Annotated in this window: 49 protein-coding genes and 1 pseudogene; 34 read left to right on the plus strand and 16 right to left on the minus strand. The window is 74.0% G+C overall.

Translation table 11 applies throughout. From position 1 onward, the window contains the following. Positions 1 to 106: 106 nt before the first annotated feature. From IG69_RS23215 to IG69_RS0100025, 5 genes and pseudogenes are all read left to right on the plus strand, one after another. Positions 107 to 232: pseudogene (locus IG69_RS23215) on the plus strand (hypothetical protein); the annotation flags it as partial. A 238-nt stretch (positions 233 to 470) separates the two neighbouring features. Beyond that, positions 471 to 4,526 (plus strand): fibronectin type III domain-containing protein, encoded by a 4,056-nt coding sequence (locus IG69_RS0100010; RefSeq protein WP_030526135.1) that lies wholly within the window; start codon positions 471 to 473, stop codon positions 4,524 to 4,526. Between the two features lie 40 nt (positions 4,527 to 4,566). Then, positions 4,567 to 5,538: an AAA family ATPase gene (locus IG69_RS0100015; RefSeq protein WP_030526136.1), complete on the plus strand. Its 972-nt coding sequence runs from the start codon at positions 4,567 to 4,569 to the stop codon at positions 5,536 to 5,538. Between the two features lie 61 nt (positions 5,539 to 5,599). Further along, on the plus strand, positions 5,600 to 7,186 hold the full coding sequence (locus tag IG69_RS0100020) for a DUF58 domain-containing protein (RefSeq protein WP_030526137.1): 1,587 nt from the start codon (positions 5,600 to 5,602) through the stop codon (positions 7,184 to 7,186). Further along, the gene (locus IG69_RS0100025) at positions 7,183 to 9,726 is read left to right on the plus strand and encodes a transglutaminase TgpA family protein (RefSeq protein ID WP_051749950.1); all 2,544 of its coding nucleotides are present in this window, start codon (positions 7,183 to 7,185) and stop codon (positions 9,724 to 9,726) included. The genes IG69_RS0100020 and IG69_RS0100025 overlap by 4 nt, the downstream gene beginning before the upstream one ends. Positions 9,727 to 10,005: 279 nt before the next feature. On the opposite strand, the gene IG69_RS0100030 is transcribed toward IG69_RS0100025, so the two are convergent. Both IG69_RS0100030 and IG69_RS0100035 read right to left on the minus strand, forming a co-directional pair. Next, on the minus strand, positions 10,006 to 11,097 hold the full coding sequence (locus IG69_RS0100030; RefSeq protein ID WP_030526139.1) for an inositol-3-phosphate synthase: 1,092 nt from the start codon (positions 11,095 to 11,097) through the stop codon (positions 10,006 to 10,008). 80 nt (positions 11,098 to 11,177) lie between these two features. After that, complete coding sequence (locus tag IG69_RS0100035; protein WP_030526140.1) at positions 11,178 to 11,741, minus strand: PadR family transcriptional regulator; 564 nt, start codon at positions 11,739 to 11,741, stop codon at positions 11,178 to 11,180. 284 nt (positions 11,742 to 12,025) lie between these two features. On the opposite strand from IG69_RS0100035, the gene IG69_RS0100040 reads away from it, so the two are divergent. The 10 genes from IG69_RS0100040 (at position 12,026) to IG69_RS0100085 (ending at position 22,143) form a co-directional block, all read left to right on the plus strand. Then, on the plus strand, positions 12,026 to 14,248 hold the full coding sequence (locus IG69_RS0100040) for a transglycosylase domain-containing protein (RefSeq protein ID WP_036828582.1): 2,223 nt from the start codon (positions 12,026 to 12,028) through the stop codon (positions 14,246 to 14,248). A 113-nt stretch (positions 14,249 to 14,361) separates the two neighbouring features. Next, positions 14,362 to 15,627, plus strand: a complete 1,266-nt coding sequence (locus IG69_RS0100045) for a hypothetical protein (protein ID WP_030526142.1) — start codon at positions 14,362 to 14,364, stop codon at positions 15,625 to 15,627. A gap of 3 nt (positions 15,628 to 15,630) precedes the next feature. Beyond that, positions 15,631 to 15,918: a 30S ribosomal protein S6 gene (gene rpsF / locus IG69_RS0100050; RefSeq protein WP_030526143.1), complete on the plus strand. Its 288-nt coding sequence runs from the start codon at positions 15,631 to 15,633 to the stop codon at positions 15,916 to 15,918. Positions 15,919 to 15,964: 46 nt separating this feature from the next. Then, positions 15,965 to 16,552: a single-stranded DNA-binding protein gene (locus IG69_RS0100055; RefSeq protein ID WP_030526144.1), complete on the plus strand. Its 588-nt coding sequence runs from the start codon at positions 15,965 to 15,967 to the stop codon at positions 16,550 to 16,552. A gap of 110 nt (positions 16,553 to 16,662) precedes the next feature. Continuing rightward, on the plus strand, positions 16,663 to 16,899 hold the full coding sequence (rpsR, locus tag IG69_RS0100060) for a 30S ribosomal protein S18 (RefSeq protein ID WP_030526145.1): 237 nt from the start codon (positions 16,663 to 16,665) through the stop codon (positions 16,897 to 16,899). Positions 16,900 to 16,920: 21 nt separating this feature from the next. Then, a complete protein-coding gene (gene rplI, locus IG69_RS0100065) occupies positions 16,921 to 17,367 on the plus strand; it encodes a 50S ribosomal protein L9 (RefSeq protein WP_030526146.1) in 447 nt (148 codons plus the stop codon). Positions 17,368 to 17,765: 398 nt separating this feature from the next. Further along, the gene (locus IG69_RS19765) at positions 17,766 to 18,587 is read left to right on the plus strand and encodes a BCCT family transporter (RefSeq protein ID WP_030526147.1); all 822 of its coding nucleotides are present in this window, start codon (positions 17,766 to 17,768) and stop codon (positions 18,585 to 18,587) included. A gap of 10 nt (positions 18,588 to 18,597) precedes the next feature. Next, positions 18,598 to 20,001, plus strand: a complete 1,404-nt coding sequence (radA, locus tag IG69_RS0100075; protein ID WP_036828585.1) for a DNA repair protein RadA — start codon at positions 18,598 to 18,600, stop codon at positions 19,999 to 20,001. A gap of 143 nt (positions 20,002 to 20,144) precedes the next feature. Continuing rightward, the gene (gene disA / locus IG69_RS0100080) at positions 20,145 to 21,227 is read left to right on the plus strand and encodes a DNA integrity scanning diadenylate cyclase DisA (RefSeq protein ID WP_030526149.1); all 1,083 of its coding nucleotides are present in this window, start codon (positions 20,145 to 20,147) and stop codon (positions 21,225 to 21,227) included. Between the two features lies 1 nt (position 21,228). After that, positions 21,229 to 22,143, plus strand: a complete 915-nt coding sequence (locus tag IG69_RS0100085) for an HhH-GPD family protein (RefSeq protein ID WP_030526150.1) — start codon at positions 21,229 to 21,231, stop codon at positions 22,141 to 22,143. Between the two features lie 164 nt (positions 22,144 to 22,307). Here the strand turns inward: IG69_RS0100085 and IG69_RS0100090 are convergent, their stop codons facing one another. After that, complete coding sequence (locus tag IG69_RS0100090) at positions 22,308 to 23,165, minus strand: HAD family acid phosphatase (protein WP_030526151.1); 858 nt, start codon at positions 23,163 to 23,165, stop codon at positions 22,308 to 22,310. Positions 23,166 to 23,321: 156 nt separating this feature from the next. Here IG69_RS0100090 and IG69_RS0100095 point away from each other — a divergent pair, with 156 nt between their 5' ends. Beyond that, on the plus strand, positions 23,322 to 23,993 hold the full coding sequence (locus tag IG69_RS0100095) for a DUF305 domain-containing protein (protein ID WP_030526152.1): 672 nt from the start codon (positions 23,322 to 23,324) through the stop codon (positions 23,991 to 23,993). A 93-nt stretch (positions 23,994 to 24,086) separates the two neighbouring features. On the opposite strand, the gene IG69_RS0100100 is transcribed toward IG69_RS0100095, so the two are convergent. After that, positions 24,087 to 25,508 carry an LVIVD repeat-containing protein gene (locus IG69_RS0100100; protein WP_030526153.1) on the minus strand — a complete coding sequence of 474 codons (1,422 nt, stop codon included), beginning with the start codon at positions 25,506 to 25,508 and terminating at the stop codon, positions 24,087 to 24,089. Positions 25,509 to 25,692: 184 nt separating this feature from the next. Between IG69_RS0100100 and IG69_RS0100105 the strand changes: the two genes are divergently transcribed. Both IG69_RS0100105 and IG69_RS0100110 read left to right on the plus strand, forming a co-directional pair. Next, positions 25,693 to 26,394: a DUF305 domain-containing protein gene (locus IG69_RS0100105; RefSeq protein WP_030526154.1), complete on the plus strand. Its 702-nt coding sequence runs from the start codon at positions 25,693 to 25,695 to the stop codon at positions 26,392 to 26,394. A gap of 31 nt (positions 26,395 to 26,425) precedes the next feature. Beyond that, the gene (locus tag IG69_RS0100110) at positions 26,426 to 27,253 is read left to right on the plus strand and encodes an Fpg/Nei family DNA glycosylase (RefSeq protein ID WP_030526155.1); all 828 of its coding nucleotides are present in this window, start codon (positions 26,426 to 26,428) and stop codon (positions 27,251 to 27,253) included. 10 nt (positions 27,254 to 27,263) lie between these two features. Here IG69_RS0100110 and IG69_RS0100115 read toward each other — a convergent pair whose 3' ends face one another. Continuing rightward, positions 27,264 to 27,833, minus strand: coding sequence for a hypothetical protein (locus IG69_RS0100115; protein ID WP_030526156.1), 570 nt, complete (start codon positions 27,831 to 27,833; stop codon positions 27,264 to 27,266). Positions 27,834 to 27,903: 70 nt separating this feature from the next. Between IG69_RS0100115 and IG69_RS0100120 the strand changes: the two genes are divergently transcribed. The 3 genes from IG69_RS0100120 (at position 27,904) to IG69_RS0100130 (ending at position 32,761) form a co-directional block, all read left to right on the plus strand. Further along, on the plus strand, positions 27,904 to 28,521 hold the full coding sequence (locus IG69_RS0100120) for a CGNR zinc finger domain-containing protein (protein WP_051749951.1): 618 nt from the start codon (positions 27,904 to 27,906) through the stop codon (positions 28,519 to 28,521). Positions 28,522 to 29,371: 850 nt separating this feature from the next. Then, entirely contained in the window at positions 29,372 to 31,891 is a 2,520-nt protein-coding gene (locus IG69_RS0100125; protein WP_030526158.1) for an ATP-dependent Clp protease ATP-binding subunit, read from the plus strand. A 297-nt stretch (positions 31,892 to 32,188) separates the two neighbouring features. Next, complete coding sequence (locus IG69_RS0100130) at positions 32,189 to 32,761, plus strand: amino-acid N-acetyltransferase (RefSeq protein WP_051749952.1); 573 nt, start codon at positions 32,189 to 32,191, stop codon at positions 32,759 to 32,761. A 35-nt stretch (positions 32,762 to 32,796) separates the two neighbouring features. On the opposite strand, the gene IG69_RS21910 is transcribed toward IG69_RS0100130, so the two are convergent. From IG69_RS21910 to IG69_RS0100145, 3 genes are all read right to left on the minus strand, one after another. Beyond that, on the minus strand, positions 32,797 to 34,821 hold the full coding sequence (locus tag IG69_RS21910) for a hypothetical protein (protein ID WP_157577245.1): 2,025 nt from the start codon (positions 34,819 to 34,821) through the stop codon (positions 32,797 to 32,799). A 92-nt stretch (positions 34,822 to 34,913) separates the two neighbouring features. Beyond that, a complete protein-coding gene (ku, locus tag IG69_RS0100140; protein ID WP_030526160.1) occupies positions 34,914 to 35,879 on the minus strand; it encodes a non-homologous end joining protein Ku in 966 nt (321 codons plus the stop codon). Between the two features lie 108 nt (positions 35,880 to 35,987). Continuing rightward, positions 35,988 to 36,542, minus strand: a complete 555-nt coding sequence (locus tag IG69_RS0100145; protein WP_030526161.1) for a hypothetical protein — start codon at positions 36,540 to 36,542, stop codon at positions 35,988 to 35,990. A gap of 59 nt (positions 36,543 to 36,601) precedes the next feature. Between IG69_RS0100145 and ligD (IG69_RS0100150) the strand changes: the two genes are divergently transcribed. The 3 genes from ligD (IG69_RS0100150) (at position 36,602) to IG69_RS0100160 (ending at position 38,847) form a co-directional block, all read left to right on the plus strand. Continuing rightward, positions 36,602 to 37,558: a non-homologous end-joining DNA ligase gene (gene ligD / locus IG69_RS0100150; RefSeq protein WP_030526162.1), complete on the plus strand. Its 957-nt coding sequence runs from the start codon at positions 36,602 to 36,604 to the stop codon at positions 37,556 to 37,558. Continuing rightward, on the plus strand, positions 37,551 to 38,435 hold the full coding sequence (gene ligD / locus IG69_RS0100155; protein WP_030526163.1) for a non-homologous end-joining DNA ligase: 885 nt from the start codon (positions 37,551 to 37,553) through the stop codon (positions 38,433 to 38,435). Before ligD (IG69_RS0100150) ends, ligD (IG69_RS0100155) begins: the two co-directional genes overlap by 8 nt. A gap of 157 nt (positions 38,436 to 38,592) precedes the next feature. After that, positions 38,593 to 38,847, plus strand: a complete 255-nt coding sequence (locus IG69_RS0100160) for a hypothetical protein (RefSeq protein ID WP_030526164.1) — start codon at positions 38,593 to 38,595, stop codon at positions 38,845 to 38,847. A gap of 149 nt (positions 38,848 to 38,996) precedes the next feature. Here IG69_RS0100160 and IG69_RS0100165 read toward each other — a convergent pair whose 3' ends face one another. The 5 genes from IG69_RS0100165 to lysS form a co-directional block, all read right to left on the minus strand. Further along, positions 38,997 to 39,437 carry a hypothetical protein gene (locus tag IG69_RS0100165; RefSeq protein ID WP_030526165.1) on the minus strand — a complete coding sequence of 147 codons (441 nt, stop codon included), beginning with the start codon at positions 39,435 to 39,437 and terminating at the stop codon, positions 38,997 to 38,999. Positions 39,438 to 39,667: 230 nt separating this feature from the next. After that, positions 39,668 to 40,255, minus strand: a complete 588-nt coding sequence (locus IG69_RS0100170) for a (2Fe-2S)-binding protein (protein WP_030526166.1) — start codon at positions 40,253 to 40,255, stop codon at positions 39,668 to 39,670. Positions 40,256 to 40,311: 56 nt separating this feature from the next. Next, the gene (locus IG69_RS0100175) at positions 40,312 to 40,650 is read right to left on the minus strand and encodes a histone-like nucleoid-structuring protein Lsr2 (RefSeq protein WP_030526167.1); all 339 of its coding nucleotides are present in this window, start codon (positions 40,648 to 40,650) and stop codon (positions 40,312 to 40,314) included. A gap of 124 nt (positions 40,651 to 40,774) precedes the next feature. Further along, entirely contained in the window at positions 40,775 to 40,984 is a 210-nt protein-coding gene (locus IG69_RS19775; RefSeq protein WP_036828590.1) for a hypothetical protein, read from the minus strand. 5 nt (positions 40,985 to 40,989) lie between these two features. Further along, positions 40,990 to 42,441 (minus strand): lysine--tRNA ligase, encoded by a 1,452-nt coding sequence (gene lysS / locus IG69_RS0100185; RefSeq protein WP_084696547.1) that lies wholly within the window; start codon positions 42,439 to 42,441, stop codon positions 40,990 to 40,992. Positions 42,442 to 42,599: 158 nt separating this feature from the next. Between lysS and IG69_RS0100190 the strand changes: the two genes are divergently transcribed. Then, entirely contained in the window at positions 42,600 to 43,367 is a 768-nt protein-coding gene (locus tag IG69_RS0100190) for an AAA family ATPase (RefSeq protein WP_242525681.1), read from the plus strand. A gap of 15 nt (positions 43,368 to 43,382) precedes the next feature. Here the strand turns inward: IG69_RS0100190 and IG69_RS0100195 are convergent, their stop codons facing one another. Continuing rightward, a complete protein-coding gene (locus IG69_RS0100195) occupies positions 43,383 to 44,123 on the minus strand; it encodes a GntR family transcriptional regulator (protein ID WP_030526170.1) in 741 nt (246 codons plus the stop codon). Between the two features lie 59 nt (positions 44,124 to 44,182). Between IG69_RS0100195 and IG69_RS0100200 the strand changes: the two genes are divergently transcribed. From IG69_RS0100200 to IG69_RS0100240, 9 genes are all read left to right on the plus strand, one after another. Next, the gene (locus tag IG69_RS0100200; protein ID WP_030526171.1) at positions 44,183 to 45,187 is read left to right on the plus strand and encodes a Gfo/Idh/MocA family protein; all 1,005 of its coding nucleotides are present in this window, start codon (positions 44,183 to 44,185) and stop codon (positions 45,185 to 45,187) included. 11 nt (positions 45,188 to 45,198) lie between these two features. Beyond that, entirely contained in the window at positions 45,199 to 46,104 is a 906-nt protein-coding gene (locus IG69_RS0100205; protein WP_036828592.1) for a TIM barrel protein, read from the plus strand. Then, complete coding sequence (gene iolC / locus IG69_RS0100210; protein WP_030526173.1) at positions 46,101 to 47,054, plus strand: 5-dehydro-2-deoxygluconokinase; 954 nt, start codon at positions 46,101 to 46,103, stop codon at positions 47,052 to 47,054. The genes IG69_RS0100205 and iolC overlap by 4 nt, the downstream gene beginning before the upstream one ends. 5 nt (positions 47,055 to 47,059) lie before the next feature. Further along, a complete protein-coding gene (locus IG69_RS0100215; RefSeq protein WP_030526174.1) occupies positions 47,060 to 47,962 on the plus strand; it encodes a Cgl0159 family (beta/alpha)8-fold protein in 903 nt (300 codons plus the stop codon). Beyond that, the gene (iolB, locus tag IG69_RS0100220; protein ID WP_030526175.1) at positions 47,959 to 48,894 is read left to right on the plus strand and encodes a 5-deoxy-glucuronate isomerase; all 936 of its coding nucleotides are present in this window, start codon (positions 47,959 to 47,961) and stop codon (positions 48,892 to 48,894) included. The genes IG69_RS0100215 and iolB overlap by 4 nt, the downstream gene beginning before the upstream one ends. After that, entirely contained in the window at positions 48,891 to 50,849 is a 1,959-nt protein-coding gene (gene iolD, locus IG69_RS0100225) for a 3D-(3,5/4)-trihydroxycyclohexane-1,2-dione acylhydrolase (decyclizing) (RefSeq protein ID WP_030526176.1), read from the plus strand. Before iolB ends, iolD begins: the two co-directional genes overlap by 4 nt. Then, complete coding sequence (locus IG69_RS0100230; protein WP_030526177.1) at positions 50,846 to 51,907, plus strand: Gfo/Idh/MocA family protein; 1,062 nt, start codon at positions 50,846 to 50,848, stop codon at positions 51,905 to 51,907. Before iolD ends, IG69_RS0100230 begins: the two co-directional genes overlap by 4 nt. Before the next feature lie 77 nt (positions 51,908 to 51,984). After that, positions 51,985 to 53,490, plus strand: a complete 1,506-nt coding sequence (locus tag IG69_RS0100235) for a CoA-acylating methylmalonate-semialdehyde dehydrogenase (RefSeq protein ID WP_030526178.1) — start codon at positions 51,985 to 51,987, stop codon at positions 53,488 to 53,490. A 268-nt stretch (positions 53,491 to 53,758) separates the two neighbouring features. Continuing rightward, entirely contained in the window at positions 53,759 to 55,180 is a 1,422-nt protein-coding gene (locus tag IG69_RS0100240; RefSeq protein WP_030526179.1) for a L,D-transpeptidase family protein, read from the plus strand. A 56-nt stretch (positions 55,181 to 55,236) separates the two neighbouring features. On the opposite strand, the gene IG69_RS0100245 is transcribed toward IG69_RS0100240, so the two are convergent. Then, positions 55,237 to 55,986, minus strand: coding sequence for a sulfite exporter TauE/SafE family protein (locus IG69_RS0100245; protein WP_245616040.1), 750 nt, complete (start codon positions 55,984 to 55,986; stop codon positions 55,237 to 55,239). 34 nt (positions 55,987 to 56,020) lie between these two features. Next, positions 56,021 to 56,512: a CAP domain-containing protein gene (locus tag IG69_RS0100250; RefSeq protein ID WP_084696490.1), complete on the minus strand. Its 492-nt coding sequence runs from the start codon at positions 56,510 to 56,512 to the stop codon at positions 56,021 to 56,023. Positions 56,513 to 56,576: the final 64 nt, after the last annotated feature.

A 56,576-nucleotide genomic window follows, 5' to 3' on the forward strand; every position in this document is an offset into this window, starting at 1 on the left:
CGTGCGGGTCGTCGGCGACGAGGTCAACTCCGCGCCGACCCTGCGGCCCGGTGGCGCCCAGCTCACCCAGCGGCGCTACCCGGTCATCGCGGGCAAGCGCCTGTCGGTGCCGGTCCTCGCCGACTGGCGCGACCCCGAGAACGACACGCTCGCCGCGCGGGCCGACGTCGAGGGGGCGGTCGTCGACGGCGGCGGCCGCGTCACCGTCACCGCCCCGGGCGAGGAGGGCCGACAGCCCATCGGCTACGTCGTCAGCGACGGCCGCGGCGGTGAGACCCGGGGCAGCGTCAACGCCCGCGTGCTCTCGACCACCGGCGACAGCACGTTTGTCGCCCCCCGCACCCAGCCGGATGCCGTGCGCGGCGTCGTGGGCAAGCCGCTGCAGGTCGAGCCGCTGGGCAACGACATCGCCGGCGCCGACCCGGGGGAGCCGGACGCGTCGCTGCGGCTGCGCTCCGAGGTCCGGCCGCGTGACGGCGGCCGTCGAGACCACCGACGACTCGCAGTGGCTCCAGCCCTCGATCTACCAGGGCCGATGGGTCCGGCTCGAGGCCCGCGACCCCGCGCCCGCCGGCACCGAGGGGCGCCGCGGCACCATCCGGTACACGGTCAGCGACGGCACGCAGCGCACGACCGGCCAGGTCGAGGTGCTCCAGCAGGGTCCGCTCGCCGACTCCCTCCCCCTCGTCGAGGACGACAAGGCGACCGTGCGCGAGGGCGACAGCGTGAGCATCCCGGTGCTGGACAACGACACGATGGCCGACGGCATCCCGCTGCGCCTGGACCCCGGCTCGGTCAAGGTGGTCAGCAAGGGGGACGCCCAGCGCGCCTTCGCCTCCGGCAACGTCGTGCGCTACGTGCCCGAGGCCCGCGGCCTCCGTGCCCCCAAGTTCGTGACGATCGAGTACGCCGCCTACGCCGAGGGCAGCAAGGAACGCGCCCAGACCGCGCGGGTCCGGGTGCAGGTCAACCCTCTCCCGACCGCGCAGCAGGTCAACCAGGCCCCGGTCGCGCGCAGCTTCACGGCCACGGTCACTGCCGGCGACCCCCTGACGATGACCATCCCGACGTTCGGCGTCGACCCCGACGGCGACTCGGTGTCGGTCACCGGCGTGGTCGGCAGCGACGGCGGTCCGGTCGACCTGCGCCTCGGCCGCGTGGTCGGCACGGGTCCGACCACCATCCGGTACGAGGCCTTCCCGCTCGCCGCGGGTACCGAGGTCATCACCTACGAGGTGCGCGACCGCTTCGGCGCCACGAGCCGCGCGTTCGTGCGGGTCGGCGTCGTGCAGCCCGGCGACCCGCAGCCCCCGGTGGCGGTGCCGGACGAGGTCTTCGCCGCGCCCGGCAAGACGGTGACCGTCAAGCCGCTCGTCAACGACCTCATCGCCCGCGGCGACGTGGTCGACGTGCAGACCGAGGGCCTCAACCCCGCCGGCGAGCTGAAGAAGTGGACGGTCGACGCCGACCACACCGTCCGCACGAAGGTCCCCGAGGACACCTCGTCCCTTCACCAGCTCGTCTACGGCATCAGCGACGGGCTCTTCGACCCCTCCCGCGCCACGGTGCTCGTGCGCCCGGTGGCCGGCTACACCAACCCGCCGGTGGCCAACGACGACGTCGCGGCGCCGAAGCCGGGGGAGACCTCGACGGTGGTCGACGCGCTGGCCAACGACACCGACGTCGACTCCGACCCCGCCACGCTGCGGGTCAAGGAGGTCCTCTCCCCGGACGCGCAGGTCACGCCCGACGGTCGGGTCAGCGTCAAGATCCTCGACCACGCCTACTCGGTGCCGTACGTCATCGTCGACGAGGACGACGAGGAGGCGATGGCGCTCATCCACGTGCCGACCGGCGCCAACGGGCAGCCGTTCGTCGTGGCCGGCTCGCTCATCACGATGGACCCCGACTCGTCCAAGACGGTCAACCTGGGCGACCACGTGCGCTCCCCGCGCGGTCGGGTGGTGTCGGTGACGACGGCCTCGACGGTCTCGGCCTCGCCGGCGGAGAACCTCTCGGTCAGCCTGGGCGACAACCGGACCCTGCAGCTGACCTCCTCCAACGGGTATGTCGGTCCGGCGGCGGTGATGCTGGAGGTGACCGACCAGAGCGCGGTGGGCCAGAAGGACTTCGGCACGGCGTACGTGTCGGTGCCGGTGCAGGTCGGTCCGTTGGTGCCGCTGCTGCGCTGCCCCGACGGGGCCGTCACGGTGACCGCGGGCGGCCTGGACCGCACGGTCGACATCCCGACGGTCTGCCACGCCTGGCTCCCGGTCGGCATGACGTTCGACGACATCGACTACGAGGCCCGCTGGCAGACCGAGGCCGACGCCGACCTCGAGGTCGACGGCCAGGGCAACCGCCGCCTCACCCTCCACGCCGACGCCGACGCCCAGACCTCCACCGGCAAGGTCGAGATCTCCTCGCGCGGGATGACGCAGCCGTCGACCCTCACCGTCCGGGTCGTCGGCGCCGACGCCCAGGGCCCGGCCCGGCTGCGCCCCATCTCGGTCTCCGGGCTCGAGGAGGGGCAGTCGCGCACCGTCGACGTCTCCGGCTACCTCGACTCGCCGCTCTTCGCCCCGACCTGCGCGATCGTCAGCGCCACCGTCGAGTCGGGCTCGGGCATCACCGCCTCCTCCGACGGCTGCTCCCTCACGCTCACCGCCGGCGACCGGCCCTCGCCGACCGCGTCGATCGGCCTCGTCGTCACCGACGGCCCGCGCCGCGAGACCTCCGGCCGGGTCACCGTGACGATGCTCGGCCGGCCCGACCCGCCGCGCCAGGTGCAGGCCGTCGCCGACCGCGACGCCGGTGGGCAGGCGCGCGTCCGCTGGCTGCCGCCCACGTACGACGGCGGGTCGGTCGTCACCGGCTACGTCGTGCGCTGGAGCGGCGGCTCGTCGGGCGAGCAGACCTGCTCGGCGTCTCCGTGCACCATCCAGGGCCTGACCAACGGCCAGGACTACACCTTCACCGTCGCCGCGGTGAACGGCATCGGCGAGGGGGAGCCGTCGGCGCCCAGCGCGGCCGTGCGCCCCGACCGGCTGCCCGAGGCCGTGTCCGGCGTCCGGATGGTCTCGCGTGGCGACGGCACCCTGACCATCGCCTGGGACCAGCCGGTCAACGAGGGCAGCGCCCTGCGCAAGTACGTCGTCCGGCTCATCTCCTCGACCGGGCAGACCAAGACCCAGGACGTCGCCGCCGCGACCCGCCAGGCCACGGTGACCGGCCTGGACAACATGGCCGAGCAGGACGTGCAGGTGCAGGCGTGGAACGAGCTCGGCGCGGGCCAGTTCGGCCCGGCCGTGACGATGCAGTCCGCCGGCACGCCACCCGCGCTCCCGGCCCCGAAGATCACTGCCAGCGGCCCCGGCCCGGCCCAGGACTCGGCGACGCTCACCATCTCGTGGGAGCAGGGCAGCCCCAACGGCCCGCCGACGACCGGCTACACCCTCTACCAGCAGGTCGGTGGGGGCGGCTGGACCGCCGTCGAGACCCTCGCCCCGGACCGCCGCACCACGAAGGTCGTCGTCCCCTACGACGGTCGCGACTACCGCTACACGGTGACGCTGACCAACGGCGCCGACCTCGAGGGGCCCAGGACGAACTCGTCGTCCTTCACCTCCAACGGCGTCCCGTCCGACCCGTCTCTCACCGCGTCGACCCCCGCCGCCGACCGGAAGATCCGCGTGACCGTCACCGTCGGGCAGCCGCGGGCGGCGTCCTTCTCGGTCATCCGGTGGTCGGCCAACGGCGCCTCGGGCACCCACCAGTGCGGGTGCGCGCCCGGCTCGCAGGTGACCTTCGACATCGGCCCGCTCGACACGAGCCCGACCCAGGCGTACAACGTGGCCGTCCGCACCGAGAACTCGGCCGGCGCCTCCTCGAACCCCGCGGCGACCAACGCGACCCCCTACGGCCCGACGCTCTCGCCCTCCGGTCTCGACGGGCGCAACGACGGCACGACCGGCGCGACCTGGACCTGGAACCTGCCGACCAACGGCCGCCCGATCGACGAGGTGCGGCTCTCCGGCGCCGACACCGGCACCTTCGGCGGCAACAAGACGCAGCACTCGATCAGCAAGGGCCCGGGCACCTACACGCTGACCGTCGAGGCGCACTCCGACGCCGGATGGTCCGACCCCGTCTCGCGCCAGGTCACCGTCCCGGCCCCGCCGCCGCCGGACCCGTCGGTCTACAACGTCCGCAAGACCCCGGGGTACATCCCCCCGAACGCCACCGGCAGCTGCACGACGAAGGCGTGCCCCCGCGTCTCGTTCGACGTCAAGGACTTCCCGGGCGGTGGCGGCGGGTGGGACGTGTACTTCATCAGCCGGGCCTCGCCGTCGCCCGGGTTCCACTCGAGCACGCCGTTCAACGTCAGTGGCGACGGCACCGGCTCGAGCACGAACCGCTCCAACTGGAGCTCGCAGGGCTATGTCCTCGACGACGGCAACGGACCCGTCATCGTGCGACTCTGCCGGGGCGGCACGTGCCACGAGTCAGCGCCCACCCCGTGGTGAGCCCCCCCATCCCCCGTTCCGTCGAAAGGACACCCTCCGCATGACCGTCACCACCGACCAGGCCGCCTGGTTCTCGCAGACCTTCGGCGCCATGGTCGCCAACGTCGACAAGGCGGTGCTCGGCAAGGAGCACGTCATCCGTCTCGCGCTGACCTGCATGCTCTCCGAGGGCCACCTCCTGCTCGAGGACTTCCCCGGCACGGGCAAGACGCAGCTCGCGCGGGCGATGGCGGGCACGGTCAAGGGGACGAACTCGCGCATCCAGTTCACGCCGGACCTGCTGCCGAGCGACGTCACCGGCGTGACGATCTACGACCCCAACAGCAAGGTCTTCGAGTTCCACGAGGGCCCCATCTTCGCGACGATCGTCCTCGCCGACGAGATCAACCGCGCCTCGCCGAAGACCCAGTCGGCGCTCCTCGAGGTGATGGAGGAGGGCCACGTCACCGTCGACAAGACGCGCCACTCGGTCGGCGAGCCGTTCATGGTCATCGCGACCCAGAACCCCATCGAGCAGGCCGGTACCTACCGCCTCCCCGAGGCGCAGCTCGACCGCTTCCTCATGAAGACGACACTCGGCTACCCCGACCACGACGCCACCGTCCGGGTCCTGCGTGACGCCGCCACGCGTGACCGCACGCGCTCGCTCGAGCCGGTCGTCACCGCCCAGGTGGTCAGCGACATGGCCGAGCTCGCCGACGGGGTGCACGTCGACGACGCGATCCTCGACTACGTGTCGCGGCTGGCCGAGGAGACCCGTCGCCACGTGAGCATCCGCCTGGGCCTGTCGGTCCGTGGCTGCCTCGCCTTCGTCCGCTGCGCCAAGACGTGGGCGATCAGCCAGGGCCGCGACCACGTCGTGCCCGACGACGTCAAGCTCCTCGCGCAGCCGGTGCTCAACCACCGCCTCCTCGTGACCGCCGAGGCGCAGTTCGCCGGCATCACCGTCGAGCAGGTCATCGACCAGATCCTCGCCGAGGTGGCGCCGCCCACGGAGCGCGTCCCCGCATGAGAGGCGCCCCACGAAGTTCTTCCCCCGCTTCGCTCCTCCAGATACTTCGCGAGGACCCCGCATGAGCGACCCCACCGGGCTGCCCGAGGACGCCGAGTCGACGGTCCGTCGCTCGGACCTCACGCCTCCCCCCGCGCCGCGCGGCGCCGGGGGCGGTGCCGCACGCCCGGTGGACGACGCCGCGGAGGGGGCCACCTCGCGCTCCGCCCGGCGACCCTCCGGCAGGTCCAGGCGACCCCGCGCCGGCCGCCGCCTCGCGCTGCCCCGCCTGCGCACCACCGGCCCCGGCCGGGACGACGCCGGCCGCTCGCGCCCCGCGGCGCGCGCGGCCACCCGCACGCAGACGAGGGCCGACGGCAGCACCCGGACCGTCACGCTGCCCCGCGTCCAGGTGCCGAGCGCCCTCACCGACACCGGCGCGCGCATCCTCGTCCTCACCGGGGAGCGCATCAAGCCGATCGCCGACCAGACCCGCCGCGTCTGGCACCCCGTCGTCGAGGTGCTGCGCTGGGTCTCGCCGCTCGGCTGGACGGTGCTCGTCGTCGGCCTGCTCGCCTGGTGGATGACGGCGCGGTTCGCCTGGGCGGAGCTCGGGATGGTCGCCGCCGCGTGCCTCGTCCTCGTCATCGCCTGCGTGCTGCTGGCGCTCGACCGCGCGAAGGTCCGCATCCGCGCCGACGTCGAGCCGGCCCGCGTCACCGTCGGCGATCCCGCGACCGGTCGCATCGCCGTCACCAACACCTCGAAGCGGGGGATGCTCCCGCTGCTCGTCGAGCTGCCGGTCGGCCGCACCGCCGCGCGCTTCACGTTGCCGGCCCTGTCCGCCGGGCGCACCCACGAGGAGCTCTTCGTCGTCCCGACCTCGCGCCGCGGCGTCGTGCCCGTCGGCCCGGCGACCACCGTCCACGGCGACCCGTTCGGGCTCGTGCGCCGCACCGTGCAGTGGACCGAGCGCTCCGAGCTCTACGTCCACCCGCGGACGATCTCGCTCGACAACCTCGGCGCGGGCCTGCTGCGCGACCTCGAGGGCGAGGTGACGCCCGACCTGTCGATGTCCGACCTCGCCTTCCACGCGCTGCGCGAGTACCAGGCCGGTGACGACCGCCGCTACGTGCACTGGCGCTCCTCCGCCAAGCACGGCCGCCTCCTCGTGCGGCAGTTCCTCGACACCCGCCGCAGCCACCTCGCGATCGTCGTCGACACGACGCCGGAGGTGTACACGAACGACGAGGACGACGTCGAGCTCGCGATCTCGTGCGCCGCGTCGTTGGCGCTGCGCTCCATCCTCGACGAGCAGGACACGACCGTCGTCTGCCACGGCGAGACCGCGTCCCGCACGACCGCTCCGCTGACCCTCGACGCGCTGGCCCGCGCCGAGGTCGGCCCCCTCGACCTCTACGGCTCGGTGGGGCAGGCCGCCGCCCTCGCACCGGACGCGAGCATCGCGGTGCTCGTCACCGGGGTCGAGCGGCCCTTCATCCAGGTGCAGCGGACCCTCGACCAGTTCGAGCCGGAGGTCGTCAAGGTCGCGCTCGTCGTCGACCCCGACGTGCCCGTGGGCGTCCGTCGCCTCGGGTCCATCGTCATCCTCCACGTCCGTGAGCTGACCGACGTCCGCCGTGTCCTCTTCTCCGGAGCGCTCGCATGACCGACCAGCCGTCCACCGATGGCGCCGGCCGCACCGGCCGGCAGCCCAGCCTGGCGACCGCCCTGCGCGGCGGCGAGAAGCGGCGCCCCCGCCGCCGCGCCGCCGACGCACCGTCGGTGTGGCGCAGCCTCGTCCCCGGGCGCGACGCGTCGGTCGACCTCGCCTTCGCGCTCGTCCTCGGCAGCATCGCCCTGCTCGGGATGCGCACCGGATTCCTCGGCGTCGAGTGGGTCGTCGCCGCGTGGTCCGGGCTCGTCCTCGGCCTCGTCGTCGGGCACGTCGCCGGCACGCTGCGCTGGATGGCGCTGACGACCTTCGCCGTCCTCGTCGCGATCTACTTCCTCCTCGGCGGGCCGCTCGCGGTGCGCGACAACCTCCTCGCCGGGTTCGTCCCGACCGGGCAGACCTTCGTCGACCTCGCGACCTGGGCGGTCACCGGCTGGAAGAAGTGGCTGACGCTGCTGCCGCCCGTCGACGCCCGCGGGCCGGTCCTCGCGCTGCCGTGGCTCGCCGGCCTCCTCGGCGGCGCGACGACCCTCGGGTTCGCGCGCCGCTGGGCCAACGTGCCGCTCACCGCGGTGGCACCGCTGGCCCTGCTCGCCGGCTCGATCGCCCTCGGGACGACGCAGCCCGCGGCCCTGCTCGTCCAGGGCGTCGGCTTCGCGGCGGTGCTCGTCGCGTGGCTCGTCGTCCGCGCGCACCGCACCCGCCCGCCGGTCCAGAACGGGGCCGGACGCGGGGTGCGCTTCGCGACCGCCGGCGTCCTCGCGGTGGTCGCCCTCGTCGCCGGGGCCTTCGCCGGCCCGCTGCTGCCCGGCACCTCGGCCGCCGCCACCCGCGAGGTCGTGCGCGAGCGGCTCGTGCCGCCGTTCGACGTCTCGCAGTTCGCGAGCCCCCTGCCCGGGTACCGGCAGTACACCGAGCCCAACGACGCGAAGCTCTACGACCAGGTCGTCCTGCGGGTCACCGGGCTGCCGGCCGGCACGCCCGTCCGCTTCGCCACCCTCGACCGGTACGACGGCCTCGTCTGGGGTGCGGCCGACCGCACCGCGGACGGCACGCCCTTCCAGCAGGTCGGCTCCCGCATCGCCCCGACCGGGGCCGAGGGGCGCGAGGTCGACGTCGACGTCACGGTGCCCGACGGCGGCTACCGCTCGGTCTGGCTGCCGACCGTCGGCGACCCGACCCGCATCCAGTTCGAGGGGCCGCGGGCCACCGACCTCGCCGACGCCCTCTGGCTCAACACCGCCACCGACACCGCGGTCGTGCCGGCCGGCCTCCTCGGCGGCGACTCCTACCGGATGACGGCCCTCGTGCCGCCGACCCCCGCGACGACCCTGCCCGAGGACCTCGACGTCCGCACCGGCGCCTCGAGCGTCGTCGACACCGACTTCCTCGACGCGAAGATCGACGCGCTGACCAGCCGCGCCGAGGGTGGCCCGTGGTCGAAGCTGCGCGCCTTCGCGACGGCGATGCGCACCGAGGGCACGTACACCGACGGCGGCACCCCGAACAGCTTCGAGAAGGTCTACCTGCCCGGGCACGCGGTCTCGCGGCTCACCCGGTTCGCCGGCTCGAGCAAGCTCGCGGGCAACGACGAGCAGTACGCCGCGACGCTGGCGCTCGTCGGCCAGCGGCTCGGCATCCCCAGCCGCGTCGTCATGGGCGGCATCCCGCAGGCGGGCGGCGAGGTCCGTGGCAAGGACGTCCACGCCTGGGTCGAGGTCCAGCTCGACGACGGCACGTGGTTCCCGATGGACTACCGGTCCTTCGTGCCGAGCCGCGACAAGACGCCGAGCGAGCAGCAGCTGAAGACCGAGGAGCAGAAGGTCGGCGCCCAGGTGCCGCCTCCGGCCGGGGTCAGCCCGCCGTCGGTGCTCCAGGGTCCGGACCAGGCGCAGAACGCCACTGACGTCACCAAGCGCAAGAAGAACCCCTTCGACGTCACCGCCTGGCCGCTGTGGCTGCAGGTCCTCGCCGGGGTCGCGGCGCTGCTGCTCCTCGTCGCCCTCTACGTCGTGGTGCTGCGCCTGCTCAAGGCGCGGCGCCGGCGCCGGCACGCCTCGCTCGGGCCGGTGCCCGGCCGGGCCGCGTGGGTGTGGCGCGACCTCGTCGCCGAGTCACGGTCCCTCGGGGTCGCCGTGCCGCGCGGGGTGACCCGCCGCGAGCAGGCGCACGGCATCGACGCGGCGGTCGCGCTGCGCTCGGTGCCCGAGGCGGAGCCGGGGGAGGCGGCCGCGTACGCCACCGCGCCGGAGGGTGCGGTGGCGGTGAGCGAGGTCGCGGCGTCCGTCGACGCCGTCGTCTTCGGGCCCGGTGACGGTGACCCGGAGGCCACGGCGGCCCTGCACGCCCAGGCCGAGGCCGCGCGGACGACGATGCGCGCCGGCGTGAGCCGCTGGGCGCGGCTGCGCTCCGACGCCGACCCCCGTCCCCTGTGGGTGCAGCGCGAGCGCACCGGCCCGCGCGTGCGCTGGTGGCGGCGCCTTCGCCCGCCCTCGCTGCCCCGCCGCCGCGGTGAGGACCCCACCCCGGCCTGACCCCCCTCACCCCATCCCCGGAGTCGAGTGCGGAAGCGGCAGCCCCGGCAACCCCCTCCGCCCTCGACCCGCACGCCTCCCGCAGTCGAGTGCGGAAGCGGCAGCCCCGGCAACCTCTTCCGCCCTCGACCCCGGCGGAGGAACGCCGACGGGGCGGCCTCCCGGTGTGGGAGACCGCCCCGTCGTGCGCGAGCCCGGCGCGGGCTACACCGCAGTAACTGCCGCCAGAGCGTCACGTACTGCGGTGTAGCCCGCGATGGGCCGGGGGGAGGACGTGCCTCAGCGCTCCTCGTCACCCGAGATGAAGGCCTCGAGGCGGGCCCGGCCGACCTCGTCGGGGCGCTGCTCCGGCGGGGACTTCATGAGGTAGCTCGACGCCGACAGCAGGGCGCCGCCGATGCCGCGGTCCTTGGCGATCTTCGCCGCGCGGATGGCGTCGATGATGATGCCGGCCGAGTTCGGGGAGTCCCAGACCTCGAGCTTGTACTCCAGGTTGAGCGGGACGTCGCCGAACGCGCGACCCTCGAGGCGGACGTAGGCCCACTTGCGGTCGTCGAGCCAGGCGACGTAGTCGGACGGGCCGATGTGGACGTTGCGGTCCTCGGTCTTTCCGGCGAGCGAGCCGGTGAGGTTCGAGGTGACGGCCTGCGTCTTGGAGATCTTCTTGGACTCCAGGCGCTCGCGCTCGAGCATGTTCTTGAAGTCCATGTTGCCGCCGACGTTGAGCTGGTAGGTGCGGTCCAGCTGCACGCCGCGGTCCTCGAAGAGCTTCGCCATCACGCGGTGGGTGATCGTGGCGCCGACCTGCGACTTGATGTCGTCGCCGATGACCGGCACGCCCGCGGCCTCGAACTTCGCGGCCCACTCCGGGTCGGAGGCGATGAAGACCGGCAGCGCGTTGACGAAGGCGACGCCCGCGTCGATGGCGCACTGGGCGTAGAACTTGTCGGCCTGCTCCGAGCCCACCGGGAGGTAGGAGACGAGCACGTCGACCTGCGCGTCGCGCAGCGTGGCGACGACGTCGACCGGCTCGGCGCCGGACTCGTCGATCGTCTGGCGGTAGTACTTGCCGAGCCCGTCGAGGGTGTGGCCGCGCTGGACGGTGACGCCCGTCGTCGGCACCTCGGCGATGGTGATGGTGTTGTTCTCGGAGGAGTTGATGGCCTCTGAGAGGTCCTTGCCGACCTTCTTGTCGTCCACGTCGAACGCGGCGACGAACTCGACGTCGCTCACGTGGTACTCGCCGAAGCGGACGTGCATGAGGCCGGGGACGGTGGTGGCGGGGTCGGCGTCCCGGTAGTAGTGCACGCCCTGCACGAGCGAGGACGCGCAGTTGCCGACGCCGACGATCGCGACGCGGATGGAACCCATGGCTTCTCCTGGTGGGTCGGTGGTGGAGGGGGTGGGGCGACGGGCGCCGGGCCGCGGACGAGCCGCGGACCGGAGACCGCCTACGGCTGGGGGCCGGGGTCGGTGGGGTGGCGCCGTTCGGCGTCGATGAGCTCCGAGAGCCAGCGGACCTCGCGCTCGGTCGTCTCCTCGCCGTGGCGCTGGAGGGCGGCGGTGTAGGAGTCGAGCCGCTCGCGGTGCCGGGCCGAGCGCTCGCGGACGCGCTCGAGGTCCTCCTCGAGGCGGGAGCGGCGGCCCTCGAGGATGCGCAGGCGCACCTCGCGCTCGGTGCGGGCGAAGAAGGCGAAGCGCACGTCGAAGCCGTCGTCCTCCCACGAGGAGGCGTCGGTGCGGGCGACGAGCTCGGCGAAGTGCTCCTTGCCGGCGGCGGTCAGCTCGTACACGACGCGCGGGCGCTTGCCCGGGCGGGGGGCGTCCGTGGCCTCGGCGATGAGCCCGCGGGCCAGCAGGCCCTTGAGCGCCGGGTAGAGCGTGCCGTAGGAGAGCGCCCGGAACGGCCCGAGGGCGGTGTTGAGGCGCCGGCGCAGGTCGTAGCCGTGCGTGGGCCCCTCGTGGAGGAGGCCGAGGACGGCGAGCTCGAGGAGCTGGGCGCGACGAGAGACCACGGGCTGCTGCTCCTCCTCACCCTGTCGCCGGCCGACCGGACAAACTCGGACCTTGTCACCTTGAACGTAACACAGATATATCGGGGCGATACATCTCGCGCGGGGTGGCGCGACGGACCGGGCGCGAGCGGCGGGCGGGCCGCGGTCGCGGCGGCAGGGCACGTCGACGGACCGACCGGAGCGTCCGTTCTTGGGGATTTCCCAGCCTGCGTGGTCATACTGGCGGGTGGACGCGGCGCGAGCCGCGTCGTTCACTGTCCCCCCGTTCCCTGCCCCGGAAGCCCATGAGCCAACGACAGCCACGCACCCGTTCCGACGCCACGCGACGGGCCACCGCCCGCTCCGGCGCCGCCGGAGCCCCGACGACCTCGCGCACGCGCCGCTGGCTGCGCCGCGTCGTCTGGGCCGGCCTCGGGGCGTTCGTCCTCGGCATGGCCGGGTTCTTCGTCGCCTACGCGATGACCGACATCCCGCAGCCGAACGAGATGGTGACGGCCGAGGCCAGCACCGTCTACTACTCCGACGGCAAGACCGTGCTCGCGCGCCTGTCCGACGAGGGCGGCAACCGCCAGTCCGTGCCGCTCGCGGACATCTCGCCCAACATGCAGCACGCGATCCTCGCCGCCGAGGACCGCGACTTCTACCAGAACAGCGGCATCAGCCCGACGGGCATCGCGCGGGCCGTCTGGGTCGCGGTCAAGGGCGGGCAGGCGACGCAGGGCGGGTCGACGATCACGCAGCAGTACGTCAAGAACTACTTCCTCACCCAGGACCGCACGCTGACCCGCAAGGCCAAGGAGATCCTCATCTCCCTGAAGATCGACAAGCAGCAGTCCAAGGACGAGATCCTCACCAACTACCTCAACACGATCTACTACGGCCGCGGCGCGTACGGCATCCAGACCGCCTCGCAGGCCTACTTCAAGAAGAACGCGAAGGACCTCACCCCGGCCGAGGCCGCGATCCTCGCCTCCGTCATCCGCGGGCCCTCGTTCTACGACCCGACCCTCGGGGCGGAGCAGAAGGCGAACGCCGAGAAGCGCTCGGCCTACATCCTCGACGCGATGGTCGACAAGAAGTGGCTCTCGCCGCAGGACCGCGAGGCGGCCGACGTCGAGAAGACGCTCGACGGCATCAAGAAGTACACGCCGAAGCAGCTCGGCGGCACCAACGGCTACATCGTCGACCTCGTGAAGAAGGAGCTCGTCAGCAAGTACAAGCTGAGCGAGAACGACATCCAGCGCGGCGGCCTGAAGATCACCTCCACCGTCGAGCGCGGCCGCCAGAACGACGCGGTCAAGGCCGTGCGCGAGGAGCGCCCGGACGTCGAGGACGTCCACGAGGGCCTGGTCTCGATCAAGCCCGGCAACGGCGCCATCGTCGCGCTCTACGGCGGCGAGGACTTCGCGAAGCGGCCGCTCAACAACGCGACGCAGGCGAAGATGCAGGCCGGCTCGACGTTCAAGATCTTCACCCTCATCGCGGCGCTGCAGGAGAAGAAGGCGAGCATCCGCTCGACCTTCCCCGGCTACAGCCCGCAGTACTTCGAGGAGTTCGCCGACCCGAACGCGTCGAACGAGAACTCCCGCCGTGGCCGGGTCAAGAACTTCGGCAACGAGCAGTTCGGCAACATCGACCTGCTCACCGCGACCGGCCACTCGGTCAACACCGTGTACGCCAAGCTCAACATCGAGGCCGGCGCGAAGAACACGATGCAGGCCGCGGAGGACGCCGGCGTGCGCTCGCCGCTCGAGCCCAACGTCGCCGACGTGCTCGGCACCGACTACGTGACCGTCCTCGACATGGCCAACGCCTACGCGACGATCGCCGCGCAGGGTGTGCGCTCCGAGCCGTACATCGTCAAGGAGATCCGCTTCCCCAAGGACGAGCAGCCGGTCGTCAAGGCCAAGGCCAAGACCAAGCGGGTCTTCGACGAGGACCTCATGGCCGACGTCATCACGGCGATGCAGGAGCCGGTCAACGGCGGCACCGCCCGCTACGTCGGGCAGAACCTCGGCCGCCCGGCCGCCGGCAAGACCGGGACCTCCGAGAGCTTCCGCTCGGCCTGGTTCGACGGCTACGTGCCGCAGCTGGCCACCGCGGTCGCGCTCTACCGCTCCGACGACGAGACCGGCAAGGAGCTCCCCATGGAGAACCTGCCGAACGCCGGCAGCATCACCGGTGGCACCTTCCCGACCCGCATCTGGACGGCGTACATGAAGGCCGCGCTCGACCAGACCGACATCGAGCAGTTCCCGCAGCCGGCCTACATCAACCGGGACGTCCTGCCCCCGCAGCCGACCCGCACGACGCAGGCGCCGCGGCCGACGCAGAGTTCGGCAGAGCCCTCGCCGAGCGAGACGCCGACGCCGACCGAGACCCCGACCCCGAGCGAGACCCCGACGCCGACCGACCAGCCGACCCCGACGCAGTCGCCGGGACTGCCGACCGTCCCCGGCCGACCGTCGAGCAGCCCGTCGCCGAACGCGTCGCAGAACACCGGCTGACCCCCGCCGCGACCGTGGCCCGTGACCGCCACCCCGCCGCGCCGCTCCCCGCCCGTCTCCTGACGGCACTCGGGGGGCGGCGCGGTGTTCGTGCCCCCGCCGCCGCGCGGGGGGTGGCCGCGCTGGCACCGGTCGTCGCGCTCCTCGCGCTGCCGGTCGGGCTCGCCGCGCTGCGCCAGGCGGCCTGCGCCACCACCGGGTGGGACGGACGGACCGCGCTGTGGGGCCAGTGCGCCTCGCCGCTGCTCGCCGGCACCGGGACGCCCGACCTGCCGCTGCTGCAGCGCCTCGCCGTCGGGTTCCTGCGCACCGCCGCGCCGGGGACGGGGATGCCCGAGCACCGCTGGGTGCTGGTCCTGTGGACGGTCGCGGCGGCGCTGCTGCTCGCCGCGGTCGTCGTCCTCGTCGGGACCACGCGCCGCCACCCGTTGGCCGACCTGCTGCCGCTCGCGCTCTCGCCGGTCCTCGCGCTCGCCGTCCTCACCTCGACCGGCCTCGTGCCCGTCACGTGCGCGGTGCTCGCGGTCTGGGCGGGAAGCCGCGGACGCGTGGCCGTGGCCGGGGCGCCGGCGGGGCTCGCGGTGCTCGGCGGCCCCCTCGGGCTCGCCCCGCTCCTCGCGCTCGTCCTGCTCGCCCGGGGCGCCGACGCGCGCCGGCTGCTCGTCGGAGCCGGCGCGGCCGTCGTGCTCGTCGCCGGCCCGGCCGCCGCCCTCGACCCCGGCCTGCTCGGGCGCCCGGTCGCCGCGTGGTGGACCGGCGGGGCCGGGCCCGGCTCGCCCTGGTTCGTCCCCTCCCTCGTCGAGCGGCCCCTCCCCGGGGCGGCCGTCGCGGGGCTCGCCGTCCTCGGGATGCTGCTCGCCGCCGTCCTCGCCGGGCTGCTGCTGCGGCACCGGGCCCGCCCCCCGGTGGCCGACGTCGTCGTGCTCGCGCTCGTCGTCGCCCTCGTCACCGCGCCGGCGCTGCCGGTGGGCGCCGCGCTGTGGCTCGTGCCCTTCCTCGCGCTCGCGGGCGTGCCGTGGCGCGACCAGCTGCTCTGGGCCGGCGCGGAGGTCGTGCACGCGGTGGCGCTCCTCGCGTGGCTGGCCGCCGCTACCGACCCCGCGCACGGCCTGCCCGCCGGCTGGTACGCCACGGCGCTCGCGCTGCGGCTCGTCGCGCTCGGTCGTCTGGGCTGGGTCGTGTGGGCCCGCGCCACCTGGGGGACGGGGGCGCCGGACCCCTCCTCCCGCACGGATTGGGAGCCCGGCCGCGCTGCCGGTAGGCTGGAGCGGTTGCCCGCCGGGCACCCTGTGGACGAACCACGGGGGCTGTGGGCGACACCGCATACCCTCCTGTCACGGAAAGACCGTGACCGCCTGAGACCGAAGGAGGCGGGTTAGCACATGCGTCAGTACGAACTCATGGTCATCCTCGACCCGGAGCTCGACGACCGGACCATCCAGCCGTCGCTGGAGAAGCTCCTCAAGGTCGTGACCACCGATGGTGGCTCGATCGACACCGTCGACGTCTGGGGCCGGCGCCGCCTGGCCTACGAGATCAAGAAGAAGGCCGAGGGCATCTACGCCGTCGTCAACTTCACGTCCGAGCCGGCGACGGCCAAGGAGCTGGACCGCCAGCTCGGCCTCAACGAGACGGTCATGCGGACGAAGCTCCTGCGCCCCGGCGCCTGAGCACTCCGTCACCAGCCCACGACCAACCCCCGAAGGGACGCCCGTCATGGCAGGCGACACCGTCATCACGATCATCGGCAACCTCACCGCCGACCCCGAGCTCCGCTTCACCCCCTCGGGTGCCGCGGTCGCCAACTTCACCGTCGCGTCGACCCCCCGCGCGTTCGACCGCCAGTCGAACGAGTGGAAGGACGGCGAGACCCTCTTCATGCGCTGCTCGATCTGGCGTGACGCGGCCGAGAACGTGGCCGAGTCGCTCCACCGCGGCACGCGCGTCATCGTCTCGGGCCGGCTGAAGTCGCGCTCCTACGAGACGAAGGAGGGCGAGAAGCGCACCGTCATGGAGCTCGAGGTCGACGAGGTCGGCCCCTCGCTGCGGTACGCCTCCGCGAAGGTCACCAAGGCCGAGCGCGGCCAGGGTGGCGGCGGTTTCGCCGGCGGCGGTGGCGGTGGCTTCCAGCAGAACGACCCGTGGGCCACCGGTGGCTCCGCCCCCCAGCAGGGTGGCGGCGGCCAGCAGGGCGGCGGCTGGGGCGGTGGCCAGCAGGCCCCGCAGCAGCAGCAGCCCGCGCAGGGTGGCCAGCAGGGCGGCGGCTGGGGCCAGGCCCCGAGCTACGACGAGCCCCCCTTCTGACCGACGCCGGGCACCCCGCCCGCTGACGGTCGACACGACACAGACAGACACCATCCCCGGGTGACCGGGGCTCATCCGCCGGCTCCGGCCGGCAGAAGGAGAGCACCACGATGGCCAAGCCCGCCATTCGCAAGCCGAAGAAGAAGGCCAACCCGCTCAAGGCGGCGAAGGTCGAGAACATCGACTACAAGGACGTCGCGCTCCTGCGCAAGTTCATCTCCGACCGCGGCAAGATCCGCGCCCGGCGCGTGACCGGCGTCTCCGTCCAGGAGCAGCGCCTCATCGCCAACGCGGTGAAGAACGCGCGCGAGATGGCGCTCCTGCCGTACTCGAGCTCGTCCCGCTGACCCGCCGAAGGAGCCAGACAGATGAAGGTCATCCTCACCCACGAGGTCACCGGCCTCGGTACCGCCGGTGACGTCGTCGACGTCAAGGACGGGTACGCCCGCAACTTCCTCTTCAAGCGTGGTCTCGCGACCGCGTGGACCAAGGGCGGCCAGAAGCAGGTCGACTCGATCGCCAAGGGTCGCGCGACCCGCGAGGTGAAGTCCCTCGAGGAGGCGAAGTCCATCAAGGGCAACCTCGAGGCCAACGCCGTCACCGTCACCGCGCACGCCGGCACCGGGGGCCGCCTCTTCGGCGCCGTCTCCACCGCCGACATCGCCGAGGCCGTCCAGGCCGCTGGCGGTCCGTCGCTCGACCGTCGCCGCATCGAGGTCCCGACCCCGATCAAGACGACCGGCACGCACACCGCGCTCGTCCGCCTCCACCCGGAGGTCCAGGCGACCGTCTCCCTCGAGGTCGTCGCCGGCTGACGCCGACACCTCGCGAGCACGCAGGGCCCCGGACCGCACCAGCGGTCCGGGGCCCTCGTGCATCCCCACCCACCCGTCGAGCGAACAGAACACGCCGTCCGGGCCGGTGTGCAGACGGCGTGTCCTGCTCACTCGACGGGGTCCGGCGGGGCCCGAGACCGGATCGTGACCTCCGGCCCAACCGCGCTCCGGGACACCGAAGCCCGCTCGGCGAGCGTGCGTCCCCGGCCGCGCGACGGGGCGAGGCATTGGCCAGGCGCCCCCGGGCGCCGTTGGCGTCGATCGCCGACCGTGCCCCAGACCGCCGTCCCCGGAGGAGCAAGACCGTGTCCGCACCCGAACGACCCCTACCGACGCACCAGCCGCCATGCCCCCCGAGCCACCGAGCTCGGACCTGGATGAGCTGGGCCCCGTTCGTCGGTGTCTTCATCGCGCGCATCTCGCGCGGCCGCACGGTGCGCGAGTTCGTCACGGGCGTGCTGCTCGTGCCGACGGTCGTCACCTTCGCCTGGTTCGCCATCTTCGGCGGCTCGGGCATCCACCGCGAGATCTTCGGCCAGGGCGGCCTCGTCGGCCCCGACGGCGCCGTCGACACCGACGCGGCGCTCTTCCAGATGCTCGGCGGCCTGCCGTGGTCCTCGCTGCTCAGCATCGTCGCCATCGTCCTCGTCGTCGTCTTCTTCGTCACGAGCTCGGACTCGGGCTCGTTCGTCGTCGACATGCTCGCCAGCGGTGGCGACCCCGAGCCGCCCACCTGGAGCCGCGTGCTCTGGGCCGTGCTCGAGGGCGCGGTCGCGATCGCGCTGCTCGTCGCCGGCGGCGACAGCGGGCTGACCGCGCTGCAGACGGCCGCCATCCTCCTCGCGCTGCCGTTCAGCCTCGTGATGATCGGCATGGTCATGTCGATCACGCGCGCGTTCCTCGCCGAGCACGGGCGCACCGAGCGTGCCGAGCGTCGCCTGCTCGCCGACGAGATCGCCGGCCAGATCGCCCGCACGCCGGACCTGCGCGAGAGGGCGTACGGCAACGGCAACGGCACGACGGACGGGCTGCGCGCCACGGTCCCGGCGGCGCATCCCGGCCCCTTCTCCCCGCGAGATGCGCTCCTGCGCGTGCGACCGCACGCGGACGCGCGCAGGTCGCCGGGAGAAGAGCCCGGACCCGGGGGTGCTGGTGTGCCGACGGGCGGGGTGCGGGGCGGTGTCGGGGGCGGGCCGTAGGTTGGGCGCCATGGCCGGGACGACGACACGACGCGCGAAGGGCGCCGGCGCCTTCCGCTGCTCCGAGTGCGGTTGGCAGACCGCCAAGTGGGTCGGCCGCTGCGGGGAGTGCCAGGCGTGGGGGAGCGTCGCCGAGGTCGGCGCCGTCACCGTCCGCACGACCGCCGCGAGCACCGTCGCGCGCCCTGCGACCCCCATCGGCGAGGTCGACGTCAGCCACGCGGTCGCCCGCCCGACCGGGGTGCCCGAGTTCGACCGGGTCCTCGGTGGCGGTCTCGTGCCCGGCGCCGTCGTCCTCGTCGCGGGTGAGCCCGGCATCGGCAAGTCCACGCTGCTGCTCGACGTCGCCGGGCGCGCCGCCCGCTCCGCCGAGCACGGTGACCGCACGGTCCTGTACGTCAGCGGCGAGGAGTCGGCCGCGCAGGTGCGCGCCCGCGCCGAGCGCATCGAGGCGATGGCCCGCACGCTCTACCTCGCGAGCGAGACCGACCTCGCGACGGTCCTCGGCCAGGTCGAGCAGGTACAGCCCGAGCTCCTCGTCGTCGACTCGGTGCAGACCATCTCCAGCGGGGAGGTCGAGGGGTCGGCCGGCAACGTCGCGCAGGTGCGCGAGGTCGCGGCCTCCCTCATCCAGGCGGCGAAGGCGCGCGGCATCGCCGTGCTCCTCGTCGGGCACGTGACCAAGGACGGCTCGATCGCCGGCCCCCGCGTCCTCGAGCACCTCGTCGACGTCGTCGTGCAGTTCGAGGGCGACCGGCACTCGCGGCTGCGGCTGGTCCGGGCGGTCAAGAACCGGTACGGCCCGACGGACGAGGTCGGCTGCTTCGACCTCTCCGACGTCGGCATCGTCGGCCTCGCCGACCCGAGCGGCCTCTTCCTCTCCGGGCGCACCGCCGCCGTGCCGGGCACCTGCGTCACCGTCACCCTCGAGGGGCGCCGCCCCCTCGTCACCGAGGTGCAGGCCCTCGTCACCCAGTCCTCGCTCGCCACGCCGCGCCGCGCGACGAGCGGGCTCGACGCCGCCCGCGTCAACATGGTGCTCGCCGTCCTCGACAAGCGGGCCCAGGCCCCGATCGGCGGCAGCGACGCCTACCTCTCGACGGTCGGCGGGGTGCGGCTCACCGAGCCCGCCGCCGACCTCGCGATCACCCTCGCGCTCGCCGGCGCCATCACCGACCGGCCGCTCCCGCCCGGCACCGTCGCGTTCGGCGAGGTCGGGCTCGCGGGCGAGGTGCGGCCGGTCACCGGCGCGCACCGCCGCCTCGCCGAGGCCGCGCGGCTCGGCTTCACCCGGGCCGTCGTCCCGAGAGGGGTCCTCGGGGCCGGGCCGGTGCCCGAGGGGCTGTCGGTGCTCGAGGTCGGGACGGTCGCCGAGGCCGTCGGGCGGGCGCTGCACGACGTGCCCGTCCGCTGAGCCCGGCGCCCCGGCGGGACGGTCCGCTGCGAGCTCCCGCAGATCGAGACCGTGCCGTGACCACCCGGCCGATAGGATCCAGCGGGATCCCGCCGACGGGCCCCACGAGACGCACGCCCACGGACGCAGCAGGAGGAGCACGGATGGCCGGGTCACCGACCGACGACGAGCTGCTGCGCGTCACCCTCGGCGCCGTCGCGCCCGGCACCGAGCTCCGGGACGGCCTCGAGCGCATCCTGCGCGGCCGCACCGGCGCGCTCATCGTCCTCGGCCACGACCGCGTCGTCGAGCAGATCGCGACCGGTGGCTTCCCCCTCGACATCGAGTTCTCCGCGACCCGCCTGCGCGAGCTCGCGAAGATGGACGGCGCCGTCGTCGTCGACCGCGACGTCACCCGCATCCTCCACGCGGCGACCCAGCTGCTGCCCGACGCCGGCATCGAGACGAGCGAGTCGGGCACACGGCACCGCACCGCCGAGCGCGTCGCCAAGCAGACCGGCTTCCCCGTCGTCTCGGTCAGCCAGTCGATGCGGATCATCCAGCTCTACATCGCCGGCCGGCGCATCGTCCTCGAGGACTCCAGCGCCATCCTGTCCCGCGCCAACCAGGCGCTGCAGACCCTCGAGCGCTACAAGTCGCGCCTCGACGAGGTCACCGGCACGCTGTCGGCCCTCGAGATCGAGGACCTCGTGACGGTCCGTGACGTCGCGAACGTGCTCCAGCGCCTCGAGATGGTCCGGCGGATCAAGGACGAGATCGCCGAGTACGTCGTCCAGCTCGGCACCGACGGCCGCCTGCTCAGCCTGCAGCTCGAGGAGCTGACCGGGGGCCTGTCCGACGACCTCGGGCTCGTCATCCGCGACTACCTCCACGAGGCCAAGGCCGGGTTCACGCTCGAGGAGGCCGTCGCGAACCTCACGGCGATCGACTCCACCGAGCTGCTCGACCCCTCCGGCGGGGCCAAGGCGATGGGCTTCACCGTCGTCGGCGACGCGCTCGACTCCTCGGTCAGCCCGCTCGGGCACCGGCTCCTCTCGAAGGTGCCGCGCCTGCCGGGCGCGATCGTCGACCGGCTCGTCGTCCACTTCGGCTCCCTCCAGAAGCTGCTCGCGGCGAACATCGACGACCTCATGGACGTCGACGGCGTCGGCGAGGGCCGGGCGCGCCTGGTCCGCGAGGGCCTCTCGCGCCTCGCCGAGACGAGCATCCTCGAGCGCTACGTCTGACGTGGCCCCGGCGCCGGACCGCGAGGTCCTCCACCGCCGCGTGCTCGCCTGGTTCGACGAGCACGCCCGCCCGCTCGCCTGGCGCGACCCGTCGACGACGCCGTGGGGCGTGCACGTCTCGGAGGTGATGGCGCAGCAGACACCCGTCGCGCGCGTCGAGCCGGTGTGGCGGACGTGGATGGAGCGCTGGCCCACCCCGGCGGCGCTGGCCGCGGCGAGCCCCGGCGACGTCGTCCGGGCCTGGGGGCGCCTCGGCTACCCGCGGCGTGCGCTGCGGCTGCGCGACGCGGCGGTGGCCGTCGTCGAGCGGCACGGCGGGGAGTTGCCCGCCGACGAGGAGGCGCTGCGGGCGCTGCCGGGGGTCGGGGCGTACACCGCGGCGGCCGTCGCGGCCTTCGGCTTCGGCCGGCGCGCGGTCGTCGTCGACACCAACGTGCGGCGGGTCCTCGCCCGCGCGGTCGAGGGACGGGCGATGGCCTCGCCCTCGCTCACGGCGGCCGAGACCCGGCTGGCCGCCTCGCTCGTGCCCGACGACGCCGCGACCTCGGCCCGCTGGAACGTCGCCGTCATGGAGCTCGGCGCGCTCGTCTGCCGCGCCCGCGGGCCGGAGTGCGGCCGGTGCCCGCTCGAGGAGGTCTGCGCCTGGGTCGCCGCCGGCAGCCCGCCCGACGACGGGCCGCCCCGGCGCGGGCAGGCGTGGGAGGGCACCGACCGGCAGGTGCGCGGCGCCCTCGTCCAGGTGCTGCGCGAGAGCGCGGACCCCGTCGGCCGCGACGTCCTCGAGGCGACGGTGCTCGAGCGCCTCGCCCGGACCGACCCCGGCGCGCTCGGGCAGGTCGACCGCTGCCTCGCCTCGCTCGTCGAGGACGGCCTCGTCGAGCCGGTCAGCGCCGGCCGCTACCGGCTGCCCGCCTGAGCGGGGCCGCGGCACGTCGGCGCACGCGAGGAGCAGGGGCCTTCCGCGAGGGTCGAGTGAGCGGGGCGGACAAGAACTGACACATTCGTCGATTCCTGCACACGGCCAGTGCGCACCCGGGGATGCGGCGACCGGGGGCCCTCACACCCCCGGCCGCCGGAGCATCAGGGCAGGTAGTAGTTCGGGTTCGGCACCTTGAAGGTGCGGTCCGCGTACCCGCCCTTGAGGTCGCTGTACTGGTCGCCGAGGTTGGCGACGATGTCGTACCCGATCGACTCGATGTGCGCACGGGTCGCCGACTTGTAGTGGATCGTCGTGCACTTGCCACCGGGGTCGGCGGCGCAGGCCTTCTGCAGGTAGCCGGGGTAGGCCGACACGTCGGGCTTGGTGAAGAGGCCGTCCTCGCCGTTGCGCAGGGTCGTCGGCGCGGGGTAGCCGGCGTCGACGCCGACACCGTCGGACGTGAGGTTGCCGAGCGTGGCGGCCTCCTGCGACGAGGGGCGCCCGGTGAGGAAGAAGACGGCGTACCCCTCGCGCTTCGCCTTCTTCACGAGGTCGACCATGCCCGGGGTCGCCGGGAAGCGCTGGCCGGTGACGTACTCGCCGTTCGTCGTCGGGTTGTAGGCCCAGTTGCTCGCGACCTCGTAGTTCCAGGTCGTGAGCGTCGTGTCGTCGACGTCGAGGACGATCGCCTTCTGCCCGCGGTGGTGGTGGCGGTCCTCGCCGCGCTCGTGGCCCCGCGCGGAGAGCCAGCGGCCGGCGTCGCGGGCCACCGACGTGGCCTCGCGCACGTAGTTCGAGTCCGGCCCGAAGGTCCCCGTGCCCAGCGGGTCGCCGTAGTAGTTGCGGATCTGCTGGCGCAGGACGTCGATGTTCGTCACCTGGTCGGCGGAGCGTGGGGTGAAGGTCTTGATGGCGGGCTCGGGCGTCGTGGCGGCGTACGCGACGCCACCCCCGACGAGGGCGGAGCAGACGACGGCGGTGGCGGCGAGGCCGCGGCGGGAGAGCGATCGGTTCGGCATGGGAGGTCCTCTCGGTGGTGACCGGACGCCGGGACGCTAGACCCGTCCCCTGTCCGGCGGGGGCCGCGTGACGGCGCATCGGCGAGCGGTGCTCAGGCCCCTCTCAGACCACCCCTCCCGGGGGCGGCGCCGGGGGAGGATGCGTAGGGTGTCCGGGTGCTTCCCGCCCCTACGGCCCGTCCCGGTCGGCTGCTGACGGGTCTCGTCGCGGCCGTGGCGCTGCTCGGGGGCTGCTCCTCCGGTGGCGCAGAGCGCACGTCGAGGGCCCTGTCGGCCCCGGCGCCCGCGGCCGTGCCCGGAGGCGTGGCGGACGGGACGACCGACGGCGCCGGCGCCCGGCGGCCGACGACGGCGAGCCCGCAGGACTCCGCCCTCGCTCGCTCGCTCGTCGCGCAGCAGGCCCAGGCGGTCGTCCTCGTCGACACCGTCCGCGCGTTCGACCGCCCCGCCGTGGCCGAGTTCGCCGAGGGGGTCCGCGCCGAGCGGCTGCGCGAGCTCGACGACACCGCGCGGTGGCTGCGGGCGCGCGGCGAGGAGGTCCCGCCCGAGGTCGAGGACCCGCGCCGCGTCGCCCACGAGGGGGCCGGGGCCGCTGCCGCGCTCGTCTCCGGCACGCAGCTGGACCACCTCGCGGCCGCCCGCGGGTCGGATGCCGACCGCCTGCTCCTCGGGCTGCTCATGACCCACCACGAGAAGGCCCTCGCGCTGCTGGAGGGCCGACCGGCCTCCGACGACGCCGAGCTCGAGGCCCTCCTCGCCGGCATCCGCCAGACGCGGCAGGAGCAGCTGCGGCGCATCGACGACCTGTTCGTCACGCTCACCGACTGACGGCCGGGCCTCGGTGCCGCCGGGCCGGGCCGACCACGACGACGACGGCCCGCCCCCGGGGTGGGGACGGGCCGTCGGTGCCTGCGGTGGGCGTCAGTGGTGGTGGTGCCCGCCGCCCTTGCCGGAGTACACCGGCTGGGACTGCGGGTTGAGCTCCTTCAGGCGGACCTTCGCGGCCTGCTTGAGGTTCTTGTCCTTGAGCTCGAGCACGTCGAAGCCCTTCTGGATGTCGGAGCTGTAGACGTACCCGTTGTAGTAGTACGCCGACCACGTGCCGCCGGTGTTCGCCGGCTCCAGCGGGCCGCGCTCGAACCATCCGAGCTCACGCGGGTTCTTCGCGTCGGTGAAGTCCCACAGCGAGACCCCGCCCTGGTACCAGGACTGCACCATGACGTCGCGCCCGTTGACCGGCACGATGGAGCCGTTGTGCGCGACGCAGTTCTCGGTGTCGTACTGGTTGCGCGGGATCTTGTAGTACGAGGCGAACGTCAGCCGGTTCTTCTTCGAGAGCGTGTAGATCGCGTTCGCGCCGCGGGTCGGGCCGACCTCGTCGTTGCAGGTCGCCGCGCCGCCGCCGCCGAGCTCGTCGGTGAAGACGACCTTGGTGCCGGCCTGGTTGAACGTCGCCGAGTGCCAGAACGCGAAGTTCTCGGTGTCGGTGACCCGCTCGATGACCTTCGGCTTCTCGGGGTTCTTGATGTCCATGATGATGCCGTCGCCCATGCACGCCCCGGCCGCGATCTTCTTCGCGGGGTAGGCCGTGATGTCGTGGCAGCCCGTCGTCGCCGAGTACGAGTTGCCCGCCGGGTTGGTGCCGCCCGGGTTGCCGCCGTCGGGGAAGAGGTTCGGCGCGGCGATGACGGCCGCCGAGGCCGGCTTCTTCTTCGGGACCTTGACGATGGAGATCGCGTCGTGCGGCGGCTGGCAGTCCGGGTACTCCGCGCGGGGCGAGTAGCTCGAGACGTAGACGTAGTCGGCGTCCTTGCCCGGCACGAGGGTGTTGGTGTGCGAGCCGCACGCGGTCTCGACGGCCGCGACGTACTTCGGGGCGCGCGGGTTGCTGACGTCGAAGACCTTGATGCCCTCCCACGAGGACTTGACGGTCGCCGACTGCGCGACCGAGCTGCACGAGGAGTCGCTGCGCGAGCTGTCGGTCGAGAGGTAGAGCAGGTCGCCCGAGACCGACACGTCGTTCTGCGACCCGGGGCAGTTGACCTGCGCGAGCGTCCGCGGCTTCTTCGGGTTCGAGATGTCGTAGATGATGAAGCCCTGGTAGTTCCCGACGTAGGCCTGGTCGCCCTGGAAGGCCATGTCGGTGCCGAACTGGCCGGTGAACGGCCCGGTGTGCGGGACGTTGGCGAGGTGCTCGATGTTCTCCGAGTACCCGATCTGCTCGGGCTGCAGGTCCAGGCCTCCCAGCCCGACCCCGTCGCCCGCGGCGGCCGTGCCGACGCCCCCGGTGAGGGCCAGCACCCCTCCCGCGGCGATGACGCCGAGGCGTCGTCGTGCTCCCATGTGGTGTCTCCCTCGTCGTGGGGTGCCCGACACGTTCCCTCCGTGCGCACCCCTGGCGGTGTGGAACGGCCCACGATGGCGGGCTACCGGGAGGTAGGGGGCAAAGTCCGGGTCAAAAAATGACAGGTCGGGGGGTTCTCTCCGCCAACTGGTGACGTCCGCGGTCCGCGCCTACAGTGGCGCGATGCCGAGCCCCCACGCCCCGAGCGCGCGTCGTGCGGTGCTGCGCGCCGCGGCCGCCCCGGTCCTCCTCGCGGCGGTGCTGCTCACCGGCTGCAGCGGGGGCGACGCGACGCCGGCGGTCACCGCGTCCCCCGGCGACGTCCCGGTCCTGCAGCCCGGGAAGCCCGGCGAGCCGAACGCCACGCTCACCGGCCCGGCCGCGACGCCGGTCGTCACGACGAGCGCGACCCCGGCGGACACCCGGTTTATGCAGGACATGGTCGTCCACCACGCGCAGGCCATCGTCCTGGTCGACACCGCGTCGGCGGCCCTCTCCGACCGCCAGGTCGCGAGCATCGCCTCGCGCATCCGCGACGAGCAGGAGCCCGAGATCGACGCGATGGCGGCGTGGCTGCGCCAGCGCGGGCAGGACGTCCCCCCGCAGGCCGAGAACCCGCGCATCCAGGACCACTCCGCGCACCGCGGCATGCCGGGGATGGCGTCCGAGGCCGACCTCGCCGCGCTCGGGGCCGCCCGCGGCGCCGAGGCCGACCGCCTGTTCCTGCAGCTGATGGTCCGCCACCACGAGGGCGCGCTCGAGATGGTCGGACAGCACGCGCGCTCGGCGGGCGACCCCCGCGTCGAGGAGCTCGCGGCCGACATCAACGTCACGCAGGACAAGCAGGTCGAGCAGATGACGGGGATGCTCGCCCGCCTGGGCTGAGCCGGTCGACGGGCCGGGGCAGGATGGGCCCATGCCCGAGGGACACACGCTATTCGCGCTCGCCCGCGACCTCCACGCGGCCTTCGCGGGCACCCGCCCCGAGGTCACGAGCCCGCAGGGGCGCTTCGAGGAGGGCGCCGCGCAGGTGACGGGGCGCGAGCTGCTCGCGGCGACCTCGCGCGGCAAGCACCTCTTCCTCGAGTTCGAGGGCGAGCGCTGGGTGCACGTGCACCTCGGCCTCATCGGCACCTTCCGGGTCGACGGGCGCGACTGGACGGCGGAGGTCGCGCCGGTCGGCGCGGTGCGGATGCGCCTCGCCACACCCGAGCACGTGGCGGACCTGCGCGGCCCGAACCTCTGCGCGGTCGTCACGCCGGACGAGGTCGCGGCGGTGCTCGACCGGCTCGGCCCCGACCCGCTGCGCCCCGACGCCGACCCCGACCGCGCGTGGCGGCGCATCCAGCGCTCGAGCCGGAGCGTCGGCGAGCTGCTCATGGACCAGGCGGTGCTCGCCGGGGTCGGCAACGTGTACCGCTCGGAGGTGCTCTGGCGCCACCGCCTCTCGCCGTTCACCGAGGGGCGGGCGATGAAGCCGGCGTCGTGGCGGCTGGTGTGGGACGACCTCGTGCGCCTCATGCCCCTCGGGGTCGCGACCGGGCGCATCGTCACGGTGGAGGAGCAGGTGCTCGAGGTCGAGGCGGCGCTCGGGCGCGGTGAGCGGCCGCACCTGACCGAGCGCACCTCGCAGGTCTACAAACGGGTCGGCGAGGAGTGCCCGCGGTGCGGCTCGCGCATCCGCACCCAGGTCGCCGCCGGGCGCAACCTCTTCTGGTGCGGCCGCTGCCAGCGACGTCGCTGACCGGGCGGGGTCAGTCGATGGCCTCGCAGACGTCCTCCGCCGTGCCGTGCCGGCCGAGGGTGAAGGAGCGGGTGCCGTCGGCCTCGAAGACGACGCGGGTTCCGCGGCCGCCGAGGACGTAGAGGCCGGTGTCCGGGCGGCTGCCGGGCGGCATCGTCGTGCCGAACGCGCCGTGGAGCGACGTCAGCGACTCCGGGGAGCCGTCGGGGCGGTAGGCGAAGACGGTGGTCGCGCTGAGGTCGCGCACGACCGAGGCGCCGGTCGAGAGATTCGTGTAGCGCTCGACCAGCGCGCCCCGGAACAGCTGCGTGCGGGGCGTCCCGTCGGGCCAGGTCGAGGTCGTCCGGTACTCCTCCTCGTCGCGCAGCGGCGTGATGCGGGTGTCGAAGCCGCAGGTCGAGCGTGCGGCCGGGACGACGACCTCCTCGGTGCGGTACGGGGTCCACGGCGACCCGTGGTGGTGGCCCGGGCCGGGCTGCGCGCTCGCGGCCGGCGCGGCGACGCCGGCTCCGAGGAGGGTCGCGACGCCGAGGGCGGCCAGGGTGCGGCGGGTGGTGTTGCGGGTGGCGGTGGTCGTCATGACGGTCTCCTAACCGGTAATGCGATATGAAAGGTTAGGTTCGACCGTAGCCCACGGATACGCTCTGCGGGTGGCTGAGCAGCACTGGGTGGAGGTCGACGGCCTCGTGCTGCCCCGACCGGTGGCGGGCCACCCGGCGCTCGAGCTCGTCAACACCTTCTCCGGGTGGGACGGCACGCACGCGAGCGACTACCTCGAGACCTACGACCACCTCGCGGTGCTCGCGGGGGAGCTCGACCTGCTGCCGGTGGGAGACGTCCAGCGGCTGAGGCGCGCCGCCCACCGCCAGCCCGAGGCCGCCGCGGCGGCGCTCGAGCGGGCCTGCACCGTCCGGGCCGTCATCCGCGACGCCGCGCTCGACCCGAGCGACGGCGAGGCGGTCGGGGCGCTGACCGTCGCGACCCGGTCGGCGGCCACCGGGGTGCAGCTCGTCCCCGGTCACCCGGCGCGCTGGCGGGTGCAGGGCATCTCGCCGGACGACCTCGACCGCCCCTCCGACGCGTTCGCCTGGGTGGCCGCCGACCTCGTGACCCGGCCGGAGGTGGCGCGGGTGCGTGCCTGCCCCGGGCTGGGGTGCGGGTGGGTCTTCCTCGACACCTCCGGCCGGCGCCGGTGGTGCTCGATGGCCTGGTGCGGCAACCGGGCCAAGGTCCGCGCGCACGCCGAGCGCACCCGCTCCCGCCGCTGACCCCGCCCAGCCCCCTCACGAGTCACACGCGTATCGGGTGACCCGATAACCCTGCGCTTCACCCAGGAACGGTTCCGGGGTACAGCGCGGCCGTATCGGGTCACCCGATACGCGTGGGGACCGTGGGGTCGGCAGGAGGCCGGGGTGACCGACGACGCCGGCGTGCCCGGCTGCCGCTCGCCGTACCGACGTCGTCTCGGCTCGTCACCCCGATGTCGTCACGCCGTCGTGACCTCGCCCGGCCGCACCGATGCCCCCTTGCCGCTCTGACCTCGCCCGGACGGTGCATCCTGGCGCCCCGGCAGGGCGGGGCCACCCCGGCGGGGCGGGGTCGCCCCCACCTCGTCATGCCGCCCTGACCTCGCCCGGCCGCACCGATGCCCCCTTGCCGCTCTGACCTCGCCCGGGCGGTGCGTCCTAGCGCCCCGGCAGGGCGGGGCCACCCCGGCGGGGCGGGGTCGCCCCCACCTCGTCATGCCGCCCTGACCTCGCCCGGCCGCACTGTTGTCCCCTCTCCGCCTTCACCTCGTCCGGGCGGTGCGTCCTGGCACCCCGGCAGGGCGGGACCATCCCGGCCGGGTCGAGACCCCGGTTCGTCCGCGAGACCCCGGCTCCGAAGCCCTGCCCGGTGGACATTTCGGGGTGACCCCGAAATGTGGAGGCGCGTGGGGCGGGTGGGGCGGGGGCACCGAGGCCGGCCGGCGCTACGCCGTGGGCGAACGCGGAACAGGCCTGCGTGCTCACGACGTTGACCACCTCGTAGACGCGCACCCCCCTCCGTGAGGAACGGGGGCGCCACCGACAGGCAGCGCGACTAGCATCGAGGGGACTCGACGTCAGGAGAAGCACCATGTTCGAACGGTTCACCGACCGCGCCCGGCGCGTCGTCGTGCTCGCCCAGGAGGAGGCGCGCGGTCTCAACCACAACTACATCGGGACCGAGCACATCCTCCTCGGCCTCATCCACGAGGGTGAGGGTGTCGCGAGCAAGGCCCTGGAGAGCCTCGGCATCAGCCTCGAGGCGGTGCGCGAGCAGGTGCAGGAGATCATCGGCCAGGGCCAGCAGGCCCCGACCGGTCACATCCCGTTCACGCCGCGCGCGAAGAAGGTCCTCGAGCTGAGCCTGCGCGAGGCGCTCCAGCTCGGCCACAACTACATCGGCACCGAGCACATCCTCCTCGGCCTCATCCGTGAGGGCGAGGGCGTCGCGGCCCAGGTGCTCGTCAAGCTCGGCGCCGACCTCTCGCGCGTGCGCCAGCAGGTCATCCAGCTCATCTCGGGCTACCAGGGTGGCAAGGAGGGCGCGGCCCAGGGCGCCGGCGGCACCCAGGGCGGTCCCGCCGAGGGCACCCCCGCGGGCTCCCTCGTCCTCGACCAGTTCGGCCGCAACCTCACGCAGGCCGCGCGCGAGGGCAAGCTCGACCCGGTCATCGGGCGCGAGAAGGAGATCGAGCGGGTCATGCAGGTGCTCTCCCGCCGCACCAAGAACAACCCGGTGCTCATCGGTGAGCCCGGCGTCGGCAAGACCGCGGTCGTCGAGGGCCTCGCGCAGGACATCGTCAAGGGCGAGGTGCCCGAGACGCTCAAGGACAAGCAGCTCTACACGCTCGACCTCGGCGCGCTCGTCGCCGGCAGCCGCTACCGCGGTGACTTCGAGGAGCGGCTGAAGAAGGTCCTCAAGGAGATCCGCACCCGCGGCGACATCGTCCTGTTCATCGACGAGATCCACACCCTCGTCGGGGCCGGGGCGGCCGAGGGCGCCATCGACGCGGCCTCCATCCTCAAGCCGATGCTGGCCCGCGGCGAGCTGCAGGTCATCGGGGCGACGACGCTCGACGAGTACCGCAAGCACATCGAGAAGGACGCCGCGCTCGAGCGCCGCTTCCAGCCGATCCAGGTCGCCGAGCCGACCCTCGCGCACGCCATCGAGATCCTCAAGGGCCTGCGCGACCGGTACGAGGCGCACCACCGGGTGTCCATCACCGACGGCGCGCTCGTCGCGGCGGCGAACATGGCCGACCGCTACGTCAACGACCGCTTCCTCCCGGACAAGGCGATCGACCTCATCGACGAGGCGGGCGCGCGCTTGCGCATCCGCCGGATGACCGCGCCGCCGGACCTGCGCGAGTTCGACGAGAAGATCGCCGCCGTCGTGCGCGAGAAGGAGTCGGCCATCGACGGCCAGGACTTCGAGAAGGCCGCGCGCCTGCGCGACGACGAGAAGAACCTGCGCAACGAGAAGGCGCGGCGCGAGGCCGAGTGGAAGTCCGGCGACATGGACGTCATCGCCGAGGTCGACGAGGAGCTCATCGCCGAGGTCCTCGCCGCGTCGACGGGCATCCCGGTCTTCAAGCTGACCGAGGAGGAGTCCAGCCGCCTGCTCCACATGGAGGACGAGCTGCACAAGCGCGTCGTCGGCATGGACGAGGCCATCAAGTCGCTCTCGCAGGCCATCCGCCGCACGCGGGCCGGCCTCAAGGACCCGCGTCGCCCCGGCGGCTCGTTCATCTTCGCCGGCCCGACCGGCGTCGGGAAGACCGAGCTGGCCAAGACGCTCGCGGAGTTCCTCTTCGGCGACGAGGACAGCCTCATCCAGCTCGACATGTCGGAGTACAGCGAGAAGCACACCGTCTCGCGCCTCTTCGGCTCGCCCCCCGGCTACGTCGGGTACGAGGAGGGCGGCCAGCTCACCGAGAAGGTGCGCCGCAAGCCGTTCTCCGTCGTCCTCTTCGACGAGGTCGAGAAGGCCCACCCGGAGATCTTCAACAGCCTCCTGCAGGTGCTCGAGGACGGCCGCCTCACCGACTCCCAGGGTCGGATGGTCGACTTCAAGAACACGGTCATCATCATGACGACCAACCTCGGCACCCGGGACATCTCCAAGGGCACGCTCGGCTTCTCCGCCGGGCCCGACACCCGCTCGGACTACGAGCGGATGAAGGCCAAGGTCCAGGACGAGCTCAAGCAGCACTTCCGTCCCGAGTTCCTCAACCGCGTCGACGACACGATCGTCTTCCCGCAGCTCTCGCAGGCCGAGATCGTCCAGATCGTCGACCTCGAGATCGCCAAGCTGGACAAGCGGCTCAAGGACAAGGACATGGGCATCGAGCTCACCCCGGCGGCGAAGAACCTCCTCGCCACCAAGGGCTACGACCCGGTGCTCGGTGCGCGTCCGCTGCGTCGCACGATCCAGCGCGAGATCGAGGACATCCTCTCGGAGAAGATCCTCTTCAACGAGCTGAAGTCCGGCGAGATCGTCGCGGTCGACGCGACCGGCGAGACCAAGGACGACACGTTCACCTTCCAGGGCACGGCGCACAGCCGGGGCATCGAGCTCCCGGTCGTCGCGGCCGAGGCCGCTGAGGGCTGACCGAGCCGCTCCCCGAGGGCGCCCGACTACACGGTCGGGCGCCCTCGGTGTGTCCGGGGGACATCTCGCGTCCGGTCACGTCGCCTCTGGACCCACGGATTCCGTCGAAAACGGGGTTCGCGCCGCGAAATCCTTACCCGGTCTTTACCCCACTGGATGGACGGATTGTGCAGACTTGAGCGCAGCAAGGACCTCCGGGGCCCTTGCAGCGGCCCGCCACCACCCCTGCGGTGGCGGGCCGTGCCCCTGTCCGGACACCGCCGCCACCCGCCGGCGAGCCGCGGCTACGCTGCCGGGATGGCCTCCTCCGACGCCGCGCCCGACGCCGCGCCCGACGCCGTCGCCACGTCCCGCACCGGTGTGCGCGTCCGGCCCGCCCGCACCGCCGACGTCCGCGCCATCCGCTCGCTCGTCGCCCCGCTCGCCGAGGCCCGGGTGCTGCTGCAGAAGGAGGCCGTCGCCTACTACGAGTCGGTGGCGGACTTCGTCGTCGCCGAGACCGACGGCGCCGACGGGACGTCGCCGCGGGTCGTCGGCTGCGGGGCCCTGCACGTCCTGTGGGAGGATCTCGGGGAGGTCCGCACCCTCGCCGTCGACCGCTCGGTCCTCGGGCTCGGGGTCGGCAGCGCCCTGATGACGCGGCTCGTCGAGCGGGCCCACGAGCTCGGCCTGTCGCGGCTGTTCTGCCTGACCTTCGAGACCGCCTTCTTCGCGCGGCACGGCTTCGAGGCCATCGAGGGCCAGGCCGTCGAGCCGGCCGTCTACGCCGAGCTCCTGCGCTCCTACGACGAGGGCGTCGCCGAGTTCCTCGACCTCGAGCGGGTCAAGCCGAACACGCTCGGCAACACCCGGATGCTCCGCGTCCTCTGACCCCGCCGCTGCGGGGGCGCGGGCCGCCGGGCGGCTCAGCGACCGGAGGAAGGGTCCAGCGCGGGGTCGACGCTGCGCTCGGGGAGCGCGTGGGCGTGCCGCCCCTGGGGTCGCCGGCGGACCGCGACGACGACCACGGTCGTCGTGCCCACGACGAGCACGACCCCGAGCAGGAGGAGGCCCAGCCCGAGCGGGAGGGCCCACCCGGCCCGCTCGGTGCTCTCGCGGGCGAGGGTGGTGGCCCGGCCGACCTCGCCGTCGGCGAGGGAGGTGCGCGCCGCGTCGGCCCGCTCCCGCACGCCGAGCAGCGTCGTCCCGACGTCCGAGAGGGGGTCGAGCTCGCGGGCGGCGGTGTCGCGGGCGGACCCGACCGCGCGCAGGGCCGCGGCCGTCGCGGGCAGCGTGGACGCGAGCTCGCGGTAGTCGGGGTCCAGGGCCGCCTGCTCGTAGGCCTCGCGCACGCTCGGCGGGACGGCGAGCCCGGTGCGGGCCGAGGCCTGCTGCACGGCGGCCACGTCGGGGCCGAGCGGGGCGACCGCCTCGCGCACCTGGCGGGCCCGGTCGAAGTCCCAGACGGTCATCGCGTCGCGCAGCCCCTCGGGCGGCAGCCACGGGCCGTCGGCGCGGTCCAGCGCTCGGTAGGCCGTGCGCTCGCGCTCGCGGGGCGCGAGGAGCGCGCGCTGCTCCTTCGTGAGCACCCAGGTCGAGAGCAGCTCGGGCGCGCCCTCGACCCCGGCCCGGTCCTCGACGAGGTCGAGCCAGTCCTGCCACGACGTGCGCCCGCCGCTCGGGGTCACGAGGCCCGGGGGGTCGTACGCCCGCTCGCCGCGCACGGCGGCGCCGACCACGGCGGCGAACTCGGCGTCCGTCGTGTCCGCGAGCAGCGTGTGCATCACGCGGTAGGAGGCGGGGTAGGCGTAGGCGTCGACGTCGGCGGAGCGGCTGCCGGCGTCCCCGCTCCACTCGTTGAGGGGGACGGCGTCGCGGTCGTCGGGGCCGACGGAGCGGTGCTCGCGCGGCGTGCCCCCGGTCTCGTCGACGGCGCGCTCGGCGACGGCCTGGGCGAGCCCCTCGAAGAGCCAGCGCTGCTCGAGGGTGTCGGCGGAGACCCACGCATGGGTCAGCTCGTGGAAGATCAGGTCGTCGTCGAGCTGCTCCCCGACGACGATCTCGTCACCGGTCGGGTCGAACCAGCCGTCGTAGCCGCGCAGCGACGGAGAGGCATCCTCCCGGATTCGCTGGAGCCCGCCGGGCCACGGGGTGTCGACGAGGCGCTCGAGGACGGGCAGGCCCTCCTCGACCCGGCCGGCGACGAAGCGCGACCACTGCTCGTCGTCGGGGAAGGCCGACAGCGTGAGCGAGAGGTCGCCGACGTCGACCGCGCGCTCCGTGACCTGGGCGGGGTCGCGCAGCGACACGGTCGCCCAGAGACCGCCCTCGAAGGTGTTCTCCGTCGCGGTGTACGTCGCCGTACCACCGGAGCGCGCCGTGTCGAAGCCGTCGACGGTGCTCGCGAACGACATCGCCGACGGGGCGATCACCTCGACGCGGTTGCGGCCCTCGTCGCCCGGGCCGTAGGCGACGAAGGTGGCGTAACCGGGGCCGACCCGCGTGCTGTTGGCCGAGCGCGGCGGCGCCCCGGGGACGTCGAACTCCAGGACGATCCGGCGCCGCTGGTCGTAGCGCAGGGCCGGGAAGCCGATGCGCACCGTCTGGGTGCTCGGGTCGTCGGTGCCAGAGGTCCGGACGGACAGCCGGCTGCCCCCGGTCGACGCGCGGACGTCGGTGGCGCCGGCCGGGATGGGGACGGTGTAGGCGTCGAAGAAGTAGGCGTAGACGCCGCCGTCGGCCTTCGTGTCCTTGCTCGTGTTGCGCAGGTCGAGGGTCATCGTGGCGCGGACGAGGTCGGCCGCCGGGTCGAGCCGGTAGCGGCTGACGGCCGACACCGCGAGCCCCTCGGCCGCCGCGGCGGGGCCGACCGGGGCCGCGACGACGAGCGCGAGCGCGACGAGGGCGGACACGACGGAGCCGGCCACGGCGCGGCGCAGCGTGCTCGTCATCGGTCCCTCCGTCGTCGCCCGGGGCGGCACGGCGCTGCGGCGCCGCACCCGATCGTAGGCGCGCGGCGGCGTGGCGGACCGTCCGGTGCGGGTCAGCTGGCCTTCTTCTCGGCCTTCTTCGCCGTCTTCGCCGTGGCCTTCTTCGTGGCGGTGGACTTCTTCGACGCCGCCTTCTTCGTCGTCGAGGACTTCTTCGGCGCGGCCTTCTTCGTGCTCCCGGACGAGCCGGACGAGCTCTTCGCCGCCGTCGAGCCCTGGCCCCCGCCGGACGACGGCGCCTCGCCGCGGGAGGCCTTGGCCCGCTCGACCGAGCGCGACAGCGCGGCGAGCAGGTCGACGACCTCGCCGGACTCCTCCTCCTCGGGCGCGGAGACCCGCACCTCGCCGCCCTCGACCTTGGCCCGGACGAGCTCCTTGACCGCGAGCGCGTAGTCGTCCTCGTACTCGGCCGGGTCGTAGTCGCCGGCGAGCTGGTCGATGAGCATCTTCGCCATGTCCATCTCCTGGCGGGTGGCGTGCTGCTCGTCGACGGCGGCGAAGTCGGCAGCGCGCACCTCGTCGGGCCAGAGCATCGTCTGCATGACGATGACGCCGTCGCGGACGCGCAGGATCGCCATCGTCATGCGGGTCCGGATCGAGACGGTGACGACGGCGACGCGCTGCTCGCTCTCGAGGGCGTCGCGCAGGAGGACGTACGGCTTGGTGGCGGACTTGTCGGGCTCGAGGTAGTAGCTCTTGTCGAGCCACATCGGGTCGATCTGGTCGGCGGGGACGAACTTCGTCACGCCGATCTCCTTGCTCGAGCGCGAGGGGAGGTCGGCGAAGTCGTCGTCCGTGAGCACGACCATGTCGCCGTCCTCGGTCTCGTAGCCCTTGGCGATGTCGTCGTAGCTCACCTCCTCCCCGTCGATCGAGCAGAAGCGCCGGTAGCGGATGCGCCCGCCGTCCTCGCGGTGCACCTGCCGGAACTGCACGTCGTGGTTCTCGGTCGCCGAGTAGAGCCGCACCGGCACGTTGACCAGCCCGAAGGAGACCGCGCCCTTCCAGATCGCGCGCATCGTCGGTCCCGTCCTCTCGTCGCTCGCCCCGGGTGCCCCCGGCACGTCCACCCAGCCTAGGACGGTCGGCGCCGGCGGGGGAGGGCCCGCGGCGGGTCGGGTCGGCGGTCAGGCGCGGGCGGCCACGGCGTCGACGAGCGCCCCGAGCGGGTCCGGCAGGGCATCCGGGTCGAGCCGCTCGGCGAGGCGGGCGGCCAGCCGGGCCTTGCGTCCCGACCCCGAGCCCGCGAACCGGTGCAGCTGCTCGAGCACCGGGCGCCCGCGCCAGTACGGCATCCGGGCCATCGACTCGAACGCGCCGAGCTCGGCCATCGAGGCCAGCGCGTCGCGGACGGCGTCGGCGCCCAGGGCGCGCATGAGGACGTCCTCGATGTCGCGGTCGCAGACGAAGACGCCGTGCCAGGCGAGCTCCTCGACGTCGCGCGCGACGACGCCGTGCCGACGCAGCGCGCCCACCGCGAAGCGCATCTCGGGGGCGTCGACGAGGGCGAGGACGCCCGGACCGGGGCCGCCGAGCCCGTCGAGGTGGCGGGCGAGGTTGGTGACCCCGCCCATCGGGACGACGGTGGCCGGCACGCCGCGGCCGGCGAGCAGCGTGCGCACGACGACGGCGTCGCTCTCGCCCTCGACGAGCACGACGGGTCCGGCGCCCGCGGCCTCCATGGCGCGACGCTAACCCGTGCCCGGGGCGCTCCGGGGCCCGCGGGCGGCAGGATGGGCCCATGCGTCCCATGCTCGCGACCGCCGCGGAGGCCCCGCCGCGCGGTGACGCGTGGGTGCACGAGGTGAAGTGGGACGGGATGCGGGTGCTCGTCGACGTCCGCAGCGGGTCGGTGACGGTGACCTCGCGGACCGAGCGCGACGTGACGGCGGCCTTCCCCGAGCTCGACGCGCTCGCCGGCACCTACGACGACCTGCTGCTCGACGGCGAGGTCGTCGCCCTCGACGAGGGGCTGCCGAGCTTCCACGCGCTGACCGAGCGGATGCACGTCACGAAACGGGCGCAGGCCGAGCGCCTGGCGCGCTCGCGGCCGGTGACGCTCATGGTCTTCGACCTGCTGCGGCTCTTCGGGCAGGACCTCACCGGCCAGCCGTGGTCGGCGCGGCGGCGGCTGCTCGAGGAGCTCGAGCTCGACGGGCGTGCGTGGCGGGTGCCCGAGGTGCACGACGACGGCGCGGTGCTGCTGCGGGTCACGGGCGAGCAGGGGCTCGAGGGGGTCGTCAGCAAGCGGCGGGACGCGCGTTACCTGCCCGGTCGGCGCTCGCCGGACTGGCGCAAGGTCGCGCACCGGCGCACCTACTCGGTCGTCGTCGGGGGCTGGCGGCCCGAGGTGGGGTCGGGGGCGTCGTCGGCGGACCGGCTGGGGGCGGTGCTCGTCGGGCTGCCCGACGGCGAGGGTGGCTGGCGGTACGCGGGGCGGGTCGGGTCCGGGCTCGCGGGGTCGGCCGGCGAGGCGCTGCTGCGCCGGGTCCGCCGGCACGAGTGCGACGCGTCGCCGTTCGCCGACGAGGTGCCCCGCATCGACGCCTCGGGGACGACGTGGGTCGAGCCGGCGGTCGTCGTCGAGGTCCGCACGCTCCAGCTCACCCCCGACCACCGGCTGCGCCAGCCCACGTTCCTCGGGGTGCGCGCCGACCTCACGCCCGACGAGCTGCAGGAGGTCGAGGAGGGTGGCTGAGCGGTACGTCCCGCAGGTGACGCGCGTCGAGGTCGACGGGCGGCGGCTGAAGCTGACCAGCCTCGACAAGGTGATGTACCCCGCCACCGAGACGACCAAGGGCGAGGTCCTCGACTACTACGCGCGCGTCGCCGGCGTGCTCCTGCCGCACCTCGCGCGCCGACCGGTGACGCGGGTGCGCTGGCCGCACGGGGTCGCGGACCAGATGTTCTTCGAGAAGAACATGCCCTCCGGGGCGCCGTCGTGGCTGCCCGGCGTGCAGGTCGACGACGTCCGCTACCCCCTCGTGCCCGGGATGGCCGAGCTCACCTATCTCGTCAACCTCAACTCCCTCGAGCTGCACGTCCCCCAGTGGACGGTCGACGACGACGGCGCGCGCGAGCACCCGGACCGGCTCGTCATCGACCTCGACCCCGGCAAGCCGGCCGGCCTGCGCGAGTGCGCCCGGGTTGCGCTGCTCGTGCGCGACCGGCTGGAGCGGCTCGGCCTCGAGCTGCACCCGGTGACCTCGGGCAGCAAGGGGATGCAGCTGTACGCGCGGCTCGGCGGCGACCTGACCTCCGACCAGGTGCGCGACCTCGCGCAGCAGCTGGCGCAGGAGATGACGAAGAAGCACCCCGAGCTCGTGCTGTGGAAGATGACCAAGTCGCTGCGCCCGGGCAAGGTGTTCCTCGACTGGAGCCAGAACGTCGCGGCGAAGACGACCATCAGCCCGTACTCGCTGCGCGGGCGCGAGCTGCCGCACGTCGCGGCGCCGCGCACCTGGGACGAGGTCGAGGCCGGCGCCGAGGACGACGGCACGCTGGCCCAGCTGATGTTCGACGAGGTGCTCGAGCGGGTCGAGCGCGACGGCGACCTCCTCGCCGACCTCCCCTGACCCGACCCCATCGACTTCTTGCGAGTTGAGCCGCTCGACACGCCGCCGGACCGCGTGTCGAGCGGCGGAAGTCGCAATCAGTCGGGTGGGTGCCGGTCAGGTGAGGGGCACAGGGAACGGACAGCGGGGTCATCCGGGCCGGTCGGAGGCTGGAGCCATGACCTCCTCGACCCGCTCCGGACCGTTCCGCTCCACCGGCCTGCGCCTCGTCGGCGCCCTGACCTCGGCCACCGCCGTCGCCCTCCTCGGGACGGCCGCCCTCCCCGCCGCGGCGGCTGAGGCGGCCGGCGTCCACGACGACCGGCCGGTCGTCGTGCCGCGTCCGCCGGACCCGGCCGAGCCGCCGACGGAGACGAGCACGCGCGGCGTCACGTGGCGGTGGGACGGCGCCCGGTGGGTGCGCCTCCCCTGACCCGACTTCTTGCCCATCCGCCACCTCCGAGGGCCCGATCCGGTCCGGGGCGGGTGGCAGATGGGCAACACGTCGGCACTGATCCATCGACTTCTTGCGATTGAGCCGCTCGACCGCGTGTCGAGCGGCGGAACTCGCAACCAGTCGCGTCAGGCGGGGCGGTGGCGGGGGGTCGTGGGCGTGGTCGGGGTGCGGCGGCCCGAGAGCGCGGACCCGGCCGCAGCGCCCGTCAGGGCCGGCACGGCGACGAGCACCGCCCAGAACCAGCCGCCGAAGACGGTCTCGGTCGCCCAGAGGCCCCAGTCGAACGCGGTCGGGGCGCCGAGCTGGCCGGCCGCGGTGAAGACGGGCACGGCGAGGACGGCGACGACGCCCCAGCGCGCGAGCACGGGACCGGCGGCCCGGGCGCGCAGCCCGTCGACCGTGCCCCAGACGAGGGCGGCCACGGCGACGGCGAGCATCGCCGCGAGGCCTGCCCCGATGTTCGCGCCGACGGTGGGACCGGAGAGCCGCTCGACGAGAGTGAGGGCCGCCCAGGCGAGGACGGCGAGGGCGGCGGTGCGCGGCAGGGCGGCGAGAGCAGTGGTCATGGCGCGAGCATGGCGGCGCCCGGCGCGGGCCGGCGTGAGCACCGGTACTCAGCCGTGCGAGGACGGTCCGCTCGGCCGACCTGTCCGCCAGCCGGTATCGACCCCGACTTCTTGCGAGTTCCGCCGCTCGACGCGCCGTCGGACGGCGTGTCGAGCGGCTCAACTCGCAAGAAGTCGATGAAGGCGGGTCGAGGGCGGGGTGAGGGGGTCGGGGCGGGGGAGGGGTCGGATCAGGGGGAGGGGGTGCGGCGCAGGCGGGGGCAGCCGGCGCACTCGACGCACCCGGGCAGGGCGTAGATGAGGCAGCACGACGCGCGAGGCACGCCGCCGGGCCGGAGCATCCCGGCCGCTGCCTCGGCCTCACGCCGGGCGGCGGCCCACATGTCGTCGACGAGCGCGGCGCGCACGTGCGGCCCGAGGCGCACCGGGCTGCGGTAGCCCTGCGCGAGCGGGGTCGCGACGGCGCGGAAGTCGGCCTCGGCGGCGTCGAGCCGCGCCGGGAGCTCCCGGGGGTCGGCGACGAGCCCCGCCAGCCGCACGGTGTCGGGGACCAGCGAGGGGGCGAGCGAGAACGTCAGTCCGTCGAGGACCGCTCGCACGGGCCCGGCCGCGGCGGCGTGCGCGGCCGCGTGCGCCGGCACCTGGAGCAGCCACTGGAGGACGAACACCGCCGCGACCGAGGGTGGGGCGACGCCGTCGTACCAGCGGGCGTGCATCCGCCGCAGCCCCTCGCGCCACGGGTCGGGGTCGACGGCGAGGTCGTGCGGCAGGGCCGGCCCCCCGACGACGAACCGCAGCCACGCGTGGCGGGCGGACATGCGCGCAGCGGCGGCACCCGGGTCGGGTGCCGCCGCTGCGTCGGGCGAGCCGTGGCTCAGGAGTTCGCCTTGTCGTAGGCCTCCTGGACCTCGCTCGAGATACGGCCGCGCTCGCTGACGTCGTAGCCGTTGCTGCGCGCCCACTCGCGGATCGCCGAGACGTCGCGCTTGCTGCCGCCGCTGTTCTTGGCCGCGCCGCGGGAGGCGCTGCGCCGCCCGCCGGTGCGCTCGGCGTGGCCGATCCACACCGCCATCGCGTCGCGCAGCTTGCTCGCGTTGTCGCTGGTGAGGTCGATCTCGTAGCTGACGCCGTCGAGGGCGAAGGTGACCGTCTCGTCGGCAGGGGACTCCTTGTCGACGTCGTCGACGAGAAGGACCTGGACCTTTTTGGCCATGGTGTCGTGCCTCCGAATGCAGAAGGGAATGTCAGGGGTGGTCCGAGCATGCCGCACAAAGCTGCGCGGCGTCTCTCCCACAGGGTAAAGCGCAGGTAAAGGAAAGGAAAGTCCGAGACATTCCTCAGTCGGTCTTTTCGTCGTTTCCCGTCGTCGTTCCGTGCTCGGCGGACGCCTCACGGGCCGCCTGCCGGTCCTGCTCGGCCTCGAACTTGCTCTGGGCCAGGCGCTCGTTGCGGTCGGCCTCCATGATGCGTTTGACGATGACGTAGAAAAACGCCGCCGCGACGATCGTCGGGATGATCGCGACGAGATAAGGGACGATCGAACCCATCGGAATCAGGCCTCCGGCTTCAGGTGCGGAAAGAGGATGGTCTCGCGGATGTTCGCGCCGGTGAACAGCATGATGAGCCGGTCCACGCCCAGGCCCAGGCCGCCCATCGGCGGGGCGCCGTACTCGAGCGCGCGCAGGAAGTCCTCGTCGAGCTGCATCGCCTCGGGGTCGCCGCCGGCCGCCCGCAGCGACTGGGCGGTGAGGACCTCGCGCTGGACGACGGGGTCGACGAGCTCGGAGAACCCGGTGCCGCGCTCGACGCCGGCGATGATGAGGTCCCACGCCTCGATGAGCCCGGGGGTGTCGCGGTGCGGCCGCGCGAGCGGCTGCGCGATGGCGGGGTAGTCGCAGAGGAAGGTCGGCTGGAGCAGGCCGGGCTCGACGAGCTCGCCGAGCAGCTCGAGGAAGACCTTGTCCTTCTCGAGCGCCGGGTCGACCTCGACGCCGTGCCGCTCGGCGTGCGCGAGCAGCGTCTCCTTCGAGGTCTCCTGGGTGACCTCCTCGCCGACGGCCTCGCTGACGCCCTCGTAGACGGGCAGCCAGCGCCACTCGCCGTCGAGGTCGACCGTGCCCGCGGGCGTCTCGACCTGCCGCGACCCGAGCGCGTCGGCGACGCCGAGGTAGAGGTCGCGCATGAGGCCGGCGATGGAGCGCTGGTCGCCCCATGCCTGGTAGGCCTCGAGCATCGTGAACTCGGGGGAGTGCGTCGCGTCGACGCCCTCGTTGCGGAAGATGCGGCCCATCTCGTAGACGCGGTCGACCCCGCCGACGACGGCCTTCTTGAGGTTGAGCTCGAGGGCGATGCGCAGGACCATCTCCTGGTCGAACGCGTTGAGGTGCGTCCGGAACGGCCGGGCCGCGGCCCCACCGTGGACCAGCTGGAGCACCGGCGTCTCGACCTCGAGGTAGCCCTGGCCGTCGAGCACGGAGCGGACGGCGCGCAGCGCGGCGGCCTTGGTGCGCACCATGTCGCGGGCCTCCTGGCGCACGACGAGGTCGGCGTAGCGCTGGCGGACCCGCGACTCCTCCGAGAGCTCCTTGTGGAGGGTCGGCAGCGGGCGCAGCGCCTTGCTCGCGACGCCCCAGCGGGTCGCCATCACCGACAGCTCGCCGCGGCGGCTGGAGATGACCCTGCCCTCGACCCACACGTGGTCGCCGAGATCGGCGTCGCGCTTGAAGGCGTCGAGCGCCTCCTGCCCCACCTCGGCGAGGCTGAGCATCACCTGGAGGCGGGTGCCGACGCCCTCCTGGAGCGTCGCGAAGGCGAGCTTGCCGGTGGTGCGGACGAAGACGACGCGGCCGGCGACGGCGACGACGTCCTGGGTCTCCTCGCCGGTCTCGAGGTGCGCCCACTGCTCGCGGACCTCGGCGAGCGAGTGCGTGCGCGGGACCGCGACGGGGTAGGCCTGGCCGCCCTCGGCGATCAGCCGGTCGCGCTTCTCGCGCCGGACCCGCATCTGCTCGGGCAGCTCGGCCTCGGGAAGGGCGGTGGTGGGGTTCTCGGTCACGGAGGACAAGCCTACGGACCCGCGGGGGCCGGTCCGCCCCCTGCCCGCCCAGCGACCGCCGCCGCGGCGAGGTCCGGATGTCGGGGCGCGTCGGTAGCGTCGCCCGCGTGGCGAGGCACGGGAGCTGGGAGGAGGGGCTGCCCGCGCGCCGGCTCGAGCACGCCGACCCCGTCGAGCTCCCGCCGCCCGACGTCTGGCCGCGCACCGTGCCCGCGGTCGAGCACGTCCTCGCGCACGGCGTCGACCTCGCCCGCTGCACGGTGCTCGTCGGCGAGAACGGCTCCGGCAAGTCGACGCTCGTCGAGGCGCTCGCGATGGCCGTCGGGATGAACGCCGAGGGCGGCTCGACCGGCGCCGCGCACCGCACCCACGCGAGCGAGTCGCCGCTGCACGAGTGGCTGCGCGTCGTCCGCGACCCCGGGGCGCCGCGGTGGGGCTACTTCGTGCGGGCCGAGACGATGCACGGCCTCTTCACCTACCTCGACACCTCGCGCGCGGACTCACCGTGGAGCCGTGACCCGCTCTTCCACGGCCTCTCGCACGGCGAGTCCTTCGTCGCGCTGCTCGGCACGCGGCGCTTCCGCGGCGAGGGCCTCTTCGTGATGGACGAGCCGGAGGCCGGGCTGTCGTTCTCGGCGCAGCTGCACCTCGTCGCCGAGCTGACCGAGATGGCCCGCCGGCCGCGCACGCAGGTCGTCCTCGCGACGCACTCGCCGGTGCTCGCGGCCATCCCCGGCGCGCACCTGCTCGAGCTCGGCGAGCACGGCATCCGGCCGAGCACGTGGGACGAGCTCGACCTCGTGGCGCACCACCGCGGCTTCCTCGACGCCCCGCGCCGGTACCTGCGGCACGTCGTCGACGACCTCGACGACTGACCGAGGCGCCGGGGGTCAGCGCTCGTCGAGGGTCATCTCGAGCGTGTAGCCGTCGGCGTCGTAGCAGTGGTTGGCGTGCTCGACCGGCTCCCCGTGCGCCCCGAAGGCCGTGCGGGCCATCGTGAGGACCGGCTTCGTACCCTTGAGCGCGAGCCGCCGCCGTTCCTCGGGGGTCGGCATCCGGGCGCCGACCGACTGCCGGGCGACGACGGGCACGGCGCCGCGGGTGCGCAGGGCGGCGTAGAGGCCGGTGGCCTCGAGCTCCTCGGCGGTGAGGTCCGACAGGCCCGGTGGCAGCCAGTTGTGGAGGACGGCGAGCGGGCGCCCGTCGACCGTCCGCAGCCGGACGATGCCGAGCAGCGTTGTGTCGGAGGGCAGCTCGAACGCGGCGGCGGCCTCGTCGTTGCGCGTCATCTCCAGCGAGAGCACGGTCGTGCCCGGGGTACGGCCGGTGCGCAGGAGGTCGTCGTGGAGGCTCGACAGCTCGGCCCGGCGGTGCACGCGCGTCGGCGCCACCGTCGTCCCGATGCCGCGGCGGCGCACGAGCAGGCCGCGGTCGACGAGGTCCTGCATCGCCCGGCGGACGGTGGGGCGCGAGAGGCCGAGGCGGCTCGCGAGGTCGAGCTCGTTCTCGACCGCGTCGCCGGGCGCGAGGACGCCGTCACGCACCGCCCCGCCGAGCTGCTCGGCCAGCTGGTGCCACAGCGGCACGGGGGAGGTGCGGTCGATCCGCACCGTCACCTGTCGCGCCGCCATGGAGGGGACTGTACAGCCGGCGCCGCGTCGTGTCAGTATGTCCTGACAAAGGAGGTCGGATGAGGGTCGGACTCGCGGGAGCCGGACGGATCGGGGCGTTCCACGCCCGCACGCTGGCCGGGCTCGAGGGCGTGGAGGCGCTCGTCGTGGCGGACGCCGATGCGGCCCACGCGGCGCAGGTGGCCGCGACGCTCCCCGTCGCCGAGGCCGTCGGCATCGACGAGCTCGTCGGCTGCGGCCTCGACGCCCTCGTCGTCGCGACCTCCACCCCCGGGCACGCCCCGCTCGTGCGGGCCGGCGTCGAGGCGGGCGTCCCCGTCTTCGTCGAGAAGCCCCTCGCCGCCACCCTCGACGGCACGCTCGAGCTCGTGCGCCTCGTCGAGGGCGTCGACACCCCCGTGCACGTCGGCTTCCAGCGGCGCTTCGACACCGGCTACCGACGGGCGCGTGAGGCCGTCGCGTCCGGCGAGCTCGGCTTCGTCCACACCCTGCGGGCGACGACGTCCGACCGCCGCCCGCCGCACCCCGACTACGTGCCGACCTCGGGCGGCATCTTCCGCGACTGCGCGGTGCACGACGCCGACGCCGTCCGGTTCGTCACCGGCCGCGAGGTGCTCACCGTCCAGGCCGTCGGCGGCACGAAGGGCGAGCCGTTCTTCGCCGCCGCCGGCGACGTCGCCAGCGCCGCCGCGCTGCTCACGCTCGACGACGGCACCATCGCCGTGCTCACGACGACCCGCTACTCCGGCCAGGGCCACGACGTCCGGCTCGAGGTCGTCGGCTCGGAGGGCTCGGTGGCCGTCGGCCTCGACGACAGCCTCGCGCTGCGCTCGGTCGAGGACGGCGTGAGCTTCCCCGCCGGGCCGGTGCACGAGGCCTTCATGGACCGCTTCGAGCCGGCCTACCGCGCCGAGCTCGCCGCCTTCCTCGACGTCGCCCGCGGCGCGGCGCCGAGCCCCTGCACCGTCCGCGACGCGCTCGAGGCCTCACGCGTCGTCGAGGCCGCCACGCTCGCCCTCGCCGAGGGCCGCACCGTCGCCCTGTCGGAGATCCCCACCACCTGAAGGAACCGTCGATGACCACCGCACCCGTCGCCCAGCGCATCGCCGGCGCCCCCATCTCCTGGGGCGTCTGCGAGGTCCCCGGCTGGGGTCACCAGCTGACCCCGGACCTCGTCCTCGCCCAGATGCGCGAGGTCGGCCTCGCCGCCACCGAGTTCGGCCCCGACGGCTTCCTCCCCGACGCACCGGAGGCGAAGGCCCAGACGCTCGCGGCCGCCGGCCTGCGCGCGGTCGGGCAGTTCGTGCCGGTCGTCCTCCACGACACCGCGGTCGACCCCCTCCCCGCGGTCGAGGAGGCGATGACCGGCCTCGTCGCCGCGCAGGCCGGCGTCGTCGTCATCGCCGCGGCCACCGGCGCCGACGGCTACGACGAGCGCCCCGACCTCGACGACGACCAGTGGGCGACGCTCCTCGCCAACCTCGACCGGATCAGCGACGCCGCCGCCGCGCGCGGCCTCCTCGCCGCGCTCCACCCGCACGTCGGCACGATGGTCGAGAGCGGCACCGAGACCGAGCGCGTCCTCGCCGGCAGCCGGATCGCCCTCTGCCTCGACACCGGGCACCTCCTCATCGGGGGTGGCGACCCGGTGGCGGTCGCCGCGCAGCACCCCGACCGCATCGGGCACGTGCACCTCAAGGACGTGCGCCTCGACCTCGCCGACCGCGTGCGCGCGGGGGAGCTCTCGTACACCGACGCCGTGGGCGCCGGGATGTACGTGCCGCTCGGCGAGGGCGACGTCGACGTCGCCGCCATCATCGGCTCGCTCGAGGCGGCCGGCTACGACGGCTGGTACGTCCTCGAGCAGGACACCGTCCTCTCGGGTGACCCCGACGCCACCGGGGTCGACCCCGCCGCCGACGTCCGGGCCTCGGTCGCGCACGTCGTCGGGGTCGCCGACCGGCTCGGGGACCGCCCGTGAGCGCCCCCGACCTCGTCGCGATCGGGCGCACCGGGGTCGACGTCTACCCGCTCCAGCACGGGGTGGGCCTCGAGGACGTCGAGACCTTCCAGAAGTTCCTCGGCGGCAGCGCGACCAACGTCGCCGTCGCCGCCGCCCGGCACGGGCACTCGGCCCTGCTCGTCACCAAGGTCGCGGACGACGCGTTCGGCCGCTACGTGCGTCGCGAGGCCGAGCGGCTCGGCGTCGACCCGGCCGCCGTCGCCGTCCACGCGGGCGACGGGCCGCCGACGCCGGTCACCTTCTGCGAGGTGCACCCGCCGGACCACTTCCCGCTCTCGTTCTACCGCTGGCCGACCGCCCCCGACCTGCTCCTCACCGACGACGACCTGCCGCTGGACGCCGTGCGCGACGCCCGCGTCTTCTGGGCGACGGTGACCGGGCTCTCGCAGGAGCCCTCGCGCGGCGCGCACCACACCGCGTGGGCGGCGCGCGGCCGGGCCCGCCACACCGTCCTCGACCTCGACTGGCGGCCGATGTTCTGGGCCGACCCGGCCGAGGCGAGCACCGAGGTCGGCCGGGCGCTCGAGCACGTGACCGTCGCGGTCGGCAACCTCGAGGAGTGCGAGGTCGCCGTCGGCGAGACCGACCCCCACCGCGCCGCCGACGCCCTCCTCGAGCGCGGGCTCGAGCTCGCCGTCGTCAAGCAGGGGCCCCGCGGCGTCCTCGCCGCCACCCGCGGCGAGCGCGTCGAGGCCGCCCCCTTCCCCGTCGAGGTCGTCAACGGGCTCGGCGCCGGCGACGCGTTCGGGGGAGCGCTCGTCCACGGGCTGCTCGAGGGCTGGGACCTGGAGCGGACCGTCCGCTTCGCCAACGTCGCCGGCGCCATCGTCGCCGGCCGGCTCGAGTGCTCGACCGCGATGCCGACGAGCGACGAGGTCGAGGCCGCGCTCGCCGGGGCCGGGAGGTGACCGCCGTGACCACCCGCCGCGTCGGACCCGCCGACCTCGCCCGCCTCACCGAGGTGCGCGCCCGCGAGCCGCAGCAGGTGGCCCGGCTGTGGGACGAGCGCCGGCTGCGCCCGCTGCTGCCCGCCGACGGCCGCCTGCTCCTCGTCGCCGCCGACCACCCCGCCCGCGGTGCGCTGGGCGTCGGCGCGGACCCGATGGCGATGGCCAGCCGCACGGACCTGCTCGACCGGCTCGTCACCGCGCTGGAGCGACCCGGCGTCGACGGCGTGCTCGGCACCCCCGACATCCTCGAGGACCTCCTGCTGCTCGGGGCGCTCGACGGCATGGTCGTCATCGGCTCGATGAACCGCGGTGGGCTGCAGGGCGCCTCGTGGGAGCTCGACGACCGCTTCACCGCCTACACCGCCGAGGCCGTGCGCCGGCTCGGGCTCGACGGCGGCAAGATGCTCACCCGCATCGCGCTCGAGGACACCGGCTCGGTCCGCACCCTCGAGGCGTGCGCGCAGGCGGTCACCGACCTCGCCGACGCCGGGCTGCTCGCGATGGTCGAGCCCTTCTGGTCGGTGCGCGAGGACGGCCGCGTGCGCAACCTGCTCGACGCCGAGTCGATGGTGCGCGCCGTGCACGTCGCCTCCGGTCTCGGCGCCAGCAGCGCGCACACGTGGCTCAAGCTGCCGGTCGTCGACGACCTCGAGCGGGTCATGGACGCCACGACCCTGCCGACCCTGCTCCTCGGCGGCGACCCCGCCGGCGCGCCGGCCGAGACGTACGCGTCCTGGGGGCACGCCCTCGGGCTGCCGTCGGTCCGCGGGCTCGTCGTCGGGCGCGCGCTGCTCTACCCGCGCGAGGGCGACGTCGCCGCCGCGGTGGACGTGGCGGCCGACCTCGTCCACGGTGGAACGTCATGAGCACCGGTCGCGACAACGAGGCCTACGTCCGCCCGCTCGGCAGCGCCGTCGACGGTGACTTCGGGGTGGCCGTCACGCCGACGTCCTCCTCGCCGGTCCCGGGCTGGCGCCACACGACGCTGCGCGTCGCCACGCTCGACGGCGCTGCGGTCGAGCACGACGCCGGCGAGGAGGAGACGCTCGTCGTCCCCCTCGTCGGGTCCGTCCGGGTCGAGGTGACCGAGGCCGACGGCACGACGCACGCGGTCGACCTCGCGGGCCGCGCCTCGGTCTTCGACGGCCCCACCGACGTGGTCTACGCCGGCCGCGGCTCTCGCCTGCGGGTCACCGGCACGGCCGACGGGCCCTCCCGCGTCGCCCTCTGCGGCGCCCCGGCGACGAAGGCCGACGCCCCGAGGCCCTTCCGGCACCTGGCCGCCGCCGACGTCCCCGTCGAGCTGCGCGGCGCCGGCCGGGCCAGCCGCGAGGTGCGCAACATGGGCCTGCCCGACGTCCTCGACGCCGACTCCTTCCTCGTCTGCGAGGTCGTCACACCCGCCGGCAACTGGTCGAGCTGGCCGCCGCACAAGCACGACGTCGAGCGGCCCGGCGAGGAGACCGAGCTCGAGGAGGTCTACTACGTCGAGACCCGCTCGACCGACCCGCGCGGGACCGACCCCGTCGGCTACCTCCGGGTCTACGGCTCGAGCGACGAGCGGCCCCTCGACGTCGTCGCCGAGGTCCGCACCGGCGACGTCGTCCTCGTGCCCCACGGCTGGCACGGCCCGGCCATCGCCGCCCCCGACGCCGACCTCTACTACCTCAACGTCATGGCCGGCCCCGGCCCCGAGCGGGCCTGGCGCATCTGCGATGACCCCGCCCACGCCTGGGTGCGGGAGTCCTGGCCCGACGAGCCCTTCGACCCCCGACTTCCCCTGGGAGGCAGCCGATGACCGCGCCCGAGACCGTCCGCCTCACCGTCGCGCAGGCGGTGGTGCGCTTCCTCGCGCAGCAGTGGACCGAGCGCGACGGCGAGCGCCGGCGCCTCTTCGCCGGGTGCCTCGGCATCTTCGGCCACGGCAACGTCGCCGGCGTCGGGCAGGCCCTCCTCGAGGACGAGCTGCGCGCCGCCGAGGCCGGCGAGGAGCCCGGCCTGCGCTACGTCCTCGGTCGCAACGAGCAGGCGATGGTCCACACCGCCGTCGGCTACGCCAAGCACCGCGACCGGCTGACGACGTGGGCGGTCACCGCCTCGGTGGGCCCCGGCTCGACGAACATGCTGACCGGGGCCGCGCTCGCGACCATCAACCGCATCCCGGTGCTCCTGCTGCCCTCGGGCACCTTCGCCACGCGCGTCGCCGCCCCGGTGCTCCAGGAGCTCGAGCTGCCGTACGCCGCCGACGTCAGCGTCAACGACGCCTTCCGGCCGCTGTCGCGCTTCTACGACCAGGTCGACCGGCCCGAGCAGCTGCCCGCGGCGCTCCTCGGCGCCTGCCGCGTCCTCACCGACCCCGCCGAGACCGGCGCGGCGACCATCTCGCTGCCGCAGGACGTGCAGGCCGAGGCCTTCGACTGGCCGGTCGAGCTGTTCGCCGAGCGCGTCTGGCACGTGGCGCGGCCGCCGGCCGAGCCCTCGCGGGTCGCCGACGTCGCCGACGCGCTGCGGTCGGCGCAGCGGCCGCTCGTCGTCGCCGGCGGCGGCGTGCACTACTCCGGCGCCGAGGCCGCGCTCGCCGCCTTCGTCGAGGCCACCGGGGTGCCGGTGGCCGAGACGCAGGCGGGGAAGGGCGCTCTGCCGCACGGGCACCCGCAGCTCGTCGGGGCCGTCGGCTCCACCGGCACGACCGCGGCCAACGCGCTCGCGGCGCAGGCCGACCTCGTCATCGGCGTGGGCACCCGCTGGTCCGACTTCACGACCGCGTCGCGGACCGCGTTCGCGCGCAACGGGGTCCGGTTCGTCAGCCTCAACGTCGCCGCGTTCGACGCCGGCAAGCACAGCGGCATCCCGCTCGTCGCCGACGCGCGCTCGGGCCTCGAGGCGCTGACCGAGGCCGTCGCCGGCCACCGGGTCGACGACGCCTACGCCGACGAGGTCGCCGGGCTCTGGCGCGCCTGGGACGCGCAGGTCGACGCGACCTACGACCCGCCCGCCGAGGTCACCGACGCCCTGGCGCCCGGCCTGCTCACCCAGGGCCAGGTGCTCGGGGTCGTCAACGAGCACACCGACCCGCGCGACGTCATCCTCTGCGCGGCCGGCTCGATGCCCGGCGACCTGCACAAGCTGTGGCGGGTGCGCGACCGCAAGGGCTACCACGTCGAGTACGGCTACTCCTGCATGGGCTACGAGATCCCCGGCGCCCTCGGCGTCGCGCTCGCCGACGACACCCGCGACGTCGTCGCGATGGTCGGCGACGGCGGCTACCTCATGATGCCGACCGAGCTCGTCGTCGCCGTCCAGGAGCGGGTCAAGCTCGTCGTCGTGCTCGTCCAGAACCACGGCTTCCACTCGATCGGGTCGCTGTCGGAGGGTCTCGGCTCGCAGCGCTTCGGGACCTCGTACGAGTACCGGGGCGCCGACGGCCGGCTCGACGGCGGCCACCTGCCGGTCGACCTCGCCGCCAACGCCCGCAGCCTCGGCGCCCACGTCATCGAGGTGCACTCGCGCGACGAGCTCGTCGCCGCCCTGACACAGGCCAAGGCGGCTCCGCGCGACGGCGGCCCGGTCGTCATCCACGTCGAGACCGACCCGCGCGTCCACGCCCCGTCGAGCGAGTCGTGGTGGGACGTCCCCGTCGCGCAGGTCTCGTCGCTCGCGTCCACCCAGGGCGCGTCCACCGCGTACCGCCAGGCCAAGGCCGCGCAGCGCCACCACCTCGCCCCGACCCTCCCGAAGGAGACCGCCCGATGAGCCCGTCCACCGTCCGCGTCGGGGTGCTCGGCGTCGGCCTCATGGGCACCGACCACGCCGAGCGCCTCGCGGCCCGCGTCGCCGGCGCCACGCTGGCCGCCGTCGCCGACCCCGACCACGCGCGGGCCCGCGAGTCCGCCGACCGCCTCGGGGTGCGCGCGCACGAGGACCCGCTCGACCTGGTGGCCGACGACGCCGTCGACGCCGTCGTCGTCGCCTCGCCCGGCTTCGTCCACGAGGAGCAGGTCCTCGCCTGCCTCGCGGCCGGCAAGCCGGTGCTCTGCGAGAAGCCGCTGACGATGGACGACGCGTCCTCGCTGCGGCTCGTCGAGGCCGAGGCGGCGCTCGGGCGGCGCCTCGTCACCGTCGGGTTCATGCGGCGCTTCGACCCCGAGTACGCCCAGGTGCGCTCGCTCCTGGCGGCCGGCGACCGCGGGCGGCTGCTCGTCCTTCACAACGTCCACCGCAACCGGTCGGTCCCCAACGCCGACTTCCGCTCCGAGATGATCGTGCGCGACAGCCTCGTCCACGAGGTCGACTCCTCGCGCTTCCTCTTCGACGACGAGATCGTCGAGGTCACGGTCCTCGCGCCGGCCCCGACGTCGCACGCCGCACAGGGCGTCCTCGACCCGCAGGTCGCCCTGTTCCGGATGGCCGGCGGCGGCCTCGTCACCAACGAGGTGTTCGTCAACAGCCAGGTCGGCTACGAGGTGCGCTTCGAGGCGGTGGCCGAGCGCGGCTCGCTCACCGCGGGGCTGCACTCGACCGCGCTGCTCGGCACGAGCGCGGCCGGGGGCGAGGGGGCGTGGGGCGGTGTCGTCCCGGCCGACTACCGGACCCGGTTCGCCCGCGCCTACGACCTCGAGGTCCAGGCCTGGGTCGACGGCATCCGTTCGGGCACCGGCGCGGTCGGCGCCTCGGCGTGGGACGGCTACGCCGCGACCGCCGTCAGCACCGCCGGGATGGCCTCGCTCGCGTCCGGTGCGCCGGTCGCCGTCACGCTGGCCGAGCGGCCGGCGCTCTACGCCTCGGCTGCTGATCCCGTCGCCGTTCCGTGACGCGGGCGCGGACTCCACATCCGCGGCCGCACCTGACACACTGAATCCACCACTGACACGGACAAGGACCGATACCCGTGAGCTCGACCCCCACCCGCATCACCCACCTCGTCGCCGGCACCCCGTGGGAGGGCACCGCCGAGCGCACGAGCCCCGTCTACAACCCGGCCACCGGGGCGCAGACCGGCGTCCTCGACCTCGCCTCGGCGCAGGTCGTCGGTGACGTCGTCGGCCGCGCGAAGCAGGCCTGGCTCGACGAGTGGCGCGACGCCTCGCTCGCCAAGCGCACGCAGGTCCTGTTCAAGTTCCGCCAGCTGCTCGACGAGCGCAAGGAGGACATCGCCGCGCTCATCACCGCCGAGCACGGCAAGGTCCTCTCCGACGCGGTCGGCGAGGTGACCCGCGGCCTCGAGGTCGCCGAGTTCGCCTGCGGCATCCCGCACCTCATGAAGGGCGGCTTCACCGAGAACGCCTCGACGAAGGTCGACGTCTACTCCATCCGGCAGAGCCTCGGCGTCGTCGCCGTCATCAGCCCGTTCAACTTCCCGGCGATGGTGCCGCTGTGGTTCGTGCCCGTCGCCATCGCCTGCGGCAACGCGGTCGTCATCAAGCCCTCCGAGAAGGACCCGTCGGCGGTCAACGCCGTCGCGGCCCTCTGGAAGGAGGCCGGCCTGCCCGACGGCGTGCTCAACGTCGTCCACGGCGACAAGGAGGCCGTCGACGCGCTGCTGACCCACCCGGACGTGCGCGCCGTCTCGTTCGTCGGCTCGACCCCGATCGCGAAGTACGTCTACGAGACCGGGACCGCGCACGGCAAGCGCGTCCAGGCCCTCGGCGGCGCGAAGAACCACATGGTCGTCCTGCCCGACGCCGACCTCGACCTCGCCGCCGACGCCGCCGTCAACGCGGGCTTCGGCTCGGCCGGCGAGCGCTGCATGGCCATCTCGGCCCTCGTCGCGCTCGAGCCGATCGCCGACGAGCTCGTCGGGAAGATCAAGGACCGGATGGGCAAGCTCGTCACCGGCGACGGCACGCGCGGCTGCGACATGGGCCCGCTCGTGACCAAGCAGCACCGCGACAAGGTGGCCTCCTACCTCGACGCCGGCGTCGAGGCGGGCGCGACGCTCGTCGTCGACGGGCGCGAGGGCGACGTCGACGCCGACGGCGACGGGTTCTTCCTGCGCCCCACGCTCTTCGACGACGTGACCCCCGAGATGTCGGTCTACACCGACGAGATCTTCGGACCGGTGCTCTCGGTCGTGCGCGCGAAGAGCTACGACGAGGCCATCGAGCTGATCAACGCCAACCAGTACGGCAACGGCACGGCGATCTTCACCAACGACGGCGGCGCGGCTCGGCGCTTCCAGCACGAGGTCGAGGTCGGGATGATCGGCATCAACGTGCCGATCCCCGTGCCGATGGCGTACTACTCCTTCGGCGGGTGGAAGAGCAGCCTCTTCGGCGACACCCACGCCCACGGCATGGAGGGCGTGCACTTCTTCACCCGCGGCAAGGTCGTCACCTCGCGCTGGCTCGACCCGAGCCACGGCGGCATCGAGCTCGGCTTCCCCCAGAACGTCTGACGGCGCGGCTGCCGGGGCGCCGAGACCCCGGTTCGTCCACGAGACCCCGGCTCCGAGCCGGGGTCTCGTGGACATTTCGGGGTGACCCCGAAATGTTGAGGCGCGAGGGGGTGTGGGGTGGCTGGGGCGCGTGGGGCGTGGGTGCATCGTTGTCACTTCGTGACGCCCTCGGGGCCGCTGCCGTGTGGCCCGATCGCGACGGCTGCTCCATCATGAGGGACGGCGCGTGACCTCTGCGCGCGTCACCGGGGACGAGGACGGACGACACATGAGCACGCGCAGGACCCTGCTGCTGACCGCCGCCGTGGCGGTCCCGCTGGCGCTGGGGGGCGCCGGCACCGCCTACGCCGCGCACTACCAGGACCGCGCGCTCCCCGGCAGCACCGTCGCGGGCGTCGACGTCACCGGGATGACCCGCGCCGAGCTGACCGCCGCCGTCCGGCAGCGGGCCGAGGCCCTGCGCGTCACCGTCGACGCCGACGGCACCACCCGGTCCGTCGACCCGGCCGACGTCGGCTACCGGGTCGACGTCGACGCCACCGTCGATGCGGTGCTCGCCGCCGACCACCGCACCTGGTCCTCCTACGCGCGCTCGCTCGTGTCGCACCACGACGTCGCCGCCGTCGTGACGACCGACGACGCGGCCGTGCAGCGCGCCGTCGCCGGGCTCGTCGGCGAGGCCGGCGAGAAGGGGCGCGACGCGCAGGTGCGCCTCGCGTCGAGCAAGAAGTCCTTCACCGTCGTCCCCGCGGTCCCCGGCCGCACCGTCGACCCGGCCAGCTTCCAGGACGTCCTCGAGCGTGCCGCCCGCGCGATGGAGCCCGCGACCGCCCACGTCGACCTCGTCGAGCGCACCCCGGCCGTGACGACGGCCGAGGCCGAGAAGGCCGCGACCGCGGCGAACGCCGTCGTGCGCACGCCGGTGAGCATCAGCGACGGGTCCGAGAAGCACGCGGCCTCCGCAGCGCGCAAGGCGTCGTGGGTCACCGTCCCCACCACCTCCGACGGCATCGGCGCACCCGAAGTCGACGCCGCGAAGGTCCGGGCCTGGGTCGACTCGGTCGCCGCCGACGCCGAGCGCTCGCCGACGACCGGCCTGCGGTACGTCGACGCCGACGGCGCGGTCCGCCGGGTCGTCACCGAGGCGGTCGACGGCCGGACCGCCAAGGACACCGGCGCGCTCGCCGAGAAGGTCCTCGCGGCGCTGGGCGCCCACGAGAAGTACGCCGGCAAGCTCGGGTACACGACCGTCCCCGCCACGTGGGAGCAGCGCACCGTCGCTCCCGGCGCGGAGCACCTGGCTTACCCGGCCGCGGTCGGCGAGAAGTGGATCGACGTCAACCTGAGCCGCCACACGATGACCGCCTACGTCGGCGCGAAGGTCGTCTACGGGCCGGTGTCGATGGTCAACGGCGCGAGCGCGACGCCGACCGTCGTCGGCACCTTCCAGGTGTACCTGAAGAACCCGCTGATGACGATGCGGGGCGCCAACGCCGACGGCACCGACTACGAGACGCCCGACGTCCCGTGGACCTCGTTCTTCCACCGCGGCTACGCGCTGCACGGTGCGCCGTGGCGCGACTCCTTCGGGTACGCCGCGTCGCACGGCTGCATCAACCTGCCGGTGCCGGTCGCCAAGTGGGTCTACGACTTCGCCACCGTCGGCACGACCGTCACCACCCACTTCTGACCGGACCCGACCGGACCCGACCGGACCCGACCGGCCGGCGCCCCGGCCCGCCCGCGTCAGAGCAGCAGCGCGGCGGCCGCCACCGCCGAGGCCACGAGCACGGCCACGTCGAAGGTGCGCTGGCCGATGCGCCGCACCGTCGCGTAGCCGAGCAGCCCGCCGACGAGCACGAGCGGCGCGAGGAGCGCGGCGCGGCCGACGTCGGCCGGGTGCAGCAGCCCGAGCCCGACCGAGAACGGCACCTTGACGAGGTTGACGATGAGGAAGAACCAGGCGTTGGTCCCGACGAAGCGCCGCTTGTCGATGCCCGAGGCCGACAGGTAGAGCGTCATGACGGCCCCCGCCGCATTGGCCGTCATCGTCGCGAAGCCGACCCCCGTCCCCGCGGCCCAGGCGACCGGGCGCCGCTCGTGGACGTCGCTGCCACCGCCGTCGCTGCGCCGCTTGACCCACAGCTGGAGCAGCACGAGCACGAGGAGGATGGCGCCGATGCTGCGGCGCAGCGTCGTGTCGTCGACGACGCCGAGGAACAGCGACCCGAGCACCAGGCCGGGCAGAACGGCCGGCAGGAGCCGGCGGATGAGCGACCAGTCGGCGTCGCGGCGGTAGTGCGCGACCGCGACGAGGTCGCCGACGACGAGCACCGCGAGGATGGCGCCCGTCGACTGCCGGGCCGGCAGCACGGTGGCGAAGATCGCGACGGCGACGACGGCCAGGCCGCCGAGCGCGGTCTTGGAGTAGCCGATGACGACCGCGGCGAGGGCCATGAGCCCGGCCGCGACCACGCCACCACCGAGCAGGTCCACCGCCCGGACGCTACCGGGCGCGGCGGCGCCGGGGTCAGCGCGTGCCGAAGTCCTGCGTCCAGTAGATGTAGTAGTCGCCGCCGCCCTGCGAGACACCCACGCCCACGGCCTTGTTGGCGCAGTTGAGGATGTTCTTGCGGTGGCCGGCGCTGTTCATCCACGCGGTGACGACGGCCTTGGGCGTGCGCTGGCCGGCGGCGATGTTCTCGGCGGAGCCGTACGCGTAGTCCTGCGCCCGGATGCGGTCCCAGGGGCTGCGGCCGTCCTTCGAGGTGTGGCTGAAGTAGTTCTTCGTGCGCATGTCGGTGCTGTGCAGGACCGCGGCGTTGCGCAGCGCGGTGCTCGTGCGCAGCGGGGCGCAGCCGACCTTGGCGCGCTGGGCGTTGACGAGCGTGATGACCTCGGTCTGCATCTGGGCGGCCGTGGCGGCGCTCGCGGGCTCGGCGGCGACGACGGCGGCCGGGGTGAGCAGCGCGGTGCAGGCGAGCGCGCGCACGAGGCGGGTACGGGTGGGGCTGGTGCTCATGGTGCTTCCTCGGGGTGGTCGCGCCGGTGGCGCGGTCGGGCCCGCAGGCCGCGCCGGGCAGGGG

It is taken from the genome of Phycicoccus jejuensis (assembly GCF_000720925.1).
In the GTDB taxonomy this organism is placed as follows: Bacteria; Actinomycetota; Actinomycetes; order Actinomycetales; family Dermatophilaceae; genus Phycicoccus; species Phycicoccus jejuensis.

Excerpts from the sequence above, each read along its gene's own strand:
- IG69_RS0100110 (WP_030526155.1), top strand. The coding sequence starts at position 26,426 with ATGCCCGAGGGACACACGCTATTCGCGCTCGCCCGCGACCTCCACGCG.
- IG69_RS0100200 (WP_030526171.1), top strand. The coding sequence starts at position 44,183 with ATGAGGGTCGGACTCGCGGGAGCCGGACGGATCGGGGCGTTCCACGCC.
- IG69_RS0100115 (WP_030526156.1), bottom strand. The coding sequence starts at position 27,833 with ATGACGACCACCGCCACCCGCAACACCACCCGCCGCACCCTGGCCGCC.
- ku (WP_030526160.1), bottom strand. The coding sequence starts at position 35,879 with ATGCGCGCGATCTGGAAGGGCGCGGTCTCCTTCGGGCTGGTCAACGTG.
- IG69_RS0100205 (WP_036828592.1), top strand. The coding sequence starts at position 45,199 with ATGACCACCGCACCCGTCGCCCAGCGCATCGCCGGCGCCCCCATCTCC.
- IG69_RS0100125 (WP_030526158.1), top strand. The coding sequence starts at position 29,372 with ATGTTCGAACGGTTCACCGACCGCGCCCGGCGCGTCGTCGTGCTCGCC.
- IG69_RS0100160 (WP_030526164.1), top strand. The coding sequence starts at position 38,593 with ATGACCTCCTCGACCCGCTCCGGACCGTTCCGCTCCACCGGCCTGCGC.
- IG69_RS19775 (WP_036828590.1), bottom strand. The coding sequence starts at position 40,984 with ATGGGTTCGATCGTCCCTTATCTCGTCGCGATCATCCCGACGATCGTC.
- IG69_RS0100105 (WP_030526154.1), top strand. The coding sequence starts at position 25,693 with ATGCCGAGCCCCCACGCCCCGAGCGCGCGTCGTGCGGTGCTGCGCGCC.
- ligD (WP_030526162.1), top strand. The coding sequence starts at position 36,602 with ATGCGTCCCATGCTCGCGACCGCCGCGGAGGCCCCGCCGCGCGGTGAC.
- IG69_RS0100030 (WP_030526139.1), bottom strand. The coding sequence starts at position 11,097 with ATGGGTTCCATCCGCGTCGCGATCGTCGGCGTCGGCAACTGCGCGTCC.
- IG69_RS0100020 (WP_030526137.1), top strand. The coding sequence starts at position 5,600 with ATGAGCGACCCCACCGGGCTGCCCGAGGACGCCGAGTCGACGGTCCGT.
- lysS (WP_084696547.1), bottom strand. The coding sequence starts at position 42,441 with ATGCGGGTCCGGCGCGAGAAGCGCGACCGGCTGATCGCCGAGGGCGGC.
- IG69_RS0100165 (WP_030526165.1), bottom strand. The coding sequence starts at position 39,437 with ATGACCACTGCTCTCGCCGCCCTGCCGCGCACCGCCGCCCTCGCCGTC.
- IG69_RS0100090 (WP_030526151.1), bottom strand. The coding sequence starts at position 23,165 with ATGCCGAACCGATCGCTCTCCCGCCGCGGCCTCGCCGCCACCGCCGTC.
- IG69_RS0100240 (WP_030526179.1), top strand. The coding sequence starts at position 53,759 with ATGAGCACGCGCAGGACCCTGCTGCTGACCGCCGCCGTGGCGGTCCCG.
- iolB (WP_030526175.1), top strand. The coding sequence starts at position 47,959 with ATGAGCACCGGTCGCGACAACGAGGCCTACGTCCGCCCGCTCGGCAGC.
- IG69_RS0100250 (WP_084696490.1), bottom strand. The coding sequence starts at position 56,512 with ATGAGCACCAGCCCCACCCGTACCCGCCTCGTGCGCGCGCTCGCCTGC.
- iolD (WP_030526176.1), top strand. The coding sequence starts at position 48,891 with ATGACCGCGCCCGAGACCGTCCGCCTCACCGTCGCGCAGGCGGTGGTG.
- radA (WP_036828585.1), top strand. The coding sequence starts at position 18,598 with ATGGCCGGGACGACGACACGACGCGCGAAGGGCGCCGGCGCCTTCCGC.
- IG69_RS0100230 (WP_030526177.1), top strand. The coding sequence starts at position 50,846 with ATGAGCCCGTCCACCGTCCGCGTCGGGGTGCTCGGCGTCGGCCTCATG.
- rpsR (WP_030526145.1), top strand. The coding sequence starts at position 16,663 with ATGGCCAAGCCCGCCATTCGCAAGCCGAAGAAGAAGGCCAACCCGCTC.
- IG69_RS0100040 (WP_036828582.1), top strand. The coding sequence starts at position 12,026 with ATGAGCCAACGACAGCCACGCACCCGTTCCGACGCCACGCGACGGGCC.
- IG69_RS0100195 (WP_030526170.1), bottom strand. The coding sequence starts at position 44,123 with ATGGCGGCGCGACAGGTGACGGTGCGGATCGACCGCACCTCCCCCGTG.
- rplI (WP_030526146.1), top strand. The coding sequence starts at position 16,921 with ATGAAGGTCATCCTCACCCACGAGGTCACCGGCCTCGGTACCGCCGGT.
- IG69_RS0100130 (WP_051749952.1), top strand. The coding sequence starts at position 32,189 with ATGGCCTCCTCCGACGCCGCGCCCGACGCCGCGCCCGACGCCGTCGCC.
- IG69_RS0100145 (WP_030526161.1), bottom strand. The coding sequence starts at position 36,542 with ATGGAGGCCGCGGGCGCCGGACCCGTCGTGCTCGTCGAGGGCGAGAGC.
- IG69_RS19765 (WP_030526147.1), top strand. The coding sequence starts at position 17,766 with ATGAGCTGGGCCCCGTTCGTCGGTGTCTTCATCGCGCGCATCTCGCGC.
- IG69_RS21910 (WP_157577245.1), bottom strand. The coding sequence starts at position 34,821 with ATGACGAGCACGCTGCGCCGCGCCGTGGCCGGCTCCGTCGTGTCCGCC.
- IG69_RS0100175 (WP_030526167.1), bottom strand. The coding sequence starts at position 40,650 with ATGGCCAAAAAGGTCCAGGTCCTTCTCGTCGACGACGTCGACAAGGAG.
- IG69_RS0100015 (WP_030526136.1), top strand. The coding sequence starts at position 4,567 with ATGACCGTCACCACCGACCAGGCCGCCTGGTTCTCGCAGACCTTCGGC.
- IG69_RS0100025 (WP_051749950.1), top strand. The coding sequence starts at position 7,183 with ATGACCGACCAGCCGTCCACCGATGGCGCCGGCCGCACCGGCCGGCAG.
- rpsF (WP_030526143.1), top strand. The coding sequence starts at position 15,631 with ATGCGTCAGTACGAACTCATGGTCATCCTCGACCCGGAGCTCGACGAC.
- IG69_RS0100170 (WP_030526166.1), bottom strand. The coding sequence starts at position 40,255 with ATGTCCGCCCGCCACGCGTGGCTGCGGTTCGTCGTCGGGGGGCCGGCC.
- disA (WP_030526149.1), top strand. The coding sequence starts at position 20,145 with ATGGCCGGGTCACCGACCGACGACGAGCTGCTGCGCGTCACCCTCGGC.
- IG69_RS0100100 (WP_030526153.1), bottom strand. The coding sequence starts at position 25,508 with ATGGGAGCACGACGACGCCTCGGCGTCATCGCCGCGGGAGGGGTGCTG.
- IG69_RS0100055 (WP_030526144.1), top strand. The coding sequence starts at position 15,965 with ATGGCAGGCGACACCGTCATCACGATCATCGGCAACCTCACCGCCGAC.